This window comes from Nonomuraea sp. NPDC049607, assembly GCF_040675375.1.
Lineage (GTDB): Bacteria > Actinomycetota > Actinomycetes > Streptosporangiales > Streptosporangiaceae > Nonomuraea.
In genome coordinates this window covers 1-57,514 of sequence record NZ_JBFAOV010000010.1, presented here as the reverse complement: position 1 = coordinate 57,514, position 57,514 = coordinate 1, and the positions used below count along the sequence as shown (strand labels likewise).

The 57,514-nt window shown below is 72.1% G+C and carries 48 protein-coding genes (1 of these 48 cut by a window edge); 28 read left to right on the top strand and 20 right to left on the bottom strand.

Annotated elements, in window-relative coordinates; all coding sequences use genetic code 11:
- A protein-coding gene (locus AB0J97_RS21140) for a DUF3040 domain-containing protein (protein WP_357705375.1) crosses the window boundary here: on the top strand, window positions 1-56 show its end. Its footprint begins 340 nt before the window's first position; only the last 56 of its 396 coding nucleotides appear in the window; its start codon lies off the left edge, out of view; the stop codon is at window positions 54-56.
- 87 nt (window positions 57-143) lie between these two features.
- Here the strand turns inward: AB0J97_RS21140 and AB0J97_RS21135 are convergent, their stop codons facing one another.
- The 3 genes from AB0J97_RS21135 to AB0J97_RS21125 are packed head-to-tail and all read right to left on the bottom strand — an operon-like array spanning window position 144 to window position 4,803.
- Window positions 144-2,570, bottom strand: coding sequence for a DUF3488 and transglutaminase-like domain-containing protein (locus AB0J97_RS21135; RefSeq protein ID WP_357705376.1), 2,427 nt, complete (start codon window positions 2,568-2,570; stop codon window positions 144-146).
- Entirely contained in the window at window positions 2,567-3,829 is a 1,263-nt protein-coding gene (locus AB0J97_RS21130; RefSeq protein WP_364091148.1) for a DUF58 domain-containing protein, read from the bottom strand. The genes AB0J97_RS21135 and AB0J97_RS21130 overlap by 4 nt, the downstream gene beginning before the upstream one ends.
- Window positions 3,826-4,803: a MoxR family ATPase gene (locus AB0J97_RS21125; protein ID WP_352326975.1), complete on the bottom strand. Its 978-nt coding sequence runs from the start codon at window positions 4,801-4,803 to the stop codon at window positions 3,826-3,828. Before AB0J97_RS21125 ends, AB0J97_RS21130 begins: the two co-directional genes overlap by 4 nt.
- Before the next feature lie 466 nt (window positions 4,804-5,269).
- On the opposite strand from AB0J97_RS21125, the gene mraZ reads away from it, so the two are divergent.
- The 18 genes from mraZ to AB0J97_RS21035 all read left to right on the top strand — a co-directional run bounded on the left by mraZ (window position 5,270) and on the right by AB0J97_RS21035 (window position 26,476).
- Window positions 5,270-5,701: a division/cell wall cluster transcriptional repressor MraZ gene (mraZ, locus tag AB0J97_RS21120; protein ID WP_357705378.1), complete on the top strand. Its 432-nt coding sequence runs from the start codon at window positions 5,270-5,272 to the stop codon at window positions 5,699-5,701.
- A 218-nt stretch (window positions 5,702-5,919) separates the two neighbouring features.
- Window positions 5,920-6,885, top strand: coding sequence for a 16S rRNA (cytosine(1402)-N(4))-methyltransferase RsmH (rsmH, locus tag AB0J97_RS21115; RefSeq protein ID WP_357705379.1), 966 nt, complete (start codon window positions 5,920-5,922; stop codon window positions 6,883-6,885).
- Complete coding sequence (locus AB0J97_RS21110; RefSeq protein WP_357705380.1) at window positions 6,875-7,366, top strand: hypothetical protein; 492 nt, start codon at window positions 6,875-6,877, stop codon at window positions 7,364-7,366. The genes rsmH and AB0J97_RS21110 overlap by 11 nt, the downstream gene beginning before the upstream one ends.
- On the top strand, window positions 7,363-9,981 hold the full coding sequence (locus tag AB0J97_RS21105; protein ID WP_364091143.1) for a penicillin-binding transpeptidase domain-containing protein: 2,619 nt from the start codon (window positions 7,363-7,365) through the stop codon (window positions 9,979-9,981). Before AB0J97_RS21110 ends, AB0J97_RS21105 begins: the two co-directional genes overlap by 4 nt.
- Before the next feature lie 40 nt (window positions 9,982-10,021).
- Window positions 10,022-11,554: a UDP-N-acetylmuramoyl-L-alanyl-D-glutamate--2,6-diaminopimelate ligase gene (locus AB0J97_RS21100; RefSeq protein ID WP_364091491.1), complete on the top strand. Its 1,533-nt coding sequence runs from the start codon at window positions 10,022-10,024 to the stop codon at window positions 11,552-11,554.
- Complete coding sequence (murF, locus tag AB0J97_RS21095; RefSeq protein ID WP_357705383.1) at window positions 11,551-12,981, top strand: UDP-N-acetylmuramoyl-tripeptide--D-alanyl-D-alanine ligase; 1,431 nt, start codon at window positions 11,551-11,553, stop codon at window positions 12,979-12,981. The genes AB0J97_RS21100 and murF overlap by 4 nt, the downstream gene beginning before the upstream one ends.
- Entirely contained in the window at window positions 12,978-14,036 is a 1,059-nt protein-coding gene (mraY, locus tag AB0J97_RS21090; protein WP_357705384.1) for a phospho-N-acetylmuramoyl-pentapeptide-transferase, read from the top strand. Before murF ends, mraY begins: the two co-directional genes overlap by 4 nt.
- Complete coding sequence (murD, locus tag AB0J97_RS21085; protein WP_364091138.1) at window positions 14,033-15,403, top strand: UDP-N-acetylmuramoyl-L-alanine--D-glutamate ligase; 1,371 nt, start codon at window positions 14,033-14,035, stop codon at window positions 15,401-15,403. Before mraY ends, murD begins: the two co-directional genes overlap by 4 nt.
- 85 nt (window positions 15,404-15,488) lie before the next feature.
- Window positions 15,489-16,694: a putative lipid II flippase FtsW gene (gene ftsW / locus AB0J97_RS21080; RefSeq protein ID WP_357705421.1), complete on the top strand. Its 1,206-nt coding sequence runs from the start codon at window positions 15,489-15,491 to the stop codon at window positions 16,692-16,694.
- A 12-nt stretch (window positions 16,695-16,706) separates the two neighbouring features.
- Window positions 16,707-17,783 (top strand): undecaprenyldiphospho-muramoylpentapeptide beta-N-acetylglucosaminyltransferase, encoded by a 1,077-nt coding sequence (murG, locus tag AB0J97_RS21075; RefSeq protein WP_357705386.1) that lies wholly within the window; start codon window positions 16,707-16,709, stop codon window positions 17,781-17,783.
- Entirely contained in the window at window positions 17,780-19,177 is a 1,398-nt protein-coding gene (murC, locus tag AB0J97_RS21070; RefSeq protein WP_364091135.1) for a UDP-N-acetylmuramate--L-alanine ligase, read from the top strand. Before murG ends, murC begins: the two co-directional genes overlap by 4 nt.
- 72 nt (window positions 19,178-19,249) lie before the next feature.
- A complete protein-coding gene (locus tag AB0J97_RS21065; protein ID WP_357705388.1) occupies window positions 19,250-19,912 on the top strand; it encodes an FtsQ-type POTRA domain-containing protein in 663 nt (220 codons plus the stop codon).
- 335 nt (window positions 19,913-20,247) lie between these two features.
- Entirely contained in the window at window positions 20,248-21,756 is a 1,509-nt protein-coding gene (ftsZ, locus tag AB0J97_RS21060) for a cell division protein FtsZ (protein ID WP_357705389.1), read from the top strand.
- 151 nt (window positions 21,757-21,907) lie between these two features.
- A complete protein-coding gene (locus AB0J97_RS21055) occupies window positions 21,908-22,600 on the top strand; it encodes a YggS family pyridoxal phosphate-dependent enzyme (RefSeq protein ID WP_364091130.1) in 693 nt (230 codons plus the stop codon).
- Window positions 22,601-22,738: 138 nt separating this feature from the next.
- The gene (sepF, locus tag AB0J97_RS21050) at window positions 22,739-23,239 is read left to right on the top strand and encodes a cell division protein SepF (protein WP_357705391.1); all 501 of its coding nucleotides are present in this window, start codon (window positions 22,739-22,741) and stop codon (window positions 23,237-23,239) included.
- An 80-nt stretch (window positions 23,240-23,319) separates the two neighbouring features.
- On the top strand, window positions 23,320-23,613 hold the full coding sequence (locus AB0J97_RS21045) for a YggT family protein (protein ID WP_125630468.1): 294 nt from the start codon (window positions 23,320-23,322) through the stop codon (window positions 23,611-23,613).
- Window positions 23,614-23,720: 107 nt separating this feature from the next.
- Window positions 23,721-24,596 carry a DivIVA domain-containing protein gene (locus AB0J97_RS21040; protein ID WP_357705392.1) on the top strand — a complete coding sequence of 292 codons (876 nt, stop codon included), beginning with the start codon at window positions 23,721-23,723 and terminating at the stop codon, window positions 24,594-24,596.
- A 41-nt stretch (window positions 24,597-24,637) separates the two neighbouring features.
- Window positions 24,638-26,476, top strand: coding sequence for a hypothetical protein (locus tag AB0J97_RS21035; protein WP_364091125.1), 1,839 nt, complete (start codon window positions 24,638-24,640; stop codon window positions 26,474-26,476).
- A 153-nt stretch (window positions 26,477-26,629) separates the two neighbouring features.
- On the opposite strand, the gene AB0J97_RS21030 is transcribed toward AB0J97_RS21035, so the two are convergent.
- Together AB0J97_RS21030 and ileS are read right to left on the bottom strand one after the other, a co-directional pair.
- Window positions 26,630-27,313, bottom strand: a complete 684-nt coding sequence (locus AB0J97_RS21030; protein WP_364091122.1) for an amino acid transporter — start codon at window positions 27,311-27,313, stop codon at window positions 26,630-26,632.
- Between the two features lie 76 nt (window positions 27,314-27,389).
- Window positions 27,390-30,530, bottom strand: coding sequence for an isoleucine--tRNA ligase (gene ileS / locus AB0J97_RS21025; protein ID WP_364091119.1), 3,141 nt, complete (start codon window positions 30,528-30,530; stop codon window positions 27,390-27,392).
- 438 nt (window positions 30,531-30,968) lie between these two features.
- On the opposite strand from ileS, the gene AB0J97_RS21020 reads away from it, so the two are divergent.
- The 3 genes from AB0J97_RS21020 to AB0J97_RS21010 are packed head-to-tail and all read left to right on the top strand — an operon-like array spanning window position 30,969 to window position 32,852.
- The gene (locus AB0J97_RS21020) at window positions 30,969-31,370 is read left to right on the top strand and encodes a TraR/DksA C4-type zinc finger protein (protein WP_352324926.1); all 402 of its coding nucleotides are present in this window, start codon (window positions 30,969-30,971) and stop codon (window positions 31,368-31,370) included.
- Between the two features lie 26 nt (window positions 31,371-31,396).
- The gene (gene lspA, locus AB0J97_RS21015; protein ID WP_357705422.1) at window positions 31,397-31,930 is read left to right on the top strand and encodes a signal peptidase II; all 534 of its coding nucleotides are present in this window, start codon (window positions 31,397-31,399) and stop codon (window positions 31,928-31,930) included.
- Window positions 31,923-32,852, top strand: coding sequence for an RluA family pseudouridine synthase (locus AB0J97_RS21010; RefSeq protein WP_357705397.1), 930 nt, complete (start codon window positions 31,923-31,925; stop codon window positions 32,850-32,852). Before lspA ends, AB0J97_RS21010 begins: the two co-directional genes overlap by 8 nt.
- 11 nt (window positions 32,853-32,863) lie before the next feature.
- Here the strand turns inward: AB0J97_RS21010 and AB0J97_RS21005 are convergent, their stop codons facing one another.
- From AB0J97_RS21005 to AB0J97_RS20980, 6 genes are read right to left on the bottom strand one after another with little or no spacing between them, the layout of a single operon-like run.
- Complete coding sequence (locus AB0J97_RS21005; RefSeq protein ID WP_364091115.1) at window positions 32,864-34,144, bottom strand: protein kinase; 1,281 nt, start codon at window positions 34,142-34,144, stop codon at window positions 32,864-32,866.
- 9 nt (window positions 34,145-34,153) lie between these two features.
- Window positions 34,154-34,465 (bottom strand): AzlD domain-containing protein, encoded by a 312-nt coding sequence (locus tag AB0J97_RS21000; RefSeq protein ID WP_357705399.1) that lies wholly within the window; start codon window positions 34,463-34,465, stop codon window positions 34,154-34,156.
- Window positions 34,462-35,124: an AzlC family ABC transporter permease gene (locus AB0J97_RS20995; protein ID WP_357705400.1), complete on the bottom strand. Its 663-nt coding sequence runs from the start codon at window positions 35,122-35,124 to the stop codon at window positions 34,462-34,464. The genes AB0J97_RS21000 and AB0J97_RS20995 overlap by 4 nt, the downstream gene beginning before the upstream one ends.
- Before the next feature lie 9 nt (window positions 35,125-35,133).
- Complete coding sequence (locus AB0J97_RS20990; RefSeq protein WP_364091109.1) at window positions 35,134-35,997, bottom strand: AraC family transcriptional regulator; 864 nt, start codon at window positions 35,995-35,997, stop codon at window positions 35,134-35,136.
- On the bottom strand, window positions 35,994-37,724 hold the full coding sequence (locus AB0J97_RS20985) for a protein kinase (RefSeq protein ID WP_364091106.1): 1,731 nt from the start codon (window positions 37,722-37,724) through the stop codon (window positions 35,994-35,996). The genes AB0J97_RS20990 and AB0J97_RS20985 overlap by 4 nt, the downstream gene beginning before the upstream one ends.
- A gap of 10 nt (window positions 37,725-37,734) precedes the next feature.
- A complete protein-coding gene (locus AB0J97_RS20980; RefSeq protein ID WP_364091103.1) occupies window positions 37,735-39,501 on the bottom strand; it encodes a serine/threonine-protein kinase in 1,767 nt (588 codons plus the stop codon).
- Between the two features lie 286 nt (window positions 39,502-39,787).
- On the opposite strand from AB0J97_RS20980, the gene AB0J97_RS20975 reads away from it, so the two are divergent.
- Window positions 39,788-40,681, top strand: a complete 894-nt coding sequence (locus AB0J97_RS20975; protein ID WP_357705404.1) for a chorismate mutase — start codon at window positions 39,788-39,790, stop codon at window positions 40,679-40,681.
- A 26-nt stretch (window positions 40,682-40,707) separates the two neighbouring features.
- Here AB0J97_RS20975 and AB0J97_RS20970 read toward each other — a convergent pair whose 3' ends face one another.
- Together AB0J97_RS20970 and AB0J97_RS20965 are read right to left on the bottom strand one after the other, a co-directional pair.
- Complete coding sequence (locus tag AB0J97_RS20970) at window positions 40,708-41,832, bottom strand: SGNH/GDSL hydrolase family protein (RefSeq protein WP_364091100.1); 1,125 nt, start codon at window positions 41,830-41,832, stop codon at window positions 40,708-40,710.
- A 168-nt stretch (window positions 41,833-42,000) separates the two neighbouring features.
- Complete coding sequence (locus tag AB0J97_RS20965) at window positions 42,001-43,365, bottom strand: amino acid permease (protein ID WP_364091097.1); 1,365 nt, start codon at window positions 43,363-43,365, stop codon at window positions 42,001-42,003.
- A 169-nt stretch (window positions 43,366-43,534) separates the two neighbouring features.
- Between AB0J97_RS20965 and dnaE the strand changes: the two genes are divergently transcribed.
- Together dnaE and AB0J97_RS20955 are read left to right on the top strand one after the other, a co-directional pair.
- On the top strand, window positions 43,535-47,062 hold the full coding sequence (gene dnaE, locus AB0J97_RS20960) for a DNA polymerase III subunit alpha (RefSeq protein ID WP_364091095.1): 3,528 nt from the start codon (window positions 43,535-43,537) through the stop codon (window positions 47,060-47,062).
- A gap of 107 nt (window positions 47,063-47,169) precedes the next feature.
- Complete coding sequence (locus AB0J97_RS20955) at window positions 47,170-48,540, top strand: amidase (RefSeq protein ID WP_364091092.1); 1,371 nt, start codon at window positions 47,170-47,172, stop codon at window positions 48,538-48,540.
- 13 nt (window positions 48,541-48,553) lie between these two features.
- Here AB0J97_RS20955 and AB0J97_RS20950 read toward each other — a convergent pair whose 3' ends face one another.
- Window positions 48,554-48,940: a hypothetical protein gene (locus AB0J97_RS20950; protein ID WP_357705409.1), complete on the bottom strand. Its 387-nt coding sequence runs from the start codon at window positions 48,938-48,940 to the stop codon at window positions 48,554-48,556.
- Between the two features lie 189 nt (window positions 48,941-49,129).
- Here AB0J97_RS20950 and murA point away from each other — a divergent pair, with 189 nt between their 5' ends.
- Window positions 49,130-50,440, top strand: a complete 1,311-nt coding sequence (gene murA, locus AB0J97_RS20945; protein ID WP_357705410.1) for a UDP-N-acetylglucosamine 1-carboxyvinyltransferase — start codon at window positions 49,130-49,132, stop codon at window positions 50,438-50,440.
- 25 nt (window positions 50,441-50,465) lie between these two features.
- Window positions 50,466-52,718 (top strand): transglycosylase domain-containing protein, encoded by a 2,253-nt coding sequence (locus AB0J97_RS20940; protein WP_357705411.1) that lies wholly within the window; start codon window positions 50,466-50,468, stop codon window positions 52,716-52,718.
- Window positions 52,719-52,760: 42 nt separating this feature from the next.
- Here the strand turns inward: AB0J97_RS20940 and ybaK are convergent, their stop codons facing one another.
- Both ybaK and AB0J97_RS20930 read right to left on the bottom strand, forming a co-directional pair.
- Window positions 52,761-53,216, bottom strand: a complete 456-nt coding sequence (gene ybaK, locus AB0J97_RS20935; protein WP_357705423.1) for a Cys-tRNA(Pro) deacylase — start codon at window positions 53,214-53,216, stop codon at window positions 52,761-52,763.
- 62 nt (window positions 53,217-53,278) lie between these two features.
- The gene (locus AB0J97_RS20930; protein WP_364091087.1) at window positions 53,279-54,016 is read right to left on the bottom strand and encodes a helix-turn-helix transcriptional regulator; all 738 of its coding nucleotides are present in this window, start codon (window positions 54,014-54,016) and stop codon (window positions 53,279-53,281) included.
- A gap of 55 nt (window positions 54,017-54,071) precedes the next feature.
- Between AB0J97_RS20930 and AB0J97_RS20925 the strand changes: the two genes are divergently transcribed.
- The gene (locus AB0J97_RS20925) at window positions 54,072-54,398 is read left to right on the top strand and encodes a hypothetical protein (protein WP_364091084.1); all 327 of its coding nucleotides are present in this window, start codon (window positions 54,072-54,074) and stop codon (window positions 54,396-54,398) included.
- Here the strand turns inward: AB0J97_RS20925 and AB0J97_RS20920 are convergent.
- The 4 genes from AB0J97_RS20920 to AB0J97_RS20905 form a co-directional block, all read right to left on the bottom strand.
- Entirely contained in the window at window positions 54,395-55,858 is a 1,464-nt protein-coding gene (locus AB0J97_RS20920) for a hypothetical protein (protein ID WP_364091082.1), read from the bottom strand. The two genes, AB0J97_RS20925 and AB0J97_RS20920, sit on opposite strands and share 4 nt — an antisense overlap.
- Window positions 55,859-55,945: 87 nt before the next feature.
- Complete coding sequence (gene ligD, locus AB0J97_RS20915) at window positions 55,946-56,947, bottom strand: non-homologous end-joining DNA ligase (RefSeq protein ID WP_364091079.1); 1,002 nt, start codon at window positions 56,945-56,947, stop codon at window positions 55,946-55,948.
- A 48-nt stretch (window positions 56,948-56,995) separates the two neighbouring features.
- Window positions 56,996-57,190, bottom strand: a complete 195-nt coding sequence (locus AB0J97_RS20910; protein ID WP_357705417.1) for a hypothetical protein — start codon at window positions 57,188-57,190, stop codon at window positions 56,996-56,998.
- A gap of 136 nt (window positions 57,191-57,326) precedes the next feature.
- A partial coding sequence (locus AB0J97_RS20905; protein WP_364091075.1) for a hypothetical protein occupies window positions 57,327-57,514 on the bottom strand: 188 nt, incomplete at its 5' end.

Here is a 57,514-nt window from a genome sequence, read left to right as displayed (position 1 = left end):
GCACCTTCATGGAGCGCATGGAGGAGCGCTGGCGCCGTCGTCACGACGAGCGCTGATCGCCTCCGCGAACTTCCGGGCACAGACGAACGCGCGGCCGTTCCCCTTCCGGGGAGCGACCGCACGTCCGGTCCTGGGCGAGCGGCTCAGGCGCCCTTCGACGCCGCCGTCCGCCGCAGCCTGATGTTCTCCAGCAGGTCGAACCCGTCGAGCAGGCGCTCGCCCAGCGCCCGCAGCCGCCGCAGCGTCGAGGGCGGCAGCAGCACCGCCCGGATCCGCCGTCCCCGCGACACCGTCGCCGCCAGGGCCTGCCGCACCTTGCGCAGGTCCTTTCTCATGGGCCCGATCGTGCCCGGGTCCCTGGCGAACAGCACCCGCTCGACCGTCGTCGCGATGGCCGTCATGGCCGCCGTCGAGTCGGCGTCGAACTCGTACTGCTCGCTCAGCCGCCTGGCCAGCGCCCTCGGGGTCTCGCTGACGCCGCGGGCCATGCCGTAGTCGTGGAGCACGTCGTCCAGTTCGGCCCACACGGCCGCGATCGACGGGTGGTGAGCGGTCGCGATCCGGGCCGTCAGATCGTCGGCCGGTCGCGAGACCTTCCAGCCCAGCGCGCGCACCCGCCGGTTCCTGGTGAGCAGCCGCAGCGCCGCCGGGACGAGCAGGAGCAGCAGCAGCGCGCCCGCGCCGATGCCGATCTTGCCGATCAGCGGCATCGAGTCGTCCGGCGGCAGGCCGCCCGTCGCGATCAGGCCCTCACGGTCGAGCTCGCGCGGGTTGCGCCGGGTGGAGGGGTTGATCGGGTCGTCGGCGCCGGAGTCGGTCGCCCCGCTGGTCGGCGAGGTGGACGGCGTCGTCGAGGGCGCCGGCGGGACCGTGTAGTCCGGCACCCGCGCGCTGCCCTGCCCCAGCGACCCGGACGGCGTCGGCTCGAACGGCAGCCAGCCCACACCCTCGAAGTACAGCTCGGGCCAGGAGTGGGAGTCAGCCGTCGTGACCGTCCAGTTGTCGCCGGCCTTCGTGCCGCCGGTGTAGCCGATCGCCACCCGCGACGGGATGCCGACGATCCTGGCCAGCACCGCCATCGAGGCCGCGAACTGCTCGCAGTAGCCCGTACGGTCGCGCAGCAGGAAGTCCTGGAGCGCGGAGTTGCCGTGCCCCTGCGTCCTGAGGTCGTAGCGGAAGTCGCCGTCCTTGGTGAAGAACTGCTGGAGCTTCACCGCGGCCTCGTAGCTGGAGTTGGTCTGCGCGGTCAGCGAACGCGCCAGCCGGACGATCTCCGGCGGCAGGTTGTCCGGCAGCTTCAGGTACCGCCGGTCCACGCTCGGCTGGACGCCCTCCAGCGACTCCAGCAGCTCGGGCGTGGCGGCCGGCTCGCCGGTGGCGACCTCGTACTCCAGCCCGGCGGCCTCGTCGGGGATGGAGAAGACCATCAGCGTGGCGACGTCGGCGCGCCAGTCGCCGTCCACCCGGATCTGCCGCGGCGGGTACGGAAGCGGCAGGAACTGCAGCTTCTCGATCTCGTCGCTCATCCGGATCCTGGTCACCACGTTGGTGACCTTCGTGCTCGCGCTCAGCCCGGGAGGCGGCGGCAGCGGGCCGTTCTCCGTCCTGTTGTCCGGCGAGCCCTCCGGCTTGGTCATGCCGAACTGCTGGCCGTCGAAGGTGTCCAGCGCGTAGATCCGCAGATACCTGGGCTTGTCGTCGTTGTTGTTGTACGTGAGCACCACGCGCCGCTCGGGCAGTTCGAGCTGGCCCCTCAGGCTGGCGATCGGGTTCGCGATGCTGATCGAGTTGCCCTTGCCGCCCCCGCGTCCGCCCACGCCGAACTGGAAGAAGGAGACCGGCTCCATCACCGGCAGCGCGGCGGGCAGCAGGATGGCCAGCGCGATGGCGGCGAACCCGATGCGCTTGCCCGACAACCTCAGGCCGCTCGTGTCGGCCCTGGCGCCGTCGTTGTCCGGGCGCGGCCCGGTCGCCACCCGGGTCCGGCGGACGAGCACCGCCCGGCCCCAGTGCCCCACCCGCTCGCGGCCGTCGGCGATCAGCAGGCTGACGAAGCCGAGCGCGGCGATGATGAAGGCGGGCCAGCTGATCGGCTCGGCCAGGATCGTCGCCGGGACGGTGGCCAGCGCCAGCAGCGGCAGCCCGGCCAGCGCCGCCCGCCGCAGCCGCGCGGCGAGCAGGTCCACGGCGACGGCGATGACGCCCACGCCGCCCGCGGTCAGCAGCGTGATGCCGTCCGTGGGCGGTACGGGAGCGGCGTAGCGCTGGATGTCGGCCCAGCCGACGCCGAGCAGCCTGCCCAGCTCCCACACCGACTCCTTGGTCGGGACCACCAGCGCCCACGCCTTGCCGGAGGCGAAGACCACGGTCAGGAAGATCCACAGCGCGGCCAGCCCCACCAGCGGCGCGGCCCAGGCGGGCAGCGACAGGCGGGAGCTGAACAGCCCGGCGGCCGTCACGGCCAGCACCGCGCCGAGGGACGTCCAGAACCAGGCGCCGCCCTGGAAGAGCGGATAGAGCAGGATCGCCGCGGCGAACGCGGCCACGCCCGAGGCGCCCGTCAGCCTCATGCCGCACCTCCCGTGGGGTTGAGCGCGTACCTGCCACGGTTGGCGGCGTCCGGCCAGACCGAGGCGATGGAGGTGCCGGCGGGCAGGCGGACGATCCGCCAGCCGTAACCGGCCAGTACGCCCTGCACGGCGTCGAAGCTCTCGTGCGAGCCCCGGCCGGCGCCCTCCCAGGTGCCGGCGTCCAGCAGGACCGCGACGCCGGTGACGCCGCTGTGCCGTAACCGGGCCAGTTCCCTGGCCTCCTCGGGGTCGAGCGCGCCGAGCACGGCCACGATCAGGCCGTCGCCGCCGCCCTGGCGCAGGGCCGAGACGCCCATCTCCAGCGAGCGGGCCGAGCTGTGCCGCACCACGGCGAGCGTGTCGAGCAGCGAGTGGCTGAGCCCCTGGTCCGTCAGGTGCTCGGCGCCCTGGTCGGTGACCAGCCGCAGGCCCAGCCCCTCGTGGGCGAGGTGCACGCCGATCGAGGCCGCGGCCGAGACCGCCACCTCGAAGGAGGAACGCGGGCCCTCGCCGCGGTGGGCGTGCCTGCGGGTGTCGAGCAGGAGCGCGCCGCGGCTCTGCCACTGCTGCTCCTCGCGGCGCACCATCAGCTCGCCGTACCGGGCGGTCGAGCGCCAGTGCACCCGGCGCAGGTCGTCGCCCTGCCGGTACTCGCGCGGCGCCACGTCGTCGTCGCCCGCGGCGGCCACGCTCCGGGTACGGCTGTCGCCACCGCCCGTCCACTCGCCCGACAGCCGTACGTGCGGCAACGCCACCACCTGCGGCGTCACCACGAGCGTGTCACTGATCGTGAACGCCCGGGTCAGCTCCACCAGCCCGAACGGGTCGGCGATGCGCACCGACAGCGGCCCGATCGTGTACCTGCCGCGCAGGTCGGACCGGACCCGGTAGTCGATCTCGCGCACGCCCTTGGACTCGACCCGGTCGAGCACGAACCGCGGCCGCACGCCCAGCGCGTACGGCACGGTGTCCTCGATCAGCAGCAGCCCGGTCGGCAGCCTGGTCACGTTCTCCAGGCGCAACGTCACCGTGGCCTCCCCGCCCACCTCCGCCCGGGGCGGGTCCAGCCTCCGCGCGCAGCTCAGCCGGTACCTGGTACGTGCCACCACCAGCGCGGCCAGCAGCGGCAGCGCGGTGACCAGCACGCCGATCCTGAACAGGTCGTTCTCGCCCAGGAGCAGGGCCATCAGCAGCGCCGCGATCCCCGAGGCCAGGAACGACCTGCCGCGGGAGGTCAGCGCCCGCAGTCCGGCCCTCACGACGCTCGCGTCTCCGGCACCGGCACACGCCTGACGAGGTCGGTCACCACCTGCTCGGGCAGGCGGCGCTGGCCCTGGGCCTCGACGCTGGGCAGCAGCCGGTGCGCCAGCACGGGCACCGCCAGGTCCTGGAGGTCGTCGGGGATGACGTAGTCGCGCCCGGCCAGCGCCGCGTGCGCCCTGGCCGCGCGGACGAGCTGCAGCGTGGACCGGGGCGAGGCGCCCAGCCGCAGGTCGGGGGAGTGGCGGGTGGCCACGACGAGGTCGATGGCGTACTTCTTGACCGGCTGCGAGACGTACACGCCGCGCACGGCCTCGATCAGGGCGCGCACCTCGGCGGTCGTGGCGACCGGCTCCAGCTTGTCCAGCGGCGAGGTGCTGCCGTGCACGTCGAGCATCTCCAGCTCGGCCGTCGGCTCCGGGTAGCCCATGGCGACCCTGGCGGTGAACCGGTCGCGCTGGGCCTCGGGGAGGGGATAGGTGCCCTCCATCTCGATGGGGTTCTGGGTGGCGATCACCATGAAGGGGGCGTCAAGGGGGTACGTCACGCCGTCCACCGTGACCTGGTGCTCCTCCATGCACTCCAGCAACGCCGACTGGGTCTTGGGCGAGGCGCGGTTGATCTCGTCGCCCACGACGATGTTGGCGAACACCGGGCCGGGCTTGAACTCGAACTCACGCGTCTGCTGGTTGTAGGCGCTGACGCCGGTGATGTCACTGGGCAACAGGTCGGGCGTGAACTGCACGCGGCGCACCGGGCAGTCGATGGACCGCGCCAGCGCCTTGGCGAGCATCGTCTTGCCGACGCCCGGCACGTCCTCGATCAAAAGGTGGCCTTCGGCGAGCAGGACGGTCAGCGTGAGGCGGACGGCGTCGCTCTTTCCCTCGATCACCGACTCGATGGCCTGCCGGATGCGGTGGGCGGTGGAGACCAGCTCGTCGAGCTGGGGAGGGACGTCATGGGTTAGTGCCACCAGGCCTCCATAGTGCGACGGCTGTCCCGCACTGTGCCATTACGGGAGCCATGCCATTCCTTTTCCATTGTCTGTACGACCCTACGACGCTGTGGGTTCTTCAGCGACATTTGTGGATATTCCAGGAGACCTCGCTGATGTTCCTGTTCTTGTCGCATAGCAGTGCGAATCCCGTGACACTGTCCCCCTCGGCCGCCCCACTTTCCTCCACCCGGCCTTCGCGTCCGCTCGCGAGCCCCTATACCGCCGGACTTCGCAACCCTCGACACGCCCATGAGGGTTGCGCCGCCCCCCTGGCGCCCCCCACCCCGCTCCACCGCTCTGACCTGCGGTAACGCAACGGAAACGAATGGCGAAGACGGTTCAGATCAGTTGACGGTGGGGAGAAGTGGAGTATGGTGGTGCGCAGTGGAGGGCCCGGTGCGCCAGCGCTGAGCGCTTCGCTGAGGCACGGGAGGTGGCGCCGATGTTCCTCGGCACCCACCAACCGCGTCTTGACGACAAGGGACGGCTGTTCCTGCCGGCTAAGTACCGTGAGGAGCTGGCGGAGGGTCTTGTGATCACCAAAGGCCAGGAGCGATGCCTCTACGTCTTTCCAGTAGAGGAGTTCCAGCGCATTACCGAGGCTCTCAGCACCGCCCCGGTCACCGCCAAGGCGGTGCGTGACTACAGCCGCGTCTTCTTCGCCAGCGCGTCCGACGAGAAACCAGACAAGCAGGGACGCATCACGATCCCGCAGAGCCTGCGTCAATACGCCGGCCTCGACCGTGACTGCGTCGTCATCGGGGCCAACACCCGCCTGGAGATCTGGGACTCGCAGGCTTGGGACACCTATCTCAACGCGCAGGAGCAGGCGTTCGCCGATCTGTCGGAGGAGGTGCTGCCAGGGATCTTGTAGTGACCACGGTCGATCCGTCGGTGAGGTCGTTCGGCGAGGTCTCCACCCGCAACCACTGTCCGTCAACTGATGCACCTTCCCCGGTGTCAGAGGACGGACTCCACGAAGAGGGTGCGGATGGGGACCTGGCCGGACGGCGCCGGGTGGGGACCCAGGAATGACTGACGATTGACCGAATACGCGTCATCCGCGAGCAGGACGCGAGAGGGGGGTTGGAGATGGACGACAACGTAGGCACGAGCGGTCACGTTCCGGTGATGCTCGACCGCGTGCTGGAACTGCTGGGCCCGGCGCTGGCGGGGCCGGAGCCGGTCGTCGTCGACGCCAACCTCGGGCTGGGCGGCCACTCCGAGGCCCTGCTCGCCACCTTCCCCAAGCTGCACCTCATCGGGATCGACCGCGACCCGTTCGCGATCGACTTCTCCACCCGCAGGCTCGCCCCCTACGCCGGGCGCACCACGCTGGTCCACGCCTCCTCCGGCGACCTGGCGCAGATCGTCGCCGACGCCGGGCGTCCCGCCCTCGACGGCGTGCTGTTCGACCTCGGGGTCTCCTCGCCGCAGCTCGACGAGGCCGAGCGCGGCTTCGCCTACTCCTACGACGCCCCGCTCGACATGCGCATGGACACCGAGCAGGAGCTGACGGCCGAGCGCGTGGTCAACACCTATCCGGGCGCTGACCTGGTACGAATCCTGCGCGACTACGGCGAGGAACGTTTCGCGCCAAGGGTCGCGGGGCTTATCGTCAAGGAACGCGCCAAGGAGCCCATCACCTCCACCAAAAGACTCGCCGACATCGTGCGCGACGCGATCCCCGCGGCGACCAGGCGCACCGGCGGCAACCCCGCCAAGAGGACTTTCCAGGCGCTGCGCATCGAGGTCAACGCGGAGCTGTCCGCCCTGGAGGCGGCGCTGCCCGCGGCACTCGACGCGCTGGTGCTGGGTGGGCGGGTCGTCGTGCTCTCCTACCACTCCCTTGAGGACCGGCTCACCAAGCAGGCCCTCACGGCGCGAACCAAGGACACCAGCCCGCCGGGGCTGCCTGTCCCGCTACCGGCACACCAGCCGAGGTTCCGCCTGCTGACGAGGGGAGCCGAGCTCCCCAGCGATGAAGAGCTCGCCCGCAATCCGCGGGCGGCCTCGGCCCGGCTACGGGCGGCAGAGAGGATCCGCGTTGACGATTGAGCAGGAGACCGGCCGGGTCACGCCCGTCCGCCGTGCCGTGCCCAAGCCGGGCACGCGCAGGCCGGGCGCCTCGCACCAGACCAAGCCGCGGCCGCGTCCTGACACCGACGTCCGGCGGCCGGCCGCCGCGCGCCCCGGCGAGCCCGCCGCGTCCGCGCGCCGTCCCGCCGCGCGGCGACCCTCGACCAAGCGGCAGCGGGCGCCGTTCGTGCTGCTCGTCGTCGGGTTGATGTGCGGTGGGCTGGTGAGCCTGCTGCTGCTCAACATCATGCTCAACCGCGACGCCATCACCGACGCCAAGCTGCGCGAGGAGATCGCGGCCGCCCAGCAGGAGAAGGAAGCGCTCCGGCTGGAGTACGAGCGCAAGATGCAGCCCCAGAACCTCGCGGACCGCGCCGAGGCGCAGGGCTACCACCTGGACAAGAACCTGCGGCCCTGGGACAAGGGCGAGCCGAGTGTCCCGGCGGTCCCGGAGCGGTGAGGGATTCAGGCGGCAGGGGACAGGGTCCCGGCCGCGGCGCAGGCGGCGCCGGCTCTCCTGGAGGGCCCGGCGCCGCTCGTCGTACGCCGGGTGGTCCGGGACGGGCAGGGCGAGGAGGCTCTGCCCGTTCCGAGGGGGCGGGCCGCCCGCCGTCGCCGGACGACCCGCCGCGCAAGCGACCTCCGGACCCGTTCGACCTGCCGTTCGACGACGACCTGAGGGGGCGCCGGCCCCAGGACCCCGGCGACGACGCGCGAGACAGCGCCCGCCGCGACTCCGCGGGCGGCTCCCGCGGCCGGCAGCACCGCGACGACGGCGACCGCGCGCGGCCCCGCGACGACGACGAGGGCACACGCTCGCGCCGCGACCCGGGCGACGGCCCCCGCCGCCGACCCCGCGACGACTCCGGCGGCTCCCGTGGCCGCGCCGCCTCCCAGGGGCGCGACGACGACCGCCCGCGCGGGCGCACCCCCCAGAGCCGCGACGACGACCGCCGGCGTGGCCGCGCTCCCCAGGGGCGCGAGGAGAACGACCGGGCGCGCGGACGCGCGTCCCAGGAACGGGACGAGGGCGCCAGGGGCAGGACGCCGCAGGAACGGCCGCGCAGGCGTGGCGACGGCCCCGGCCCCGACCAGGCCCGCGGCTCCAGAGCGGACCAGCCACGCGGCTCCCGGTCCGATCAGTCAGGCGGCTCCCGGCCGGAGCAGTCGCGCGGCTCCAGGCCCGGCCGGACGCGCGGTTCCGCGTCCGGCCAGCCCCGCACGTCCGGGCTGGACCAGGCGCGGGGGCGTGAGCACGGCGTGCTGCGCCGGGGCGCGGACGTGCCGCCCCCCAGGGGCCCGCGCCGCCCGCCCACCCCGCCGCGCCCGCCGAGACCCCCGCTGATCCTGCGCCTGGGCAGCCCGCGCAGGCGCATCAACATCGGCCTCATCGGCATGACGTTCGTCCTGTCGATCTTCGCCGGGCGGCTGATCCAGATGCAGGGCCTCGACTCCAAGGTCTACGAGGCCGCCGCGGTCGGCCAGCGCCAGCACGTCGAGGAGATCCCCGCCAAGCGCGGCGCGATCACCGACGTCAACGGCAACGCGCTGGCCCGTACGTCGGAGGCCCGGGAGGTGTCCATCGACCCCTCCAAGGTCCCGGCGGACGTCCGCGCCAACGTGGCCACGATCCTGGCCAGGCAGCTCGGCAAGACCGTGGAGGAGATGACCGCCAAGCTGTCCAGGACCGAGAGCCGCTACCAGCTCCTGGCCAGAGACGTCGACCCGGTCGTGGCCACGCGCCTGCTCCAGGCCCGCGTGCCCGCCCTCAGCACGAAGAAGACCTACCGCCGCGACTACCCGGCCGGCGACCTGGCCGGCAGCCTCATCGGCTTCGTCGGCGACGAGGGCAACGGCCTGGGCGGCATGGAACAGGCCAAGAACCGCATCCTGGCCGGCCGCGACGGCAAGCAGCGCGTCGAGACGGGCCGCGACGGCCTGCGCATCCCCATGACCAGCAGTGAGCGCACCGCGCCCGTCAACGGCCAGGACGTACGGCTGACCATCGACCGCGACATCCAGTGGGCCGCCCAGAAGTCGGTCGCCGACCAGGTGCGCGAGTCGGGCGCCAGCAGCGGCGCGGTCATCGTCATGGACGTGCGCACCGCCCAGATCGTCGCCATGGCCAACGCGCCCGAGCTCGACCTGGGCAACTGGCGCAGGGCCCCCGCGTCCTCCTACGTCAACAAGGCCGCCGCCGACGTGTTCGAGCCCGGCAGCACCAACAAGGTGATCACCGCCGCCGCCGCGCTGGAGGCCAAGGAGGTCACCCCCGACACGGTGTTCCAGGTGCCCGACAACATCAAGTGCGCCGACCGGGTGCTGCGTGACGCCCACCCCCACAAGCCCGAGGCGATGACGTTCCGGCAGGCCATGGCCCAGTCCAGCAACGTGGCCACGATCATGGCCGCCCGCAAGGTCGGCAGCGAGCGCCTGTACACGATGCTCAGGGCGTTCGGGTTCGGCACGACCCCGGCGGGCGGCGTGCCGAACGCCGAGGCGGGCCTGCTGCCCAACTACAAGAACTGGTCGGGCAGCCAGAGCTGCACGGTCGCCTACGGCCAGGGCGTGTCGGTGACCGCCCTGCAGACGGCCAGCGTCTACCAGACCATCGCCAACGGCGGCGTACGCGTCGATCCGCAGATCGTGGCCGGCACCACCGACGCGACCGGCAGGTTCGTCCCGGCTCCCGCGGGCAGGCAGACCAGAGTGGTGAGCGAGACGACCGCCAAGGAGATCACGACCATGCTGGAGACCGCGGTGAGCGCCGAGGGCACCGGCGCGCTGGCCGCCATCCCCGGTTACCGGGTGGCGGGCAAGACCGGCACGGCCGACCGCTACGACGCCGAGCTGGGCCGCTACGACGGCTACACGGCCTCCTTCGTCGGGTTCGCGCCCGCGGACGCGCCCCGGCTGGTGGTGCTCTCGGTGCTCCAGAACCCCAAGAACGGCCATTTCGGCGGCCAGCTCGCGGCCCCCGTGTTCAAGGATGTGATGACGTTCGCCATCAAGAGCAGGAAGATTCCTCCCACAGGCTCGGACGTGCCCCCGGTGCGTACACGCGCGGGACAGTGAGCAGGGAAGGTACGCTCTCGCCGTGCGTCCCCCGTCGTCTATGCGTCCCAAGACCAGCCCGCCCCGTCCGCTGACCGGGCTCGCGACCATGCTCGACGCCGATTCCGGCACGTCGAGGTCGCCTCACGCCGCCCTGACCGGCGTCACCATCGATTCCCGTGCCGTGCAGCGCGGCGATCTCTACGTGGCGCTGCCGGGCAACCGCGTGCACGGCGCGACCTTCGCCGCCGAGGCGATGGCGCGCGGAGCCGTGGCCGTCCTCACCGATCCGGCCGGGCGGGAGGCGTCCGTGGCCACCGGCCTGCCGGTGCTGATCGTGCCCGATCCGCGCGCGCTGCTCGGGCAGGTCTCCTCCTGGGTCTACGGCCAGCCGGCCCACGACGTCCAGGTGATCGGGGTGACCGGCACCAGCGGCAAGTCCACCACCACGTTCATGCTGGAGGCCGGGCTGAAGGCGGCGGGCCACACGACGGGCCTGGTCGGCGGCGTCGAGATCCACGCCGGAGACATCGGCTTCGAGCCCACCCTGACCACGCCCGAGGCCCCGCAGCTGCACGCGCTGTTCGCGCTGATGCGCGAGCAGGGGGTCACCGCGGCCACCATGGAGGTCTCCAGCCACGCGCTGGCGCTCGGCCGGGTCGACGGCGTCTTCTACGACGTCGCGCTGTTCACCAACCTCTCCCAGGACCACCTCGACTTCCACAAGGACTTCGAGGACTACTTCGCCACCAAGGTCAGGCTGTTCCAGCCCGAGCTGAGCCGCGTCGGCGTGACCAACATCGACGACCCGCACGGCCGGGAGCTGCTGCACCGGGCCAAGGTGCCGATGACCACGTTCTCGGCGCTCGGCGACCCGGAGGCGGAGTGGCGGGCGCTGGAGGTCAGGCTCGGCGCCGACGGCAGCGCGTTCCGGGTGGCCGGCCCCGGCGGGGTCGAGGCCGACGCGCAGATCTCGCTGCCGGGGCCCTTCAACGTCGCCAACGCGCTCGGCGCGATCGTCTGCCTGGTGGAGTCGGGGGTGCCGCTCCAGACCGCCGTGCACGGCGTGGGGACCCTCACGGGGGTGCCCGGGCGCATGCAGCGCATCACCTCCGCCGAGGAGGAGTTCCAGGCGCTCGTCGACTACTCCCACAAGCCGGGCGCCGTGGAGTCGGTGCTGCGCTCGCTGCGGGAGGTGACCGCGGGCACGCTGACGATCGTCCTCGGCTGCGGCGGCGACCGCGACACCGGCAAACGCCCGCTCATGGGCGAGATCGCCGCCCGGCTGGCCGATGTGGCCATTTTCACCAACGACAACCCACGCTCGGAGGATCCGCTCGCCATCCTGGCCGCGATGATGGAGGGAGCGCTCGGCGTTCCGTCCCGCGACCGCGCTCATGTGATCATTGAGCCCGACCGCGCGGCCGCGATCGACCTGGCCGTCGGCCGGGCCGGCCGCGGCGACGTGATCGTCGTGGCGGGCAAGGGTCACGAGCAGGGCCAGTACGTCTCAGGCGAAGTGATCCCGTTCGACGACCGCGAAGTGGTCGCCGAAGCGATCGACGCACGCAAGGAAAGCAGGAAGCACCGATGATCCCGTTGCCTCTGGCCAGGATCGCCGAGATAACCTCGGGCGCCCTGTCGGGCATGGCAGACCCCCGCGCCGTGGTGCGCGGGCCCGTAGTGATCGACTCACGCGCGGTGGAACCGGGATCGCTGTTCGTCGCCCTCGCCGGGGAGCGGGTCGACGGCCATGACTACGCCGCGCAGGCGATCCGGGCCGGAGCGGTGGCCGTCCTGGCCTCCAGGCCGGTCGACGCGCCGGCGGTGATCGTCCCCGACGCCGCGGCCGCGCTGGCCGAGCTGGCCGCCGCGCAGACCGCGGCGCTGCCCCAGGCCACCGTGATCGGCGTGACCGGCTCGGCCGGCAAGACCAGCACCAAGGACCTGCTGGCCAGGCTGGCCGGCCGGATGGGGCCGACCATCGCGCCGGTGGGCAGCTTCAACAACGAGCTCGGCCATCCGCTGACCGTGCTGCGCGCCGACGTCGACACCCGGTTCATGGTGCTCGAACTGGCCGCCCGCAACATCGGCCACATCAAGGACCTCACCCGCATCGCGCCGCCCAGGATCGGCGTGGTGCTCAACGTCGGCACCGCGCACCTCGGCGTGTTCGGCGGCAAGGAGGCCATCGCCAAGGCCAAGGGCGAGCTGGTGGAGGCGCTGCCGCGCACCGGCGTGGCGGTGCTCAACGCCGACGACCCGCTGGTGGCGGAGATGGCCTCGCGCACCGAGGCGCGGGTGACGTACTTCGGGCGCGGCGAGGGCGCGGCCATCCGGGCCGAGGAGGAGACGGTCGACGCGCGCGGGCGGGCGTCGTTCCTGTTGCGCACGCCGTCCGGGGCCGCGCCGGTCACGCTCCAGCTCTACGGCGCGCACGCCGTGGAGAACGCCCTGGCCGCCGCCGCCGCGGCCTACGAGCTGGGCCTGCCGGTCGCCACGATCGCCGAGGAACTGTCGGAGGCCACGCCGCGCAGCCGCTGGCGGATGGAGGTCACCGACCGCCCCGACGGCGTCACGGTGGTCAACGACGCCTACAACGCCAACCCCGACTCGATGCGGGCCGCGTTCGACATGTTCGGCGTGATGGGACGCGAGCGGCGGCGGTACGCGGTCATCGCGGCCCTGCGCGAGCTGGGCGACGAGAGCGCGGCGCTCAACGCCGAGCTGGGGCGGCTGGCGGGCGGTTCGGGCCTGACGGGCCTGGTCGTCGTCGGGCCGGACGCGGGCCCGGTGCTGGAGGGCGCGAACGAGGCGGTGTCGGCCGCCGCGGGACCGCCGGGTGGCGGAGGGCCATATGCTCCCCAGATGACCCGGATCGTACACGTCCCTGACGCCGAGGCAGCGGCGGCCGCACTGGCCGGCCTGCTGCGCCCCGGCGACGCGGTGCTCGTCAAGGGCCCCCGCGCGATGGGCCTGGAACGCACGGCGGAGCTCCTTCTCGGAGGTGCCGCTCAGTGATCAACATCGTCATCGCCGGCGCGGTGGGCCTGGTCCTGTCGATGCTGGGGACCCCCTTGGCGATCAGGCTGTTCTCCCGGCGCGGCTACGGCCAGGAGATCCGCGAGGAGGGCGTGCAGGCCCACCTCGGCAAGCGGGGCACCCCCACCATGGGCGGCATCGTCTTCGTGCTGGCCGCGCTGCTGGCCTACGGCGGTTCCCATCTGGCCACGCTCACGCCGCCGACGGTGTCGGGCATGCTCGTGCTGTTCCTGATGACCGGCCTCGGCGCGGTCGGGTTCCTCGACGACTTCATCAAGATCTACAAGCAGCGCAGCCTGGGCCTGCGCAGCGGCGCCAAGGCCCTCGGCCAGCTCGTCGTCGGCGCCGTGTTCGCCGTGCTGATCACCCGCCAGCCCAACGTCTACGGCATCACCCCCGCCGAGACCCGGCTGTCGTTCCTGCGCGACATCGGCCCCTCGATCGGCATCGTCGGCTTCACCATCTGGGTGCTGTTCATGATCGTCGGATTCTCCAACGCCGTGAACCTCACCGACGGCCTCGACGGCCTGGCCAGCGGCGCGACCGGCGTCGTGCTCGGCGCGTACGTGCTGATCGGCAACTGGCAGCTGCGCAACAACTGCATCGACCAGCTCGGCCCCAACTGCTACTGGGTGCGAGATCCACTCGACCTGTCGGTGGTGGCCGCCGCCGTGCTGGGGGCGCTGGTCGGGTTCCTGTGGTGGAACGCGCCGCCGGCGAAGATCTTCATGGGCGACACCGGCTCGCTGGCCCTGGGCGGCGTGCTGGCCGGGCTGGCCATCGCCACCCGCACGCAGCTCCTGCTGATCATCCTGGCCGGGCTCTGCGTGATCATCACGGCGTCCGTCATCATCCAGGTCGGGTTCTTCAAGATGACCGGTAAACGGGTGTTCAGGATGGCGCCGCTGCAACACCACTTCGAGCTGAAGGGCTGGGCCGAGACCACGATCGTGGTGCGGTTCTGGCTGATCGCCGGGCTCTGCGCGGCGCTCGGGCTCGGGCTGTTCTACGTCGAGTGGATGCCCAAGTCATGACCTTCACGTGCGTGGCCGGGCTCGGCGTCTCCGGCACCGCGGTGGCCGAGGTGCTGGCCGAGCGCGGCGAGCGGGTCGTGGTCGTGGAGGCCGTGGAGGGCGAGCGGCAGCTCGCCGCCGCGGCCGCCCTGGCCAGGGCCGGGGTCGAGACCAGGTTCGGCGAGATGGCCCTGCCCGAGGGCGTGACCAGGCTCGTCACCACCGGCTGGGCGCCGCACCACCCGCTGATCGCCGCCGCGCTGGCCGCCGGCGTCGAGGTCGTGGGGGAGGTGGAGCTGGCCTGGCGGCTGCGCCCGCCGCACGCGGCCCCCTGGCTCGCGCTGACCGGCACCAACGGCAAGACCACCGCCGTACGCATGCTCACCTCGATCCTGGTGGCCGCCGGGTGCAACGCCCTGGCCGTGGGGAACGTGGGCGTCCCGGTCGTACGCGCCGTCGCCGAGCCGTACGACGCCCTGGCCGTCGAGCTGTCCAGCTTCCAGCTCCACTGGTCCAGCACCCTGGCCCCGCACGCGGCGGCGATCCTCAACATCGCCCCCGACCACCTCGACTGGCACGGCTCGATGGCCGAGTACGCCGCCGCCAAAGGCCGCATCTACGAACGCGCCGGCACCGTGATCTACAACGCCGACGACCCCGAGTGCGGCCGCCTGGCCGAGCCCTACGAGGGCGCCGTCGGCTTCACGCTGCGGGTGCCGCGCAGTGGCCAGATCGGCGTGGTCGAGGACCTGCTGGTCGACCGGGCGTTCGTGGACGACCCGGTGGAGGCGGCCGAAGAGCTGGCCACGCTGGCCGACATCCGGCCCCTGGCCCCCCACAACGTGGCCGACGCCCTGGCCGCCGCCGCCCTGGCCCGCTCGCTCGGCGTCCCGTCGGAGGCCGTACGCCTGGGGCTGCGCGCCTTCAAGCCCGACCCCCACCGCCTGTCCCACGTCGACCGGGTCGGCGACGTCGACTACGTCGACGACTCCAAGGCCACCAACCCGCACGCCGCCGCCGCCGCGCTGAGCGCCTACCCGTCGATCGTGTGGGTGGCCGGCGGTCAGCTCAAGGGCGCCGACGTCGACGACCTGGTCCGGCGGGCCGCGCCCCGGTTGCGCGGCGCGGTGCTGCTGGGCGCCGACCGCGCGGCGATCGCCGAAGCACTCGCGCGACACGCGCCGAATGTCCCCGTCGTGGACATCCCGGGCCAAGACACTGGTGTGATGGACACCGTCGTCACCGAAGCCGCGCGCCTGGCCTCGCCAGGGGACACCGTGCTGCTCTCCCCCGCGGGCGCCTCACTCGACATGTTCCCCGGCTACCCGGCGCGAGGGGAGGCCTTCGCCCGTGCCGTCCACGAGCTGAGGCGGCGGCGTGAGCAGTAGCACCGGGACCGCCGGCACCCGTCCGGCCGCGGGTCAGGGCAAGGCGCAGGAGAGCCCGGCGAGCTGGTTCCGCGAGCAGCGCGCCGTGCTGAAGGAACTGCTCGACAAGCCCCTGACGACCTACTACCTGATCATCATGTGCAGCGCGCTGCTGCTCGCGCTCGGGCTGATGATGGTGCTGTCGGCCTCCGCGATCGAGGCGCAGCAGAAGACCGGCAACCCGTTCTCGTGGTTCATCAAGCAGTCGCTGTCGGCCGGCGTCGGCGTGCCGGTGATGTACGCCTGCTCACGCCTGCCGCCGAAGTTCTTCCGCTGGGCGGGCTACCCGCTCATGGCGCTGGCGGTGCTGGCACTGGTCATGGTGCTGTTCATCGGCGAGTCCGAGCTGGGCGCGCAGCGGTGGATCTACCTCGGCCCGTTCACCCTCCAGCCGTCCGAGCCGGCCAAGCTGGCGCTCGTGCTGTGGGGGGCCGACCTGCTGGCCAGACGGGCCAGGCAGGGCCGGATCGAGTGGCGGCAGATGCTGATCCCGCTCATGCCCGGCACCGCGATCCTGGTCGTCATGGTCCTGCTCGGCCGCGACCTCGGCACCACCCTCGTGCTCTTCATGATCTTCCTGGCGCTGCTGTGGGTGGTGGGGGCGCCGGTCAAGCTGTTCGGCGGCATCCTCGCGCTGGCGGTGCTGGCCGCGGTCATCATGATCAAGGTCGAGCCCTACCGGATGAAGCGCATCGGGGCCTTCCTCGACCCGTGGGCCGACGCCCAGGGCGCCGGCTACCAGGCCGTCCAGGGGCAGATCGCGATGGGCTCGGGCGGCTGGTTCGGGCTCGGGCTCGGCAGCAGCCGCCAGAAGTGGAGCTGGCTGCCCCACGGCGAGAGCGACTTCATCTTCGCCATCCTCGGCGAGGAGCTGGGGCTGATGGGCACGCTGATCGTGGTGGCGCTGTTCGGCCTGCTCGGCTACGCGGGGCTGCGGGTGGCGGTCCGGGTCAACGACGGCTTCGTACGCCTGGCCGCGGCCGCCATGGTGGCCTGGATCGTCGGGCAGGCGACCGTCAACATGGGCGCGGTGCTCGGCGTCCTGCCCATCACCGGAATCCCGCTGCCGCTGGTCTCCTACGGCGGATCGTCCCTGCTCCCCACGCTCGCGGCGCTGGGCATCCTGCTGTCGTTCGCCAAACGCGAGCCCGGCGCGCGCGAAGCCTTGGCCGCGCGTGGCCCCGGACCCGCCGCACGGGGCCTAAGCTGGCTTGGCCTGGGGGGTACGTCCAGAGGCCGAGTGAGACGTTAGGGAGTGACCGAGATGAGGGTGGTCCTCGCCGGTGGGGGGACGGCCGGGCACATCGAGCCCGCGCTCGCCCTTGCGGACGCGCTGCGCCATCTTGACCGGAGCGTCGGCATCACCTGCGTGGGCACCGAGCGCGGCCTGGAGACGCGGCTCGTGCCCGCCAGGGGCTACGATCTCGAACTGGTGCCGGCCGTGCCGCTGCCCAGGGCGATCACCCCGAGCCTGCTGACCGTGCCGGGCCGGCTGGCCGGGGCGATCAACGCCGTCTCCGGCGTGCTCGACCGGGTCGGCGCCGACATCCTGGTCGGCTTCGGCGGCTACGTCGCCACGCCGGCCTACCTGGCGGCCAAGCGCAAGGGCCTGCCGATCGTCGTCCACGAGGCCAACCCCCGTCCCGGCCTGGCCAACCGGCTGGGCGCCCGGCTGACCGACCACGTCTTCACCGGCTTCCCCGACGCCTCCCTGCCCAAGGCCGAGTTCATCGGCACCCCGCTGCGCCGCGAGATCGTCACGCTCGACCGGCTGTCCACCGGCGACAAGGCGCGCTCCTGGTTCGGGCTGGAGAACGACCGGCCCACGCTGCTGGTGTTCGGCGGCTCCCAGGGCGCCAGGTCGCTCAACGAGGCCGCGCTGGCCGCCGCGCCGGTGCTGCGCGGGGCCGGCATCCAGGTGCTCCACGTGCTCGGACTGAAGAACACCGTCGAGCACGAGCCGCCGCCCGGCGACCCTCAATACGTGCTGCTGCCCTACGTCGACCGCATGGACCTCGCCTATGCCGCCGCCGACGTCGCGCTGTGCCGCAGCGGGGCGCTCACCTGCGCCGAGCTGACGGCCGTGGGGCTGCCGGCCGCGTACGTGCCGCTGCCCCACGGCAACGGCGAGCAGACCGTCAACGCCGAGCGCGTCGTGCGGGGCGGCGGCGGCCTGATGGTCGACGACTCCGACCTGTCACCCGATTGGATCATCCAGAACGTGCTGCCCATCCTCCGCGACCCCGAGCGGGTCGTCGTCATGTCGGAGGCCGCCTCCCGACTGGGGCGCAAGGACGCCGATATCATGCTTGCCAGGAAAGTGTTGGAGATAGCCCGATGAGTCTCGTCAAGCTGGTCGATCCCGTAGCCGTCGAAGAGCTCGGCCGCGTGCACTTCATCGGCATCGGCGGGGCGGGCATGTCGGGCATCGCCCGCATCCTGCTCAAGCGCGGCGTCCGCGTCACCGGAAGCGACGCGCGCAGCTCCGAGCTGGTGACCGAGCTGCGCGAGCTGGGCGCGACCGTGCACATCGGGCACGCCGCCTCCCACATCCGCGACGTCGACACCGTGGTCGTCTCCACCGCCATCCGCGACTCCAACCCCGAGCTGGGCGAGGCGCTCAAGCAGGGCCTGCGGATCATCCCGCGGGCCGCCGCGCTGGCCTCGGTGATGGGCGGCCGCACCGGCGTGGCCATCGCCGGCACCCACGGCAAGACCACGACCACCTCCATGCTGACCGTGGCGCTGCAGAAGTGCGGCGCCGAGCCGTCCTACTGCGTGGGCGGCCAGCTCGTCACCACCGGGCTCGGGGCCGACGAGGGCACGGGCGGGGTGTTCGTGGCCGAGGCCGACGAGAGCGACGGCTCCTTCCTCATGCTGGCCCCCGACATCGCCGTGGTGACCAACGTCGAGGCCGACCACCTCGACAACTACGGCGACCCGCGCGCGGTGCACGACAGCTTCGCCCGCTTCGCCGACCGGGTGGGCTCGCTGCTCATCCTGTGCGCCGACGACCCGGGGGCCGCCGAGCTGGCCGGGCGGGCGCGCGAGCGCGGGCTGCGGGTCAGGACCTACGGGGAGAGCGGCGACGACTACCGGGTGACCGGCGTGCGGCCCGACGGCTTCGGCACGGTCTTCTCCATCGAGGGCAGGGGAGACGTGCGCCTGGCCGTCCCCGGGGCGCACAACGCCCTCAACGCCACCGCCGCCATCGCCGTGGCCGACGAGCTGGGGCTGGCCTTCGAGGACATCAGAGACGGCCTGGCGGCCTTCACGGGGGCCAAGCGGCGCTTCGAGGCCAAGGGCGAGGCGGGCGGCGTCGCGGTGTTCGACAGCTACGCCCACCACCCGACCGAGCTGGCCGCCGACCTGCGGGCCGCGCGCGACGTCGTGGCCTCCTACTCGGGCACGGGCCGGGTCATCGCGATCTTCCAGCCCCACCTCTACTCGCGCACCCGCTTCTTCGCCGACGACTTCGGCGCCGCGCTCGCGCTGGCCGACGAGGTCATCGTGCTCGACGTCTACGGCGCGCGGGAGGATCCCGAGCCCGGCGTGTCCGGCGCGATGGTGGCCGGGCGCGTGCCGCTGCCGGCCGAGCGGGTGGCCTACGCCCCCGACCGGGCGGCGGTGCCCGACCTGGTGGCCGGGCGGGCGCGTCCCGGCGACATCGTGCTCACGATGGGCGCGGGCGACGTGACCGAGCTCGGGCCGCAGCTCGTGGCGCGCCTGTCCTGAGCCGTACGGGCGTGGCGGGCGGGTGCCGGGCGGCCCGTGGCGTACGTTCGTAGCCGGCGTGCGAGGAGGGCGATGAAGGCGCGTAACGCGTTCCTGGTGCTGTTGACGGCCGGGGTGGTCGGCTCGGCCGCCTGGCTGGTGTTCTTCTCGCCGGTGCTGGGCGTGCGGTCGATCGAGATCGTGGGAAATCTCACAGTCACCAGCGAGCACATCAAGCAGCAGGCGGCCGTGCCCGACCTGCATCCGCTGGCCACGGTCGACCTGGCCGACGTCCAGACGCGGGTGCTCGGCATCCGGCAGCTCGCCACGGCGAAGGTCGACCGGGTGTGGCCCGGCACGCTCAAGATCGAGGTGGTCGAGCGCGAGCCCGTCGCCGCGATCCCCGCGGGCGGCCGGTTCGCGGTCGTCGACAAGCAGGGCGTGGTGATCGAGGTCAAGGACACGTTGCCGTTCATGCTGCCGTTGCTCAAGGTCGACCGGCCGGCGGCGGGCGATCCGGCCACCATGGCGGCGCTTCAGGTCGTCCAGGCGCTGCCGCCGGTGGTGGCGGGCAAGGTCCGGCAGGTGCGCGCCGCCTCGGCCGAGGGCGTGACGCTGGAGCTGTCCGACGGCCGGACCGTCCTGTGGGGCGGCGCCGACAGGCCGGAGGAGAAAGGCCGCATCCTGGTCTCGCTCCTGGGCCGCAAGGCCACCCTGTACGACGTCAGCTCTCCCGACGTCGTCACCTTGAAGTGATCACGAGTGTCAGGGTCTGGCAACTCCGTGGCAAGGGCATCGCGTGCCTGTGCGAGGTGGGGGTCGCGGCGTGAGAGCCTGTAGATCGGACCTTCGGAAGAGGAAGGCCCCGACCAGGCGCGACTTCGGAGCGAATCGGACAGCCCGCGACACGCCGGACGCGCTTGCGGCGCGGTTAGTTGACCCGCCTGGTAGGGGACTCCTACTGTCCGTATCAATCCTCAGGTTGACATAAATCTAAATCTCAACCTGAGGTTGAGAGTTACGAAAACTGAGAAAAAGCGGAGACGATCCGCACCGAAATGGCAAGTCAACGAGCGGAAAGGCCCCTCGTCGTGGCAGCACCGCAGAACTACCTCGCGGTCATCAAGGTCGTCGGCATCGGCGGCGGCGGAGTGAACGCCGTCAACCGGATGATCGAAGAGGGACTCAAGGGCGTCGAGTTCATCGCCATAAACACCGACGCCCAGGCGCTGCTGATGAGTGACGCCGATGTGAAACTCGACGTGGGCCGCGAGCTCACGCGCGGACTGGGCGCCGGAGCCAACCCCGACGTGGGGCGCAAGGCGGCCGAAGACCACCGTGAGGAGATCGAGGAGGTCCTCAAGGGGGCCGACATGGTCTTCGTCACGGCCGGCGAGGGCGGTGGCACGGGCACCGGCGGCGCGCCGGTCGTGGCCAACATCGCCCGGTCGCTCGGCGCGCTGACGATCGGCGTGGTGACCCGGCCCTTCAGCTTCGAGGGGCGGCGTCGCGCCTCGCAGGCCGAGGCCGGCATAGAGACACTGCGCGACGAGGTCGACACCCTCATCGTGATCCCCAACGACCGTCTGCTGTCGATCTCCGACCGGCAGGTGAGCGTGCTCGACGCGTTCAAGGCGGCCGACCAGGTGCTGCTGTCCGGTGTCCAGGGCATCACCGACCTGATCACCACGCCCGGCCTGATCAACCTCGACTTCGCCGACGTCAAGTCGGTCATGTCGGGCGCGGGCTCGGCGCTCATGGGCATCGGCCACGCGCGCGGCGACGACCGGTCGGTCGCCGCCGCCGAGATGGCGGTCTCCAGCCCGCTGCTGGAGGCGAGCATCGACGGCGCCCACGGCGTGCTGCTGTCGATCGCGGGCGGCTCCGACCTCGGCCTGTTCGAGATCAACGAGGCGGCCCAGCTCGTGTCGATGGCCGCCGCGCCCGACGCCAACATCATCTTCGGCACGGTCATCGACGACGCCCTCGGCGACGAGGTGCGGGTCACGGTGATCGCGGCGGGCTTCGACGACGTGCCGCCGCCGGTGGAGAAGCCGCTGCCCAGGCCCGCGGCCCGTCCGGCCGCGCAGCCCGCGGCGCCGGTGTCCTCCTCGGCCCTGCGGCCCGGCGTCCCGGCCTCGCCCAGTGTGAAGTCGGAGCCGCCCGCGCCGCGTCCTGAGCCGCGGCCCGAACCGCGTGCCGAGCTTCGGTCGGAGCCCCGCCAGGAGTTCCGCGCCGAGCCCAGGCCGGAGGCGCGTCCCGAGCCGCGCCAGGAGTTCAGGCCGGAGCCCCGGCAGGAGTTCCGGCCGGAGGCGCGGCCCGAGCCGCGCGAGTTCAGGCCGGAGCCGCGTCCTGAGCCCCGCCTTGAGGCGCGTCCGGAGCCCGTGCGCCCGGTGGAGCCGGTCCAGCCCGCCGAGCCCGTCGCCGCCGCACTCGGCGACGACGAGCCGCAGGCCCCCGTCTCGATCCCGAGGCCCACGCCCGAACCGGCCAATCCGCCCACGCCCATCACCTCCCGCATGTCGGAGCCTCCCAAACGTCCTCGGGTGATCTTCGAGGAGCAGGAGGAGGAGCTCGACGTCCCCGACTTCCTCAAGTAGCTCACCACCCACCGCCGCTCCCCGCAGGCATACGGGAGCGGCGCCGTCGTGTGTGCCGGGAACCGACCCGCGGCACGGAAAGGGGGCCATCGTGGCGTACGGCGTACAGGCCGAACTGCGGGACGATGGAGGCAGGGAGAGGGAGACAGGCGTGCGAAGGGACGAGATCGCGGCCGGCCTCGCCGAGGTCGAGACCCGCATCGGCGAGGCCTGCCACGCGGTGGGCCGCGACCGCGGCGAGGTCACCATGATCGCGGTCACCAAGACCAGACCGGCCGACGACGTGCGCATCCTGTGCGAGCTGGGTGTGCGCGACGTCGGCGAGAACCGTGACCAGGAGGCCGCGTCCAAGGCGCACGAGCTGGCCGGCCTGCCGCTCACCTGGCACTTCGTGGGCCAGCTCCAGACCAACAAGGTGCGGTCCGTCGTCGGGTACGCCGACGTGATCCACTCGCTCGACCGCCTCCGGCTGCTGGAGGCGATCAGCAAGGAGTCCGTGCGGCAGGGCCGCAACGTCGGCTGCCTGATCCAGGTGGCGCTCGACGACGACCCCAGCAGGGGCGGCGCCCGGCCCGCCGACGTGCTCGCGCTGGCCGACGAGGTGGCGCTGGCCGAGGGCGTGTGGCTGGGCGGCGTCATGGCGGTCGCCCCGCTGGGGGAGGAGCCCGCCCGGGCCTTCGCCGTCCTGCGCGATGTCGCCACCCGCGTCCAGGAGCAGCATCCGCGGGCCACGATGGTCTCCGCGGGCATGAGCCAGGACCTCGACGAAGCGGTCGCGTACGGTGCGACACACGTGCGGATCGGTACGGCGTTGCTCGGTCGTCGCAGGCCCTTCGTCAGGTAATGTCCCCTCAAGTGGGTCTTCAGGCCCATGATCAAGTAGAGGTCGATCCGCGGTGAGCTCCAAGGGGGTACGGCTGCCGCCTCGGCCCCGGCGACGGGTCCGAGCGAGTGCGACCATGAGCAGGAGGACGACTTAGCGATGGCCGGCGCGATGCGCAAGATGGCGGTCTACCTCGGTCTCGTGGAGGACGACCGCTACGAGAGGTACGAGACCTACACCGACGAGTACGCCTACGACGACGATGTCCAGCGGACCGGCGAGGAACGGCCCGTGGCGGTCCAGGACCGCGACGAGGAGGCCGAATCCGGGGTCCCCGCGCCCAGGCCCGCCACGACGATCCTGGAGCGCCGTACGACCGACCTGGCGCGCATCACGACCCTCCATCCCCGGACCTACAACGAGGCCCGAACCATCGGAGAGCACTTCCGCGACGGCACCCCGGTCATCATGAATCTGACCGAAATGGTTGACAGCGACGCGAAGCGGCTCGTGGATTTCGCGGCAGGTCTGGTCTTCGGGCTACATGGAAGCATTGAACGTGTTACCAACAAGGTGTTCCTGTTGTCCCCTGCCAATGTCGAGGTGACCGCCGAGGACAAGGCCCGAATCGCGGAACGCGGGTTCTTCAATCAGAGTTAGAGTCTCTGTATGTCCATCGCACCCAACCGGGTCCACGCGCGGCCGGGAGGGCACACCAGAAGTGGAGGCGCGGCCGGGCCGTGGAGATCGTGAGTGGGATCTTGGTCGTAGTCCTGTCTCTGTATTTGGTTCTGCTCATCGGCAGGATGATCTTTGAGACGGTACAGGCGTTCGCCCGGCAGTGGCGGCCTTCCGGGGTCGTGCTGGTGCTGGCGGAGGCGACATACACCGCGACCGACCCGCCTCTCAAGTTCCTCCGCCGTTTCATTCCCCCGCTCCGGTTGGGTACGGTGGCCTTTGACCTAAGCTTCACTGTCCTGTTCATCGTCGTCCTGATCTTGATCCAGATCGCTGGGTCACTGGGCGGCCGGTGAGGCGGGCTGGTGGGGTGCCGGTCGTGATCCAACTCGTGTCCGCGCTGAAGTGATTCGGGTTCACCGTCCCTCCGGACAGACTCCAAGCGCGCCAAGGAGACCAAAAAATGCCGCTGACGCCCGCTGATGTGCGGAACAAGCAGTTCAGTACCACCCGGCTGCGGCCGGGCTACGACGAGGAGGAGGTCGATGCCTTCCTCGACGAGGTGGAGGCTGAGCTCGACCGCCTGATCCAAGAGAACGAGGAGCTACGCGCCAAACTGGCCGAGTGCCTGCGTGGGAAGGTGCCGGGCGGCATGGGCATGCCCATGGCCTCCGCTCCCGTCCAGGAGCAGCCCAAGCCGGAGATGATGGCGCCGCCGCAGCCGGAGCCCATGCGGGCCCCCGAGCCGCAGCCGATGCGGGCCCCCGAGCCGCAGCCCGTGGCCATGAGCATGCCTCCCGCCGAGGACAACATGGACACCGCGGCCCGCGTGCTGGCCCTCGCCCAGCAGACCGCCGACCAGGCGATCTCCGACGCCCGCCGGGAGGCGGACGAGACGGTGACCCGCGCCCGCCGTGAGGCCGACGAGATCCTCACCAAGGCCCGCCGCCAGGCCGAGCAGGTCATCGGCGACGCCCGTGCCCGCGCCGAGACGCTTGAGCGCGACGCGCAGGAGCGCCACCGCCAGGCGATGGGCTCGCTGGTGCAGACCCGCGACGAGCTCGAGCGCAAGGTCGAGGAACTGCGCAGCTTCGAGCGCGAGTACCGCAGTCGCCTCAAGCTCTACCTGGAGAACCAGCTCGCCGAGCTCAACGTCTCCGCCGAGGGCAGCGGTGGGTTCCCGGTCATGTCCGGTCCGCAGGGGCAGGCTCCCGCCATGTCGCACGCGGTTCCCCAGGGTGGCCAGCAGCCTCTTCCCGGTGGTCCCAACCCGTTCGGCGGCGAGGCTCCGCAGGGCGCCTTCCCCGGCAGCGACGGCCCGCACAACGACCGCCGGTAAAGTAACGGGTCACTAGGACCTGTCACTCGAAAGAGCCCCCTGTGATCCTTATCAGTGCTGGTTTGGTGCTCGCGGCGGTCGTGCTGCTGATCGCGGGCTTCGTACTGGCTAAGCCGTTCCTGATCATGTGGTCCATCGTGGTCAGCGTGCTGTCCGCGCTGTTCCTGGTGATCGGGGCGCTGCTGCGGCGTCACGAGCTGTTTCCCGGTGGTGGGCGGGCCGCTGCGCCGGCCACCCCTCCGGCCCCGCTCCCGCCGCCTGGCCTGCCGTACAACCAGACCGGTCCTGCCGGGCCCCAGCCGCGGCCACAGCCCCACCCGCACCCGCAGACGCCTCAGCGGACCGCCGTTCCGGCCTCCGCGCCTCGCCGCCCCGCGGCGAGCGGCATCTCGCCGGACGCGATCGTGCTGGTGATCCCGGGCCGCAGGAGATACCACGTGCCAGGCTGCCGCCAGCTGGCCGGACGGGATCACGAGGAGCTCACTCACGAGGAGGCACGTGAGGAGGGCTTCACGCCCTGCACGACGTGCCTTCCAGACGCAGCGCTCGGCGGACGGCAGTTGCCGCCTGCCGCCGACCCCGAGCCCGTCGTCACGCCCGGCCCCGGCGCCACCCCCTCCAAAGTGGCGGACAACCGGGCCGAGGCCTCCGCGGAGACCCGGGACCTGCGCCCGCCGGTCGCACCGCCGAAGCCCGACGCGAAGGCTTCCACCCCCACCCCGGAGCCCGCCGCCTCCCGCGAGGAGGGCACCACCGGGTGGTTCGGGCGTCCGGCCGCCGCCGCGCAGGCGGGCGACCAGGCCAAACCCTCTTCTCCCTCCTCCGCTGTCGCGCCTGACGCCGATGACGAGCAGGGGGACATCCAGACTTCGTACTTCCGGCCGCCGTCGGAGCGCGAGCGGCCCACGCGGTCTTCCTCCTCCGAGGACGACGCCAAGGGGGCGTCGGCCGCCGCTCAGAGCGCTCCCGCCTCGTCGAAGAGCCCGTCCGCCCCGGCCAAGAGCCCTTCGACTCCGGCCAAGGAGGCGTCTGGGCCCGCCAAGGGATCTTCGGGTTCGGCTTCGGCCGAGGGCGAAGGCGCGGTCCCGGCGTCCAAGGGCGCCGCGCCGGCATCGAAGGGTGCGGCGCCGGCGTCCAAGGGCGCGGCTGCGGCGTCCGTCGAGCGGCCCGCGTCGGCGGGCAAGCCGGGAGCCGGTGCGGCTTCCTCGGGCGGGACGGGCGCCGATGCGGCGACTTCGGGCAAGTCGGTCGAGAGCGCGCCGGGCAAGCCGTCTACCGCGGCCCGGCCGTCGCCCACCGACCAGCCCGCACGACCCGCCGATTCACCCGCGCGGCCCGCCGGTTCATCCGCACGGCCCGCCGACGGGCCTGCACGGCCTGCCGATTCGCCCGTACGGCCCGCAAAGCCCGCCGAACCGGCCGCGCGGCCTGCCGATGAGGACGATTCCTCGGATCCCGACACGGCTCCGCAGCCTCGCGTGACGGCCTCCGGGCTACCCGTTCAGCCGGAACCCTCGGGTGGGGCTGCTGAGGCGTCCGAGCGGCCTTCTGGGGCTGCGCCGGCCTCTTCCGGTGGCCCTGCGGCCCCGAAGGCGGAGGGCGCCAAGGCGCCCACCGCCCCTGCGAAGGGCGGCTCGGCCGGCGCCGGCAAGAAGGGCGAGGCGCCGGAGGGCGGCTCCGGAGACGGGCCCGCGCGAGCGGGTGAGCGTTCCGCGACGGTCAAGGTCATCGTCGGCACGCGCCGCTACCACGGCACCGCCTGCCCGCTGATCAGAGGCGCGGGGGACACGGGCGTGGAGACCATGACGGTCGCCGAGGCCGAGGCCGCCGGTCTCACCAGTTGCTCGGTGTGCCGGAACGACCGCGAGACGACCGACTGAAGAACTCCGCCGCTCCCGGCCCCGGCCCCGGCCCTGCTCCCGGCCTCGGCCCTGCCTCCGGCCCGGAAGGCTCTCCAGGAGACCGGGGTAGGGGGTGACTGGCGAAGGGGCCGTCCGCGAGGTCAGGGGCCCAGAGGCCAGGGGAGCCGGAGGCTAGGAGCCCCGGAGGTCAGGGGCCCAGGGGACAGAGGCTCTGGTGAGGGGCCCCTGGTCAGGGCGCCCGGAGGCCAGGGGGAGTAGGTGGGGGATCCAGGGGTGGGGGGTGTGGTCGGTTCGGAGGGCTGTGGCCAGCCAGTGACGTTGGGCGTCGTTCAGTAGGGGCAGGACGGTGGCGAAGTCGATCTCGTCCTTCGGGCGGCGATCCTTGGACTTGTAGAGCAGTTGCACTTCCGGGACGACGTACCGGAAGCCGTCCCGCCCGATGGTCAGGTCTGTCAAGGGACGGTGGATGCGCGGGTCGCGCCGGTAGATCCACTCGTCTGCCGCGGACTCGTCGAGCATGAGCTGGAAACGCCAGGGGCCGCCGGGGTGTTCGCGGACCCAGATGTCGTGGGCGGAGCCGGGGAGCGGTTCGTCCACGGGCCAGGGGCTGAGGGTGCCGGGGGTGATCGCGGCGTGGACGTCCCAGCCGGTCAGGAGGCGCCGGGCGGCGAGCTGGTCGCGGCGCAGGAGGGCGATGTCGACGTCCGCGTGCTCGCGGTACGCGCGTCCGGCGGTCAGTTGCAGCGCGTGGCCGCCGGCCACCCACCAGGGCGCGGCCAGTCCGCGCATCAGCGCGACGACCTCGTCCAGGGGCAGGGCCTCCCAAGGGCCCCACGGGGTCTCGATCCTCGTCATACGACCGATTGTCGCCGTTTCAGAGGGAGGCCCGGAGGGCCCCCGCGTCGGAGCGGGGGCCCAGGGCGGCGCGGTGTCAGGCGCGGCGGAGGTGGAAGGTCAGGCCCAGGTCCTCGTCGTGGTGGGCCGGGAGGTCTTCCCGGGGCCCCTCGGTGAGGGACGTGGCCAGCACCTCGTCGGCGACCGTCCCGCCGTCGGCGCGCAGGGCGGCGGCCAGGTCGGGGGAGGAGGCGGTCCACCACAGGTCGATGCGGTCGGTGATCGACAGGCCGGACGACTTGCGGGCCTCCTGGACCAGGCGGATCACCTCGCGCAGCAGGCCCGCGCGGCGCAGCTCGTCGGACAGCTCCAGGTCGAGGGCGACGGTCTCGCCGGTGCCGGTGCCGATGGCGCCGCTCTCCACGGCCCAGCCCGCGCGCGGCTGCTCGGTGACGATCACCTCGTCGGGGCCGAGCATGATCTCGCCGAGCTCGTCCGCCTCGATCATGACGGGGGTGCCGCCACGCAGCGTACGGGCCACGCGGGTGGCGTCGGCGGCGGTCACCGCGGCGGCCACCAGCTTGGTACGCGACCCGAACCGCTTGCCGAGCGCCCGGAAGTTCGGCTTCACCGTGTACGACACGAGATCGGAGTCGAACCCGGACATGTCCTCAAGAGCCTGGACGTTGAGCTCGTCCGCCACCAGCCCGCGCAGCTCGGCGGGCAGCGACGGCCACCCGTGCGCGCCCACCAGCGCCCGGCGCAGCGGCTGCCGCGTCTTCACGCCGGAGGAGGCACGGGCCGAGCGGCCCAGCTCGACCAGGCGGCGGACCAGCGCCATCTGGTCCGACAGCGCCGGGTTGAGCAGGTCCTCGCGCACCTGCGGCCAGGAGGCCAGGTGGACGGAGGAGGGCGCGCCGGGCGCGCGCAGCACGTCCCAGAGGTAGTCGGTGACGAACGGCGTGATCGGCGCCATCAGCCGGGTGACCGTCTCCAGGCACTCGTACAGGGTGGCGAACGCGTCGCGCGAGCCCTGCCAGAAGCGGCGGCGGGAGCGGCGGACGTACCAGTTGGACAGGTCGTCGAGGAAGTCGGCCAGGCGGCGGCCGGCGCGCTGGGTGTCGTACTCGTCCAGGGACGCGGTGACCTCGGCGACCGTCCGGTGCAGCTCGGCCAGCACCCAGCGGTCCAGCAGCGGACGCTCGGCGGCCGGGGGAGCGGGCTCGGCCGGTGTCCAGGACTCGGCGTTGGCGTACAGGGTGAAGAAGGAGGAGGTGTTCCACAGGGTCAGCAGGACCTTGCGGACGATCTCCTCCAGGGTGTTGTGCCCCACCCGGCGGGCCGACCACGGTGATCCGGAGCAGGCCATGAACCAGCGCAGGGCGTCGGCGCCGTGCTGGTCCATCAGCGGGATCGGCTCCAGGATGTTGCCCAGGTGCTTGCTCATCTTGCGGCCGTCCTCGGCCAGGATGAGGCCGAGGCAGAGCACGTTCTCGTAGGAGGACTGGCCGAAGACCAGCGTGCCGACCGCCATCAGCGAGTAGAACCAGCCGCGGGTCTGGTCGGTGGCCTCGCAGATGAACTGCGCGGGGTAGACGCCCTCGGGCTTGCCGCGCGCGCCCCACTGCGCGAACGGCATCGAGCCCGAGTCGTACCAGGCGTCGATGACGTCGGGCACGCGGGTGGCCGGCGCGCCGCAGGAGGGGCAGTCGAAGGTCACGTCGTCGACGTACGGGCGGTGCGGGTCGAGCGCGGAGACGTCCTGGCCGGCCAGGGTGCCCAGCTCTTCGAGCGAGCCGACGCATGTGACGTGGCTCTCGTCCTCCGAGCACACCCACAGCGGCAGCGGCGTGCCCCAGTAGCGCGAGCGCGACAGCGACCAGTCGACATTGTTGCGCAGCCACTCGCCGAACCGGCCCCACTTGATGGTCTCGGGGAACCAGTTGGTGCCGGCGTTCTCCGACAACATCTGGTCCTTGACCGCGGTGGTGCGGATGTACCAGGACGGCAGCGCGTAGTACAGCAGCGCGGTGTGGCAGCGCCAGCAGTGGGGGTAGGAGTGCTCGAAGTGGCTGCCGCGGAACAGCAGGCCGCGCCGGCGCAGGTCCTCGGTGAGCTCCTCGTCGGCGTCCTTGAAGAAGCGGCCGCCGACCATGGGCACGTCGTCGAGGAAGCGGCCGTCGGGGCCGATCGGGTTGACGATGGGCATGTCGTACCGCTTGATGACGGCCATGTCGTCGGCGCCGAAGGCGGGGGCCTGGTGGACCAGGCCGGTGCCGTCCTCGACGGTGACGTAGTCGCCGAGCACGACGTAGTGGGCGCCGGGGATGTCGACCAGGTCGAAGGGGCGGCTGTAGCGGGTGCGCTCCAGCTCGCGGCCGGTGCAGCGGGCCACCTCGGTGACGTCCTCGCCGAGGACGGACAGCAGCGGCTCGGCCACCACCAGCACCTCGCCGTCGGCGGTCCTGGCCGCGACGTAGGTGACGTCGGGGTGCACGGCGACGGCCGTGTTGGACACCAGCGTCCAGGGCGTGGTCGTCCAGATGAGCAGCGCGGCGCCCAGCTCGGCCAGCGGCCCGGACGTGACGGGCATGCGCACGTAGACCGACGGGCTGGAGACGTTCTCGTAGCCGCCGGGCTGGCCCAGCTCGTGGTCGGACAGGCCGGTGCCGCAGCGCGGGCAGTACGGCGTGATGCGGAAGTCGCGGAACAGCAGCCCCTTGTCGAAGACGACCTTCAGCGACCACCAGACCGACTCGATGTAGGACGGGTCCATCGTCCGGTACGCCTGGGACAGGTCGATCCAGTAGCCCATGCGCTCGGTCATCTGCTCGAACGCGTCGACGTGCCGCAGCACCGACTCGCGGCACTTGGCGTTGAACTCGGCGATGCCGTATTCCTCGATGTCCTTCTTGCCGGTCAGGCCCAGCTCACGCTCGATGCCGACCTCGACGGGCAGGCCGTGGCAGTCCCAGCCGGCCTTGCGCGGGACGCTGAAGCCGCGCATCGACTTGTAGCGCGGGAACAGGTCCTTGAACACCCGGGCCTCGACGTGGTGCACGCCGGGCAGGCCGTTGGCGGTGGGCGGGCCCTCGTAGAAGACCCAGGAGGGGTTGCCGGCGTTCTGCTCGACGGACCGCTCGAAGATCTTCCCGTCCCGCCAGCGGTCGAGGACCTCGCGCTCGAGCGCGGGCAGGTCGACCTGCGCGGGAAGAGAGCGGAAAGATGGGGAAGACATGTCGGGCAGGACCTCCACGCGTCAGCGGCCGGTTGTGGCTTGCGTGAAGGGACGAAGCCTCGCGGCTCCGCGGTACCACCCTTCTTGGCCTCGGGAGAGGCCCTCTTCATTCGCCTGCTGCCGGGTCTAGTGAGCTCTGCCGAGCCGTTCTTCCGGCGGCTCCGGGGTGATATCCCTCACAGCGGGCCCCATCAACGCCTTGCAGTCTCCAAACCATAACGCAGAGCGGGGCCGAAGACTTCCAGAGCCCCCGGACGCCCGCCGCGCCGGCACACCGCGTTGGTACACGGGGAGGAAATTTGTGGGAATGGACGTGCCTGGGCAGGAGTTGAACGGGCGAGGCGGGATAGTACGGGTGAGGTAAACCATCCGGCGGGTCGTTTGCCGTTCCGTTATGAGGATCCTAAGCTGCCCGCACCATTCACGGCCTTGATCAGCATGGAGGCAGCCATGGCGGCAGTCACGCAGACCGCTACACCGTCGATGTGGTCGGAAGAGGAGCTGGCCGAGGTACGCGGCAGGCTGCGGACCGAGATCGACGAGCTGGAGGCCGACATCCTCCGCCACGAGTCGGAGATAGCCTCGGGTGACGTCACCCAGGGCGCGGGCGACGACCAGGCGGACGCCGGCGCCAAGACGTACGAGCGCGAACGCGAGATCGCCCTTACCCTGAATGCGCGCGATCTGGTCGCGCAGAACGAACGTGCGATCGCCAGGATCGACGCAGGGACCTATGGAGTGTGCGAATCGTGCCACAAGCCGATCGGCAAGGAACGTCTTCAGGCGTTCCCGAGGGCGACGCTGTGCGTGGCCTGCAAGCAGAAGGAGGAACGCCGGTAGGCAGACCGCGCGGACGTCTCCTCGCGATCCTCACCGCGCTGGCGGTCGTCGTCTACGCGGCCGACCTGATCAGCAAGACGATCGTGTTGCGCACGCTCGAAGGCAAGGCGCCCCTCGTCGTCCTCCAGGACGTCCTGCAGTTCCGGGTGATCTTCAACTCGGGCGCCGCGTTCAGCATCGGCACGGGGATGACGTTCGTGTTCACGTTCATCGCGGCGGGCGTGGTGGTGGCGATCGTGCGCACCGCGCGCAAGCTCCGCAGCCTGCCGTGGGCGATCACCCTCGGGCTGCTCCTCGGCGGGGCGCTCGGCAACCTGACCGACAGGCTGCTGCGCTACCCGTCGGGGTTCGGCCGGTCGTCGCAGCTGCAGGGGCACGTCGTCGACTTCATCGAGGTGCTGCCCGGTCACTTCCCGGTGATCGACTACTTCCCGGTGTTCAACGTCGCCGACTCGGCGATCGTCTGCGGCGGCATCCTGGCGGTGCTGCTGGCCTGGCGCAACGTGCAGATCGACGGCACCAGGGAGACCACGACCGGGAAGGAGGCCCAGGATGACTGAGCGGCGCAGCCTGCCCGTTCCCGACGGGCTGGAGGGCGAGCGGGTCGACGCGGCCATCTCGCGGCTGTTCGGCTTCTCCCGCACCCGCGCGGCCGAGCTGATCGCCGCCGGCGAGGTGCAGGTCGACGGCGGGCAGCCGGCCAAGTCCGACCGCGTGCACGCCGGCGCCTGGCTGGAGGTGACGCTGCCGCCGCCGGTCACCACGCCGATGCCGGTGGCCGAGCCGGTGCCGGGCATGACGATCGTCTACGAGGACGACGACATCATCGTGGTCAACAAGCCGATCGGGGTGGCCGCCCACCCGACCGTCGGCTGGACCGGCCCGACCGTGATCGGCGGCCTGCTCGGCGCCGGGCACACGATCGCCACCAGCGGTGCGGCCGAGCGGCAGGGCATCGTCCACCGGCTCGACGCCAACACCACGGGCGCGATGGTCGTGGCCAAGAGCGAGCACGCGTACTCGGCGCTGAAGCGGGCCTTCAAGGAGCGCACGGTCGACAAGCGCTACCACGCGCTGGTCCAGGGCCACCCCGACCCGTTCAGGGGCACCGTCGACGCGCCCATCGACCGTCATCCCTCGGGCGAGGGCAAGTTCGCCGTCGTCGCGGGCGGCAAGCCGTCGGTCACCCACTACGACACGATCGAGGCGTTCCGGGCGGCCTCGCTGCTCGACATCAAGCTGGAGACCGGCCGTACGCACCAGATCCGCGTGCACATGTCGGCCCTGCGCCACCCCTGCGTCGGCGACATGCTCTACGGCGCCGACCCCACGCTCGCGGCCCGGCTGGGCGTCACCCGGCAGTGGCTGCACGCGGTCGCGCTCGGCTTCGAGCACCCGGCCACCGGCGACTGGATGTCCTTCAGCACCGACTACCCCGAGGACCTGCAGAAGGCGCTCGACGCCGTCGCCGCCGACTCCTGAGCGGACGCGCGCTACTCCTCGCCGTCCTGTGACGGGTCGATCTGGCCCGGGGACCTGGAGGGGGCGTCGTCCTGCTTCTGCCGCTGCTCGTCCTTCTCGGTCGCGGACCTGGTGGGCGTCGGCTTCTTCGCGGGGGCGCTGGTCCGGTCGCCGCGGGGCGAGGGGTCGGCCGATCGTGCGGGATGCGAGGTGGCGGGGGGCGGCTGCGAGCCGGTGACCGTGTCCTTCGGCGTGTCCTTCGGCGTGGTCTTCGGCGTGTCCTTGGGCGCGTCGCTGACGGGTGGGGTGACGAGCGCCGGGATCGTCGGGGCGCGGCCCTGCACCGGCCGGTCCGACTGCTTCGTCCACCAGGCCGCGCCGCCGGTGACCAGGCCCACCAGCAGCGCGCCCGCCGCGACGGCCAGGATCGGCGTCCTGCGGGGGCGGCGCACGGCCATCGGGGGCACCGGTACCGGGCCGGTCTGCTCCAGCGGCCCGCCGGTCAGGATCAGCCTCAGCCGTTGCTCGGCCTCCTCCAGCGACATGCGTTGCGAGGGGTTCTTGCGCAGCAGCCCGAGGAGCACGGGGGCCAGCACGCCCGCGCGGGCCAGCGGTTCGGGCTCGGCGTGCATGACCGCGCCGAGCGTGGCCAGCGCGTTGTCCCGGTGGAAGGGGGAATGGCCCTCGACCGCCATGTACAGCGTCACGCCCAGCGACCACAGGTCCGAGGCGGGCCTGGCCTGGCCGCCGGCCGCCCGTTCGGGGGCCATGAAGGCGGGGGTGCCGATGAGGATGCCGGTCCTGGTGACGGGGGCCTCGTCCTCGGTGGTGGCGATGCCGAAGTCGGTGAGCACCGCCCGTCCGTCCTCGGTCAGCAGCACGTTGTCGGGCTTGACGTCACGGTGCAGCACGCCCGCCGCGTGCGCGGCGCGCAGCGCCTCCAGCAGTTGCATCCCGATGGCGGCGACCTTGCCCGGCGGCAGCGGGCCGTCGGTACGGATGATCTCGCCCAGGGTGCGGGAGTGCACGAGTTGCATGACGATCCACGGGTGCCCGCCTTCCTCCAGCACGTCGTAGACGGCCGCCACCCCCGGGTGCGCCACCCGGCCGGCCGCCCGCGCCTCGCGGAACGTGCGTACGGCGAACACCTCGCGTTCGGGGCCGCTCAGGTCGGGAGGCGGGAGCACCTCCTTGACGGCCACGTCACGGCCGAGCACCTCGTCGTGGGCCTGCCACACGGTTCCCATACCGCCCTGGCCGATCGTCCTGAGCAGCCGGTAGCGGCCCCCGACCATCCCCGCAGAATCGGACATGCACGCCGACTACCCGAGAAACATCCGGGCAAGCGCGGTGACGACGGCCGCCGCCGCCAGGATGACGAGGAACGGCGCCCGCAGCAGCAGGGCGACCACGGCCGCCGCCAGCCCGGCCGTACGCGCCGGGTCGAAGGCGGGCCTGCCGTCCTCGGTGAACATCTGCACCGCGATCAGGGCCGCCAGCAGCGCCACCGGCACGAGTTCGGCGAACCTGCGCACCGCCGGATGGTCCAGCACCCGGCGCGGCGCGGCCAGCCCGGCCAGCTTGAGCGCGTAGCAGCCGAGGCCGACCGCGACGACCGCCCACCACACCGTCATCGCACCATCACCACCAGCACCGCCACCGCCGACAGCAGCACCGGCACGCCGGGCGGGAAGAACGGGCTGGCCGCCAGCGCGACCGCGGCCCCGGCCACGGCCAGCACCCGCAGCCGCCCGCTGGCGGCCAGCCGCGGCCACAGGATGGCCAGGAACGTGGCCGGGCCCACGGCGTCGAGCCCGAGGACGCGCGGGTCGCCCAGGAAGGACGTGCCGACCGCGCCGGCGAGGGTGGTGAGGTTCCAGGCGACGTACAGGCTGGCGAAGGTGGTGAGGAATCCGGTGCGCGCCGACGGCTCGTCCGGCTGGGCGAGCGTGACGGCCGTGGTCTCGTCGATCACGCCGTGGGCGGCCAGCAGGCGGCGCGGGCCGCGGACGTTCAGCAGGTCGGCCAGGCGCAGGCCGTAGAGGGTGTTGCGGCCGCCGAGCAGCAGCGCGCCCGCGGACGCCGCCACCAGGTCACCGCCAGCGCCGATGGCCCCGGCCAGCGCGAACTGCGAGGCCCCGGTGAAGGCCAGCAGGCTCAGCACGCACGCCTGGGGCACGCTGAGCCCGGCGGTGACCGCCGCCGCGCCGAACGCGAGGCCGGACAGCCCCACGGCCAGCCCCACACCCAGGCCGTCCCGCACCGCGGCGGACCGGCGAGTTGTCTGTTCCATGAGGAAAGTTTATGAACTGGGCAAATGTTCGGTCTTGTACGTTCCTGCGGCCCGTTGGTAGGCGGCGGGCGGCACGCCCACGACGCGTTTGAAATGCCGGTTCAGGTGGGCCTGGTCGGTGAAGCCGACGTCCGCGGCCACCTGCGCCGGGCGTACCCCCGCCAGGAGCAGCCGGCGCGCCTGCCGGATGCGCAGCGAGGTGAGGTAGGCGTGCGGCGGCAGGCCCGTCACGGCCTTGAACGCGCGCAGCAGCGGGAACGGCCGCACCCCCACCGCCTCCGCCAGCGCCTCCAGCGTAGGCGGGTCGAGCAGGCTCTCGTGCAGCAGCGCCATGGCCTCGCGCACCGCCTGCCGGCCCGCGCCCGGCGGTGCCGCGTCCGGCCGGGGCGCGGCGTGCCTGGTCAGCAGCCGGGCGAACAGCGTGCGCGACAGGGTGGAGGCGGCCAGCGCGTCGCCGCGCTCGGCCGCCTGGTGCGCCCGTTCGAGCAGCGCCGCCATCTCCGGGTCGCGCACCACCTGCTCGGGGAAGTACGGGGTGGCGAGCGGCGCGTCGAGCTCGGCCGCGATCCCGGCCACCGCCTCCACCGACGGATAGAGCATCCGGTACGCCCACCCGCCGGGCGTGCCCGCCTGACCGGTGTGCACCGAGTCCGGGTTGACCAGCACCAGCTCGCCCGCGCCCGCCCGATGCAGCGTGCCGCGGTAGTCGAACTCCTCCACGCCCGCCACGATCAGCCCGATGGCGTACCCGTCGTGGACGTGCCGGGAGAAACGATGGGTGACGTAGCGGGCCTTGAGCAGGTCGGTCCCGGGGACCGCCGGATGCCGCCAGAACCGGGCCCGTTCGCGCGCGCCGTCGTGCTCCGGCGTCATTCCGGGCGGAAGGTCTTGACGAAGGTGTCGAACCAGCGCCGGTCGGTGGACCAGCGGGAGTCGAGGGTCTCCCAGTACAGGGCGTACGGGCGGCCGGCGGCGGTGTGGAAGCCGCGGTTGATCACGTGGATGAGCTCGCCCTCGCGCATGCGGGTGAACTCCCAGTCGGCGGCGCGCAGGCCGAGGTAGTCGGTGGGGGTGATGCCGATCCGGGTGTAGCGGTCGAACTCGCCCTTGGCCTTGATCTCCTTCTCCAGGCCGATCCAGTGCTGCTCCGGGTCCTTCCAGGGGATGTCGGGGACGGTCCACTCGACGATCAGCACGCCCGGGGTGCCGGGGCCGGAGATGCGGATGCTGTCCCTGGTCGGGTTCTTGGCGGCCTGCCAGGTCCTGGGGACGGCCATGGAGAAGTGGCCGGTGGCGCTGGTGAGGGGGCGCCAGCCGGCGGGGACGTGCGGGGCTGTGGTGGTGGGCTCGTCCGTCGGCTTCTCGGTGGGGTCACCGGAGGGGGTGGGCGTCGGTTCCTTCGACGGCGGCGTCGAGGGGGTGGGGGTGGGGACGTCGGTGGCGGGCGGCTGGGCGCCGATCGTCGGGGTGGGCGTGGAGGGGCCCGACAACTGCTGGTAGAGCAGCACGCCGCCGCCGCCCAGGAGCGCCAGGACGGCCACCGCGGCCGGCACCGCGATCCACGCCGACCGGCCGCGCCGCCGCGGGGCTCCGGGGACCGTCCGGTGCGGCGGGCGCCCGTCATCGGTGACGGGCCTTGAGCCCTGCGGCGCGGGGTAGGGGCCGCCCGGCATGGGCTGGGGGCCGCTCGGAGCGGCGTGGGGGTTGTTCGGGGTGGTGTGGGGGTTGTGCGGGGCGGGGGCCGGGGCCGCGAAGGGGGCCGACCACATCGGGGTCTGGTCGGCCATCAGGGGTTGCCCGGTCGCCACCTGGTGGAGCAGGCGCGCGGCCTCCCCCGCGGGCATCCTGGCCGCCGGGTCACGCTGCAGCAGCCCCATGATGACCGGCCGCAACGCCGCCGAATGCACGGGCGGCTCGGGCTCGTCGCGCAGCACCGCCGCCACCGTCGCGGCCCACGAGTCGCGCTTGAACGGCGGCCGCCCCTCCACCGCCGCGTACAGGGTGGCGCCCAGCGCCCACAGGTCGGACTCGGGACGGGCGGGCTCGCCGTTGAGCCGCTCCGGCGGCATGTACGCCGGGGTGCCCACCAGCCCGCCGGTCGCCGTCAGCCCGGACTCGGCCTCCAGGGCGGCGATGCCGAAGTCGGTGAGCACGACCCTGCCGTCGTCGGCCAGCAGCACGTTCTCGGGTTTGACGTCACGGTGGAGCACCCCGGTGGCGTGGGCGGCCCGCAGCGCGTCGAGCACCCGGCCGCCGACCATCGCCACCAGCGCCTCCGGGAGCGGGCCGCGCTCGCCGATCACCTCGGCCAGGGAACGGGACCGGACGAGCTGCATGACGATCCACGGCCGGCCGTCCTCCTCGACGACGTCGTGGATGACGATCACCGACGGGTGGTCGAGGCGGCCCGCCGCCCTGGCCTCCCTGATGGTCCTGCGGTTGAGGTCGGCCCGCTGGGCGTCACCGACGCCCGTGTAGCGGACCTCCTTGATCGCCACCGTACGGTCGAGCAGCTCGTCGTAGGCACGCCAGACCACCCCCATGCCGCCCTCGCCGAGGGGCTCGATGAGGCGATACCGGTTGCTGACCTGCCTTTCCACGCAGGGAAGCCTACTTCGCGGGTTTGAAGGTCGCGGCGAAGCCCTCGAAGAAGTGGTAGTCCCTCTTCCAGTGGCTGTTGAGGGTGTGCCAGTAGATGGCGTACGCCTTCCCGTTGTCGGTGATGAAGCCCCGGTCGCGCACCCGCGTCTTGCCCGTGTTGGTGTTCCAGGTGAAGTCCCAGTCGGCGGCGGCCTTCATGTAGTCGACCTTCTTGATGCCGATCTTCTTGTAGCCGCCGAAGTTGTTCTTGAGCGACGGCTCCTGCTTCTTCCAGTCCTTGTACGGGTCCTTGCCGGGCTTGGCCGCCTCCTCGATCATCAGGTAGGCGTTCGAGGCCGCGCCGGGGCCCTTGAACTTGACCTGACGGCCGCCGCGGTCCCAGACGTCCCAGCCCTTGGGCAGCCCGATGGAGAAGCCGAGCTGCTTGTCCTTGTACATCTTCCAGCCGCTGGGCAGCGGGTCGGACTCCTCCGTCTTGTCCGGCGTGGACGAGGGCGAGGAGGACGGCGTGACGGTGGCGGTGGCCGTGGGCTTCGACTCGGTGCCCGAGGCGGCCGCGGAGGGCGAGGTGTGCACCTTGGCGGACTGCCTGGCCTGCGGCGGCCTGGACGCCTGGTCGTCAGGGGCCGAGCTCAGCCCGAGGTAGCCGCCGATCCCGGCGACCAGCACGACGGCCCCGGCCGCCAGCGCGATCGGCCCGTACCTGCGGCCCTCCTGGCGGGCGGCCATCGTGGGCTCGCCCGTGGGCGCGGCGTCCCTGGTCGAGACCGTGGGCCGCCGGCCGGTCTCGGGGGGCGGCGGCGTGCCGGTGGCCCTGCTCCTGGGCGTGGGCACGGGGGCGGGCAGGTCGGGGTCGGTCGGGGTGTCGTCCTCGTCCTCGTCCTCGACGGGGGCGGGCGCGGGAGGGGGGACGCGCAGCTTCCGGCTGGGGAAGCGCCTGGTCTCCGGCGCGCTCGACGCGGTGGCGGCCTCGCGCAACATCCGCGCGGCCTCCTCGTACGACAGGCGCTGCACCGGCTCCTTGACCAGCAGCCCGCTGATCACCGCGGCCAGCGGGCCCGCGTGCGTCGCGGGGTCGGGCTCGTCGGTCAGGACGGCGTGCATCGTGGCCAGCGCCATGCCGCGCTCGTGCGGCGAGCGGCCCTCGACGGCCGTGTAGAGCGTCGCGCCCAGCGACCACAGGTCGGACTCGCGGCGCGCCGGCAGCCCCTTGAGCCGCTCGGGCGCGATGAACGCGGGCGTGCCCGCCAGGCCCGTCACGGTGAGCTGCGTCTCGGTCTCCAGCGTGGCGATGCCGAAGTCGGTGAGCACGACCCTGCCGTCGTCGGCCAGCAGCACGTTCTCGGGCTTGACGTCGCGGTGGAGCACGCCGGACTCGTGCGCCCGGTGCAGCGCGTCGAGCACGGCGATGCCGATCCCGGCCACCCGCTCGGGCGACAGCGGCCCCTCCTGCTTGATCACCGCCCCCAGGGAGCGCGACTGGACCAGCTGCATGACGATCCAGGGCCGGCCGTCCTCCTCGATCACGTCGTGGACGACGATCACATTGGGGTGCTCGAACCTGGCCGCGGCCCGCGCCTCGCGCATCGTGCGCCGGTTGAGCAACTGCACCTCGTCGCCCAAGGCGGCGGCGTAGCGGACCTCCTTGACCGCGACAGTGCGGTCGAGGAGCTCGTCGTGGGCTCGCCAGACGATGCCCATGCCGCCCTTGCCGATGGGCTCCAGCAGCTCGTACCGGCCGGCGATGCGGCGTCCGTCCTGCTTGCGATCCGACATCAACGGCCTCAAACCCTCCCTCTCGGCCAAGAAATACTCCCATAGCGAGGGATCATCGGCGACTCGCCAGAAGGTCAGTCCGGCATATGAGAAGGAACGTCCAGCAGGTGGAGGCGGGTGTAAGGTTTCAGACATGACTTGTCGCTACACCTTTACCGAGCCGGCTCCGGGAGGGCCGGTCGTCAGCTAGCGACCACCTGGAGTCGGCACAAGGCAGAGACGCCCCGTCTCTGCCTTTTTGGTTTTCCTGCCGGCTTCGCTGGGCCGGCCCGAGTGGGGAGTCGAGATGACATCGACCTTGGAGCGGCACATGGTGACGATAGGCGGGCTGCGCGTGGGTGACGGCCCGGCCGTGGTGATCGGCGGGCGGGTGAGCCTGCGCCCGCATCGGGGGCAGCTCGACGCGCGTGAGGCGCTGCGGGAGGGGGCCACGCTGGTGGAGCCGTACTCGGCGGCGGACCTGCCGGCGATCGCGGCGCTGGCCGACGCCGTCGTGGTGGGGTCCGCGTGGACGCGGGACATCCCGCTGGTGCGGGCCGCCGCCGGGCTCGGGCTGCCGGTGGTGGTCGAGCGGCGGCCGTCGGCGTCGGTGGAGGAATGGGTGGGGCTGGCCGGCTACTGCGCCGCCGAGGGCAACGAGCAGGTGGTCCTGTGCGAGGGAGGCCGGCTGGACCTCGGGGTGCTGCGGGCGGCGCGGGCCGCGTCGGGGCGTCCGGTGCTGGCCGACGTCTCGCACGACCCGGGGCTGGCGGCGGCGGCCGTGGCGGCGGGCGCCGACGGTCTCGTGGTGGCCGGGCCCGGCGGCTCCGGCGCGTCCGTCCAGGACGGCGGTCCGGGGGGCGCGGAGGCGGACGTGAGGGCCGCGGAGGAGGCCGTGACGCTGGTCGGTGCGCTGCTGCGGCCCGAGTCGCCCGCCACGCTGGCCGAGTGCCGGGAGGCGATCGACCGGGTCGACGCGGCGCTGGCCACCCTCCTGGAGCGCCGTGCCTCCCTGGCGGGCGTCGTGCAGCGGCTCAAGCCCGTCGGCGGGTTCGCCGGGCGGGATCTGGCGCGGGAGCGGGCGCTGGTGGCCAGGATGGCGGCGCGGGCGCCGCAGCTGGGTGAGGAGCGGCTGGCGGCCGTCATGAACGCGGTCATCGAGGCGGGCCTCCACCTGGCCGAGGAGCGCGCCCGCCGCTGAGCCCCGGCGGGCCGGCCGCCCGGGGCTCAGCCGTCGGTGAGCCGGAAGTTGTGCAGCGGGCGGCCGGGGCCGGTGGTGATCTGCCGGTTGATCAGCTCGGCGAAGCGGCGGTAGCCGTCGCCGGTGGGGTGGTAGCTGCGGGCGTTGACGGTCAGCGGGTCCATGTCCACGGCCAGGCTGTTGAGGTACGGCTGCGGCGTGCCGGCCTCGTGGCCCGTGAACGCCTCGTAGGCGTCGACGTACTCCACGCTGCCGGCGGCGCCGAGGCCGGCCAGGCCCCGGTCGTACTCGGCGGTGACGGCGCCGACGGTGTCGTTGAGCCTGCGGGCGACGGTGTTGAGCCAGCGCTGGTCGGCCACGCTCAGGTTGTCGACCGTGCGGACCGGCGCGGCGGGGAACGGCCTGGGGTAGCCCAGGACGATCACCCGGGCCCCCGGCGCGCGTGCGCGCAGCTCGCCGAGCACCCTGGACAGGCTGGGCCGCAGCTCGGCGATGCGCCGGGCGACCGCGGCGTCCTGGTCGACGCAGGCCGATGACCAGGGCAGCTTGACGATGCAGCCCGTCAGGACGTCGGTGAACCCGGCGTCGTTGCCGCCGATGCTGAGCGTCACCAGGCTGGCCGACGGGCCGACACGGGTGATCTGCGGCGGCTGGCCGTGCTGGCCGGACAGGAGCTGGCGGGTGGTGGCGCCGCTGCAGGCGTAGAAGGCGCTGCCGCCGCTGAAGGGATGGGCCCCGGCCACCAGCGGCACGTAGGAGCCCCGGGAGCGGTGGCAGCGGTCGGCGCCGTCGTTGACCGGTGTCGCGTCCTGCGCGTAGACGCCTTCACCGGAGGAGTAGGAGTCGCCGAGCGCGACGTAGGTGCCGCTCAGCGCCGCCTGGACGGGCGTCAGCCGGGTCAGCCGCGGCAGCCTGCCGCGCGGCTCCTGGAGCGGCTCCTCCGGGCAGCCGGGGGAGAACACCGCGCAGGCGAGCTTCGGATAGACGCCCAGCGGCACTCCGGCCAGCGCGAGCACGGCCCCCACCGCCGCGGCCACCGCCGCGACCCGCCAGACCTGCCGTCGCCACCGCTCCGCGCTGCCCCCGACCGGGGCCGAGGGCACGGCGGCGGGCACGGCGGCGGGCACGCTGGTGGGCACGCTGGTGGGCACGGCGGACACGGGGGAGGGGGCGGGCCCGGCGGTGTCCGGCGGCCCGATGGCGGGGACGCCGGGGACGGCGGGGACGGCCGTCGCCGTCTCGTCGAGTGCGGGATCCAGTGTGTCGTCCAGCTTGTCCAGTGTGGCCTCCCCCGAGCGGCGACTCCTGCCCGGATGAGCCTAACCCGCCTCCTGCGCGGCCTCCCGCAGCCGCCGGCGGCGGCTCACGGCCATCCAGCCGAGCGCGATGCCCGCGACCAGGGCCGGGATCAGGAAGAAGGCCACCTGCTGATCGCGGTCGGCGAACGGCATCAGCAGGATCACCAGCACCAGGAAGCCCAGCGTCAGCCAGTTGGTGTACGGCGAGCCCGGCATCGGGAACGACGACCGGTGCCCCGTCGCGCGCAGCCGGATCTGGCAGTAGACCAGCACCCCCCAGGTGGTGATCACCCCCAGCGAGGCGACCGCCGTGGCGATGTTGAAGGCGCGCTCGGGCAGGTAGTAGAACAGCGCCACGCCCCCGAGGAACATGGCGGCGGTGAACACGATCCCGCCGATCGGCACGTGGCGGGAGCTGAGCTGGGCGGCGAAGGCGGGGGCCTCCCGTTTGGTGGCCATCGAGCGCAGGATGCGGCCGGTGGCGTACAGGCCCGAGTTGCAGGACGAGAGCGCGGCCGTGATCACCACGAGGTTCATCGCGTCGGCCGCCCAGGGCACCCCCAGCCCGGCGAAGAACGTGACGAACGGCGAGGTGCCGGCGCGGTAGGCCGTCCAGGGCAGGACCATGGCCAGCAGCAGCACCGAGCCGACGTAGAAGATCGCGATGCGCCAGATCACGCCGTTGATCGCCCGCGGCATGACCTCGTGCGGCCGGGCGGTCTCGCCGGCGGTGATGCCGACCAGCTCGATCGAGGCGTAGGCGAACACCACCGACTGCAGGCTCATCAGCACCAGGGGGAAGCCGGTGGGGAGGAAGCCGCCGTGCGCGACCAGGTTGCGCGGCCCGGCGGCGCCGACGGCGAACACCACCAGCACCAGCGCGACCACCAGGAAGATCACGATGGCCAGCACCTTCAGCATCGCGAACCAGAACTCCAGCTCGCCGAACAGCCTGACCGACAGCAGGTTGACCACCAGCACGAACCCCAGCGCGAGCAGCGCCGTCAGCCATTGGGGGAAGCCGCCGGCCCAGTAATGGATGTACGTGGCGATGGCGGTCAGCTCGGCGATGCCGGTGAAGGCCCAGTTGACCCAGTACATCCAGCCGCTGGCGAAGGCGGCCCACGGGCCGATGAACTCGCCCGCGTACTCGACGAAGGAGCCCGAGGCCGGGCGGTAGAGCACCAGCTCGCCGAGCGCCCGCATGACGAAGAAGGCGGCCAGCCCGGCGGTGGCGTAGGAGAGCACGAGCGCGGGCCCGGCGGCGGCCAGACGGCCGCCCGCGCCGAGGAAGAGGCCGACGCCGATCGCGCCGCCGATCGCGATCATCTGGATCTGGCGGTTGCCCAGCGCGTGGCTGTACCCCTCGTCGGACTGCGTGCGCACCCGGTGTCTCCTTCATTACTTTGCGTGAGGGAGACGATATCGAGGCCGGTGGCCGCGACGCTTCCGGCGCGCCGGTTCCGCGGGGCGCGCGAGGCGGCTCCGGGATGTCGGTCCGGGCCACTAGAGTCGGAGCGCACCATCGCATCCAGACCCGGGGAGGCGCCGCTCCATGTCGTCCAGCGACTCGTTCGTCCATCTGCATGTGCACACCGAATACTCCATGCTCGACGGGGCCGCCCGGCTCAAGCAGATGTTCAAACAGGTCGGCGACCTGGGCATGCCCGCCATCGCGATCACCGACCACGGCAACATGCACGGCGCGTACGACTTCTACCGGCAGGCCACCGCCGCCGGCATCAAGCCGGTCATCGGCATCGAGGCCTACGTCGCGCCGGAGCTGCGGCACAACAAGAAGCCCGTGCTGTGGGGCGAGCCGCACCAGAAGAAGGACGACGTCTCGGCGGGTGGCTACTACACCCACATGACGATCTGGGCGCGCAACAAGACCGGCCTGCACAACCTGATGAAGCTCAGCTCGCGCGCCTACACCGAGGGCTTCGTGCGCAAGTGGGCCCGCATGGACGCCGACATCCTGGCCGAGCACTCGGACGGCCTGATGGCCACCACGGGCTGCCCGTCGGGCGAGGTGCAGACGAGGCTGCGGCTCGGCCAGTACGACGAGGCGCTCAAGGCCGCCGCGAAATATCAGGAAATCTTCGGCAAGGACAATTTCTTCCTGGAGATCATGGACCACGGCCTCGACATCGAGCGCCGGGTCCGCGACGGCCTGACCCGCATCAGCAAAGAGCTCGCCATCCCGCCGCTGGTCACCAACGACTCCCACTACACCTACGAGTCCGACGCCGCCTCCCACGACGCCCTCCTGTGCATCCAGACCGGCAAGCAGCTGTCCGACCCCGACCGCTTCCGCTTCGACGGCTCCGGCTACTACATCAAGACCGCCGACGAGATGCGCGCGGTCGACTCCTCCGACCTGTGGGCCGAGGGCTGCCGCAACACGCTCCTGGTGGCCGAGAAGGTCGACCCGGCCGGGTTCTTCGAGTTCAAGAACCTCATGCCCACCTACCCCATCCCCGACGGGCTGACGGAGAGCGAGTTCTTCCGCAAGACCGTCTGGGAGGGCATGGACCGGCGCTGGCCCGAGGGCTACGACGCCGAGCACAAGCGGCAGGCCGACTACGAGATCGGCATCATCGAGCAGATGGGCTTCCCGAGCTACTTCCTCGTGGTCGCCGACTTCATCATGTGGGCCAAGGAGAACGGCATCCCGGTCGGCCCGGGCCGTGGCTCGGCGGCCGGCTCGCTGGTGGCGTACGCGATGGGCATCACCGACCTCGACCCGCTCCCGCACGGCCTGATCTTCGAGCGCTTCCTCAACCCCGACCGCGTCTCCATGCCCGACGTCGACATCGACTTCGACGAGCGCAGGCGCGGCGACGTGATCCGCTACGTGACCGAGAAGTGGGGCGCCGACAAGGTCGCCATGATCGCCACGTTCGGCACCATCAAGGCGAAGGCCGCCATCAAGGACGCCGGTCGCGTCCTGGGCTATCCGTACGCATTGGGCGACAAGGTGTCCAAGGCGTTCCCACCGGCCGTGATGGGCAAGGACATCCCGCTGTCGGGCATCTTCGACAAGGACCACCCGCGCTACAACGAGGCCGGCGAGCTGCGCAGGCTCTACGAGGAAGACGTCGACGTCAAGGCGACGATGGACCTCGGCAAGGGCCTGGAGGGCCTGATCAGGCAGACGGGCGTGCACGCCGCCGGCGTGATCATGTCCCGCGAGGTCATCACCGACCACATCCCGATCATGCGCCGCGACTCCGACGGCGCGATCATCACGCAGTTCGACTACCCGACCTGCGAGACGCTCGGCCTGCTGAAGATGGACTTCCTGGGCCTGCGCAACCTCACGATCATCGACGACTGCCTGAAGATGATCGAGTCCACCACCGGCGAGCAGATCGACCTGCTGAAGCTGCCGCTCGACGACCGCAAGACGTACGAGCTGCTGGGCAGGGGCGACACGCTGGGCGTGTTCCAGCTCGACGGCGGCGGCATGCGCTCGCTGCTGCGGCTGATGAGGCCCGACAACTTCGAGGACATCTCGGCCGTCGGCGCCCTCTACCGTCCCGGCCCGATGGGCGCCAACTCCCACACCAACTACGCCCTGCGCAAGAACGGCCAGCAGGAGATCACCCCGATCCATCCCGAGTTCAAGGAGTCGCTGGCCGAGATCCTCGACACGACCTACGGCCTGATCGTCTACCAGGAGCAGGTCATGGCCATCGCGCAGAAGGTCGCCGGGTTCTCGCTCGGCAAGGCCGACCTGCTGCGCCGCGCGATGGGCAAGAAGAAGAAGGCCGAGCTGGACAAACAGTTCGAGTCCTTCGAGAGCGGCATGAAGGACAACGGCTACTCGGCCGCCGCCGTCAAGACGCTCTGGGACATCCTGCTGCCCTTCTCCGACTACGCCTTCAACAAGGCCCACTCGGCGGCCTACGGCCTGATCTCCTACTGGACGGCCTACCTCAAGGCCAACCACCCGGCCGCGTACATGGCGGCGCTGCTGTCGAGCGTGAAGGACGACAAGGACAAGTCGGCCCTCTACCTCAACGAGTGCCGCCGCATGGGCATCAAGGTGTTCCCGCCGGACGTCAACGACTCCGACTTCGACTTCACCCCGCGCGGCACCGACATCCGCTTCGGCCTGTCGGCGGTGCGCAACGTCGGCGGCAACGTCGTCGACGGCATCATCTCGGCGCGCAAGTCCAAGGGCCGCTTCGCCGACTTCAAGGAGTTCCTGCGCAAGGTGCCCGCGATCGTGTGCAACAAGCGCGTGATCGAGTCGCTGGTCAAGGCCGGGGCCTTCGACTCGCTGGGCCACGTGCGCAAGGGCCTGGTCATGGTGCACGAGCAGGCCGTCGACGCGATCATCGACATCAAGAAGAACGAGGCCATCGGCCAGGACTCCCTGTTCGGCGCGATCGACGGCGGCGAGGACCAGACCTTCGACGTGCAGATCCCGGTGGGGGAGTGGGACAAGAACACGCTGCTGCAGTTCGAGCGGGAGATGCTCGGGCTCTACGTCTCCGACCATCCGCTGTTCGGCGTGGAGCACATCCTGGCCGCGGGGGCCGACTGCTCGATCGCCGCCGTCCAGGACGAGAGCCGGGCCGACGGGCAGGTCGTGACGCTGGGCGGCATCCTGAGCGGGGTGCAGCGCAAGGTCACCAAGAAGGGTGACACGTGGGTGCTCACCCAGCTTGAGGACCTCGAAGGCGCGATCGAGGTGATGATCTTCCCGTCGTCGTACCAGCTGTGCTCGACGATCCTGGCCGAGGACGCGATCGTCTTCGTCAAGGGGCGCATCGACAAGCGCGAGGACGTCGCGAAGATCATCGCCATGGAGGTGACCGCGCCCGACCTGAGCCAGGAGGCGGGCGGGCCGCTGCTGGTGAGCCTGCCGCTGACCCGGTGCACGCCGCCGGTGGTCGGGCGGCTGAAGGAGATCCTCACCACGCATCCGGGCACCTCGGAGGTGCACCTCCAGGTGCACAACGGGCCGAAGACGACCGTCATGCGGGTCGACGACCGCCTCCGGGTGTCGCCGTCCCCGGCGCTGATGGGCGACCTCAAGCAACTCCTCGGCCCGGCCTGCCTGGGCGCCTGACCCGCCGGGCCTCCCGGCCCGGCTTGTGGGCGGATGCCAAGCCGGGCGGGGGAGGTGGGCAAAGGTCGCCGTCGTGTCCCGGCCGGGAGGTGGGGCAGGATCGCAGGGTGAGCGAACTGCACTACCTGACCGCGACCGAGATGGCCCACCTGGTCAAGACCGGGCAGGTGAGCGCCGTGGAGCTGCTCCAGGCCCACCTCGACCGGATCGAGCAGGTCAACCCCCAGGTCAACGCCATCGTGACGCTGGTGGCCGAGCGGGCTCTGGCGGCGGCCCGGGCGGCTGACGCGGCCGAGCCCGAGGGGCCGCTGCACGGCGTGCCGGTCGCGCACAAGGATCTGGTGGACACCGCGGGCATCCGCACGACGTACGGGTCGCCGCTGTTCGCGGGGAACGTCCCGGAGCGGGACGATCTGATCGTGCGCCGCCTGCGCGCGGCCGGGGCGATCACGGTCGGCAAGACCAACACGCCCGAGTTCGGCACCGGCTCGCACACGGTCAACGAGGTCTTCGGCGCCACCAGGAACCCCTACGACCTCGGCAGGTCCGCCGGCGGCAGCAGCGGCGGGGCCGCGGCGGCGCTGGCCACCGGCATGGTCCCGCTGGCCGACGGCTCCGACATGGGCGGTTCGCTGCGCAACCCGGCCTCCTTCTGCAACGTCGTCGGGCTGCGGCCCACGCCGGGCCGCGTCCCCGACCCCTCCGACACGGCCGCCTGGTACACGCTCGCCGTGCCGGGGCCGATGGCGCGCACGGTCGACGACCTCACGCTGATGTTGGAGGCCGTCGCCGGGTTCGACGCGCGTTCGCCGTTCGCGATCAAGGAGAGGTTCGCGCCCGAGCCCGAGCAGGGGGTGCGCGGGTTGCGGGTGGCGTGGAGCCCCGACCTGGGCGGGCTGCCGGTGGACCCGCGCACGGCCGCGGTGACCGCGACGGCGCCGGCCGTGTTCGAGGAGCTGGGGGCACACGTGGAGGAGGTCGCACTGGACCTGTCCGACGCCGAGGACGCCTTCCGGATCTACCGCGCCTGGTACTACGCGCTGTCCTTCGGCGACCTGACCGGCCTCGGCCCCAACACGAGCTGGAACGTCGAGCAGGGCCGCACGGTCACCGGCGCCGACCTGGCCCGTGCCGAACGGCTACGCAGCGGCCTCTACCAGCGCATGGCCGCCTTCTTCGACACCTACGACGTGCTGATCGCGCCGGTCAGCCAGGTGCCGCCGTTCCCGGTGGAGCAGCCGCACGTGAGCGAGATCAACGGCGAGCGGCTGCCCGACTACCTGGCCTGGATGCGTTCGGCGTACTGGATCAGCGTGCTGCACGCGCCGGCGGCGTCGGTGCCGGCCGGGTTCACGCCCGAGGGGCTGCCGGTCGGGGTGCAGATCGTCGGGCGGCCGTTCGCCGACGCCAGGGTGCTGCGCGTGGCCCGCGCGTTCGAGCAGGCCACCGGCCACGGCCTGCGCCGCCCGCCGCTGTAGGTCCAGGGCAGGTCTAGGGCTCGATCCCGTACGGCTGCCGCAACGGCGACTCGCGGTACCCGTGCATGCCTTCGAGCAGCCCGAACAGGCCGACCGAGAGCAGCGGCCAGGCCACCAGCACCCCTTGGGCGGTCAGCTTCAGCGCCCCGGGGACGATCCGCACCCCGGGCTCGGCCGCGGCCTCCACCACCACCGCGCCGATCGTGAACGTGGACCCGGCCCACAACGTGAGGAAGCTGCCCGCCACCCCGCCCGCGCACAGCCCGAGCAGCACCGGCAGCATCCACCGCCGCCCGCCGAACCACGCCAGACCGCCGCAGAGCAGCCCAAGAGCGCCCGTGATCACCGCGAACCAGCCGTCGGCCGCGATCAGCGCCTGCGTGGTGAGGTCGGCCAGCACGAGGCCATGATCGGTCACCTGGTACGGAGCCCGCGGCGAGATCGCGGACCAGCTCAGCCCGGCGGCGACTCCGAGAGTGGCGAGTAGGAGGACAGTTACCGCAAAAGCGCGTACTTCCCTCGTCACGCCATTCCCCCTCACAACTGCATCCGAACCTGCTTGATGGTATCTCCCGGTTAGGCTCGCTTCGTGATTGCAGAAGAGGTCTGGATGATCGAGCCCTCCGGCCCCCTCCGCGGGGACGTCGTCGTACGGGGCTCCAAGAACGGTGTGTCCAAGCACATGGTCGCCGCCATGCTCGGCAACGGCGAGAGCAGTATCCACAATGCCCCGGACGTGGGCGAGGTGGGCATCACCGCCGCGATGCTGGAGGCGCTCGGCATCCACGTCGAGATCGCCGGCTCCGAGATCCGCATCGAGCGCGGCGCGGAGATCAGGCCGCGGGTGCCCGACGCGTTCACCGGGCTCAACCGCATCCCCATCCTGATGCTCGGCCCGTTGCTGCACCTGGCGGGGGAGGCGTTCGTCCCGCTGGTCGGCGGTGACCCGATCGGCCGGCGGCCGGTGAACTTCCACGTGGAGGCGCTGCGTGCGATGGGGGCCGAGGTGGAGGTGGGGGACAACGGCATCTCCGCCAAGGCCAAACGGCTCAACGGGGCCCGGCTCGAACTGCCGTACCCCAGCGTGGGGGCGACGGAGACGATCCTCATGTCGGCGGTGCTGGCCGAGGGCAAGACCGTGCTGAAGAACGCGGCCATGGAGCCCGAGGTGGTGGAGCTGGCGCTGTTCCTGCAGCGCATGGGCGCCCGGATCGAGCTGTCGCCCGACCGCCGGATCGTCATCGAGGGCGTCGACCACCTGCGCGGCGCCTCGACCTGGCTGACCGGCGACCGCATCGAGGCGTTCTCCTACCTGGCGGCCGGGCTGGTCACCGGGGGAGAGGTCCGCGTGCACGGCTGTCCCCAGGACCGCCTGGTCACCGCGATCACCACGCTGGCCAGGATGGGCGCCCAGTTCGACATCAACGACGAGTACCTGTGCGCCACCGCCCCGCCCGAGGGGCTGCGCTCGGCGGCCGTGCAGACCGACACCCACCCCGGGTTCATGACCGACTGGCAGACGCCGCTCATGGTGCTGTTCACGCAGAGCCAGGGCATGTCGGTGCTGCACGAGACGGTCTTCGAGAACCGCCTGGTCTACGTGCCCGCGCTCCAGCGGATGGGCTGCGAGATCGAGGTGTTCGACCAGTGCCTGGGCGGGCCGGCCTGCCGCTACCACGACACCAACGCCCGGCACTCCGCCGTGGTGCGCGGGGTCTCCAAGCTCAGGGGCGCCGACGTGACGCTGCCCGACATCAGGGCCGGGTTCTCGGCCGTCCTGGCCGCCGCTGTGGCCGACGGGACGTCCACGTTGCGCGGCGTGCACCACATCGAGCGGGGGTACCACCGGCCGTACGAGCAGTTCGTCTCGCTTGGTCTGAACATCCGAAGAGAACGGTAAAGACCGAGGAAGTGGGCGTTTGCCGATGATCTGCTGGTTGCAGATCATCTGCGTGACCGTACTCAGATCCATCGGTGGCCTCGCCATGGCGGGGGCGCTCGGCGGGGTGCTGGCGGCGGCACTGGCCGTTCCCGTGGTGAGCGGTGGCGGCCTGGCCGCCAAGAACGTCGCCGACACCTTCGTCGACCTGCCGCCCGCGCCGCGCGAGGAGCCCCTGGCGCAGGTGACCAGGCTGCTGGACAAGGACGGCAGGCAGTTCGCCCAGTTCTACGAGGCCAACAGGACGACCGTGCCGCTCGCGGCCGTGGCGCCCCTGATGCGCAAGGCCATCGTGGCCATCGAGGACGCCCGCTTCTACGAGCACGGCGGCCTCGACGTCCGGGGCACGCTGCGGGCGCTGCTCACCAACACGCAGGCGGGCGGCATCCGGCAGGGCGGCTCGTCGCTGACGCAGCAGCTCGTCAAGAACATCCTGGTCGAGAGCGCCCGTACTGACGCCGAACGGGACAAAGCGCGGGCGCCCAACCTGGCCCGCAAGATCACCGAACTGCGGTACGCGCTGGCCCTGGAACGCAAGTACCGCAAGGACGAGATCCTTGAGCGCTACCTGAACATCGCCTACTTCGGCGCGGGCGCGCACGGCGTCGAGGCGGCGGCCCGGCGCTTCTTCTCCACCAGCGCCTCCAAGCTGACGCTGACCCAGGCGGCCACGCTGGCCGGGGCGGTGCGGATGCCGTACTCGACCGACCCCTCGCTCGGCCGCTCGCACGAGACGCGGCTGAAGGAGCGGCGCGACCTCGTCCTGGACCGCATGGCCGGGCTCAAGCTGATCACGCAGGCCCAGGCGAACGCCGCCAAGAACGCGCCGCTGGACCTGCGGCTGCGGCCCGAGCCGGGCGGCTGCGGGCAGAGCGCGTACCCCTACTACTGCCTGTACGTCCAGTACGAGCTGCTGTCGAACCCGGCGTTCGGCAACACCCCGGCCGAGCGGCGGACCAGGATGGCCAGAGGCGGCCTGGTGATCAGGACCGGCCTGGACCCGGTCGCGCAGCGCGCGGCCGAGCACGCGATCCAGCGGCACGTCTCGCCGGAGGACACCGAGGTCGCCGCCGAGGCCATGGTCGAGCCCGGCACCGGCCGGATCAGGGCGATGGCGGCCAGCAAGCAGTTCGGCCGCAACCGCGGCAACAAGAAGAACGGGCCCAGGACCACCTTCAACCTGGCCGCCGACGTCGCGCACGGCGGCGGCCAGGGCTTCCAGGCGGGATCGACGTTCAAGGTCTTCACCCTGGCCACGGCGTTGCAGCAGGGCTGGCGCTTCGGCGACGGCTTCCAGACGCCGGGGGAGCTGGTGCCCGCGCAGGGCTACCGCAACTGCGCCGGACGCCCGGTCAACGACCCCGAGACGCGCATACTCAACGCCAGCGGCGAGGGCGCGGGCGGCCCGCACAGCATCGAGACCGGCACCTGGAAGTCGGTCAACATCTTCTACATGATGCTGGAGCGCAAGGTCGGGCTCTGCAACGTGGTCAAGACGGCCAGGGCCCTCGGCGCGGTCCGGGCCGACGGCGGGCCGCTGCGCGAGGTGCCGACGTTCACGCTGGGCGTCAACGAGATGGACCCGGTGACGGTCGCGGGGGCCTTCGCCACGTTCGCGGCGCGCGGCGTGCACTGCCGGCCGCTGGCGATCGTGGAGATCACCGACCGCAGCGGCCGGCGGGCGCACGTGCCGCCGTCCTGCGAGCAGGTCATGGAGCGGCCGGTCGCGGACGCCGTCAACTACGTCCTGTCCGGGGTGTTCGACAAGGGCACCATGCAGGGGCAGAGCATCGGCCGCCCGGCCGCCGGCAAGACCGGCACCAACAACGGCTACACCTCGGCCTGGTTCGCCGGGTACACGCCCGACCTGGCGGCGGCGGTGAGCCTGGGGGACATCCGGGGCTCCTACCGCTACCCGCTGCAAGGGGTGCAGATCGGCGACCAGTACTACGGCGCGGTGCAGGGGGCGTCGCTGCCGGGCCCGATCTGGGTCGAGTCGATGCAGCAGGCCCTCGGCAACACCGAGCCGAGGGGCTTCCCCGGGCCGGACATGGGCCGCTTCGGCGGCGGGTTCACGCCGGGCCTGAAGGAGGCCGAGGCGCAGGAGGAGGACAAGAAGAAGAACAGGCGGCAGGGCGAGCGCGCGTTCTTCCGGCACCACCGTCGCCTGTTCGAGTGGCTGCTCGGACAGGGCCCGCCCGAGCCGGCGTTCCGCCGTCCCCGCCACCGCACCCGGTAGCCCGTACGCGCCACCGCACCCGGTGCCCCGCCGGCGGGGCGCTCAGCCCGTCTTGCCGATGGGGGCGGTGGCCGCGCGGGTGAGGGTGATCAGGTTGTCGGGGGCGGTCTCGATCTGGAGCCCGCGCCGGCCGGCCGAGAAGTAGATCGTCTCGAAGTCGAGCGCCGAGGAGTCGACCACGGTCGGGAGCTGTTTGCGCTGGCCGAGCGGGCTGATGCCGCCCACCACGTAGCCGGTCACCCGCTCGACCTTGGCCGCGTCGGCCATGGCGGCCCGCTTGCCGCCCAGCGCCGAGGCCAGGGCCTTGAGGTCGAGCTTGCCCGACACGGGCACGACCGCCACCGCGAGGCCGCTCTCGACCTCGGCGACGAGCGTCTTGAAGATGCGCTCGTAGGGCACGCCGAGCGCGTCGGCCGCCTCCTCGCCGTAGGCCTGGGCGTTGGGGTCGTGATCGTAGGGGTGGAGCGTGAAGTCGGCCTTGGCCTTGGTCAGCGCCATGGTGGCCGGGGTGCCGCCGCCCTTGCCTTTGGTTTTGCTCACGTCGAACGATTGTAGCGAATCTACAATGTAAAGGCGCGGCCCGGCGTGTACCCGAGCGCCCGCCGGAAGACGTCGATGAACGCGCTGGCCGAGGCCCAGCCGCAGCGATGGGCGACCACGGTCACCGGCAGGCCGTCGGCGAGCAGCAGCAGGGCGTGGTGCAGGCGGAGCTGGGTGCGCCACTGGGGGAAGCTCATGCCGAGCTCGCGGCGGCACAGCCGGGCGAGGGTGCGCTCGCTGGTGCCGGCCCGGGCGGCGAGGGGGGCCAGGGTGCGCCCGTCGGCGGGGTCGTCGTGCAGGGCCGCGCATGCGGCGGCCAGGCGCGGGTCGCGGGCGGCGGGCACGTGGAAGGGCTGCTCGGGGGCGCGTCTGAGCCGGTCGAGCAGGACGGCCGTCAGGCGTTCGCGTTCGTCGCCCTCGGGGGCGTCGTCGTCGGTGCAGGCGATGATGAGCTCGCGCAGCAGCGGGCCGACGGCGAGCACGGCGGGCCGGGCCGGCCCGGCGGGGTCGCCGGTGAGGCCGATGAGGCGCAGGTCGGTGGTGCCGTGGGCGCGGTGTTCGTGCACGGTGCCGGCGGGGATCCAGATCGCGCGGTTGGCGGGGGCGACCCAGGTGCCGGCGTCGGTGGTGACGGTGACCATGCCGGCGCATGCGTAGGCGATCTGGTGGGTGTCGTGCCGGTGGGCGTCGATGCCCGCGCCGGGGGCCAGGGGGCGGCGGCCGGTGGGCGCCACGGGGGTGTGGCGGATATTCGGCATGGATTGGCACTTTATCGGAAGCAGGCCAGATCGGGCCCGGGAAATCATCGGAGCCGTGAACAGGATCCGGTCGCGGGCGGCGGGCCGTGACGACTGGCCGGGGTTTCGCGCGGCGGGCGCGGTGGCGTTGTTCGTGCTGTTCGCGGGCGGGGCGGCGGGCACGGTGCTGGGTGGCCGGCTGGCGGGCCGGTGGGGGAGGGTGCCGGCGATGCGGGTGGCGTACGCGGCGGCGGTGCCCGCCGTGGCCGGGGTGGTGCTGGCGTCGGGCCCGCTGGTGGGCGCGGGCGCCGAGGCCACCACGCTCAGGACGGCGCTGGCCTGCCTGGTCGCCTTCCCGGTGCTGGCCTGGCTGCTGGCGCGGACGCTGCGGGAGCCCGTCTAAAAGGTGGCGGTGCGCAGGCGCAGGACGGCGGAGTTGTCGCGCTGGGCAGGGTCGAGGCGGGTCGAGGTGACGTGCATGGTGACCGGGAGGGCGGCGTCGGCGTCGCGGTCGACGGCGACCTTGGCGGTGATGCGCACCGGGCGGCCGGGGTGGATGACGTCGATCGTGCAGTCGGCCCGGTGGTCGCCGTGGCGGCAGGAGGCGCCGGCGACGGCGGTCAGGGTGGCGCCGTCCGGGAGCGTGAGGGTGACGGGCACCTGGGCGGCGGCCATGAGCCCGCGCATGGTGACGGTCGCGGTGACGGTGGCGGTGCCGCCCCGGCGGACGGGCGCGGCGGGGCCGGCGGCGTCGAGGGAGAGGGAGTCGTAGACGCCCTGGGGGTCGGCCTCGCCGACGATGGCGCCGTAGCCTTCCGCGTTGAGCGCGGTGGCGACGGAGTTGCCGTCGGGCTCGCCGTCCTCCTTGCCGGACGACAGGACGCCGACCAGGTCGCTGCTGCCGCGCACGACCCATGGCCCGCCGCTGTGGCCTTTGGCCATGTGGCAGTTGTCGGTCTCCATCCGTCCGGCGCGGTCGCCGGGTCCGGCCAGCCGGGCGGCGAGCATGTCGCCGGCGGTGTCCTCGCCGTGGGCCTGCCGGGTGCGGCCCAGGCACCAGAGCTGGTCGCGGCCGTCGTAGGGGCGGCGGCCGAGCACGCCGGGGTAGCCGGAGGTGGCGATGGTGAAGCGGCCGCCCTCGTTGCGCAGCGGGGTGAGGGCGCCGACGGTGTCCTGGAGGGTGCGCTTCCTGCCGCCGACCTCGACGAGCGCGACGTCGTAGACGGAGTTCCAGTCGCCGCCGGTCCGCCCGGTGTAGGCGTCGGGCTTCCAGGCGCGCCGGCCGCCCCACCTGCCGTACGGTTCGCGCTGCTCGGTGGTGGTGGCGCGGCCGTCGTAGGCGGGGACGAAGGCGAAGTTGGTGTGCCAGTGGCCCGTCGCCGAGCCGTCGGGGCTGCTGTAGACGCAGTGGGCGGCGGTGATGACGAGGAGCCTGCTGGCCGAGCGGACGACGGAGGCGCTGCAGGAGTCGTCGCGGCCGGTGGCGTTGACGAAGAACAGCCGTCCGGTGACGCGGCTGTTGTCGCCGGCGGTGTACGGCCGGCGCACGCGGGCGTAGCCGTTGGTGTCGCCGCCGGGGGTGAGGCGTTTGGCGCCGGGCACACTGCGCCGCTCGGCGGCCCCGGCGTCGACGGGGAACGTGCCGGGGGAGTCGGCGCCGAGGGGGAGGGGGGCGGAGTTGGCGCCGGCCTGTTTGCCGGGCGTCCAGTAGCGGGCGGCGCGTCCGGGACGCATGAGCGGGGAGGATGCCGCCCCGGGACTCTGGGGGTGGGCCTTGAGCGGCGGGGGTTCGGCGGTGGCGGGGGCGGCGGTGAGCGAGAGGCCGGCGAGCGTGGCCAGGGTGGTGACCAGAGTCTTCGACACGATGTCCCCTTGATCAGTCCGAAGCGATTCTGATCACTGTAAGTCACGACTTCATCGCTTACCGTGGTGAAACGGGACGTGTCGCGGTCAGCCCGCCGCCGCGTCCCCCGGGGGGAGGAACTCGGCGGTGCTCGCCTCTCCGGGTTCGCGGTCGGGGCGCAGGCCGCGCCAGGAGGGGTGGCGCAGCCGGCCGTCGCCGGTGACCTCGGCGTACTGGACCTCGCCGACGACGCGGGGCTCGACCCAGTGCGCGTGGCGGGCGTGCTCGCGCGGGACGGGCTCGTCGAAGGGCGGGTCGGGGCGTTCCAGGGAGGTGAGGAGGTCCTGGAGGTCGCGCAGCATCTGCTGGGTGAAGCCGGTGCCGACGTGCCCGACGTAGAGCAGGCGGCCGCGTGGGTCGTGGGCGCCGAGCAGGAGTGAGCCGATCATGCCCGACCGTCGTCCGCCGCCGGGGTGCCAGCCGCCGATCACGACCTCGGCGGCGCTGACATTCTTGATCTTGGTCCATTCGCCGCTGCGTCGGCCGGGCCGGTACGGGGAGCCGAGCCGCTTGCACACCACGCCTTCGAGCCCGAGCTGGCGGGAGGAGTCGAAGGCGCGCTCGGCGTGGTCGGCGAACCAGACGGGCACCTCCCAGCGGAAGCCGGGCCGCAGGGTGTTCTCCAGCAGCTCGCGGCGTTCGCTGTAGGGGCGGCCGATCACGCTGTCGTCGTCGAGGTGCAGGATGTCGAAGGCCATGAACGTCACCGGCACCGCGCGGGTCAGCTCGGCGACGGTGGCGGGGTTGCGCTGGTGCATGCGGGGCTGGAGGGCGGCGAAGCTGGGCCGGCCGGTCTCGTCGAAGGCGACGATCTCGCCGTCGATCACGGCCGCGTGCCGGCCGGTGGAGCCGGCCATGAGCTGGAGTTCGGGGTAGGCGGGGGTGATGTCCTTGTTGTTGCGCGACATCAGGCGGACCGAGCCGCCTTCGACGTAGGCGAGCGCGCGGACGCCGTCCCACTTCATCTCCACCGCCCACCCGGGGCCCTGGACGGAGGTCAGGGTGCCCAGCTGGGCCATCATCGGCGCGTAGGCCGGCAGCCGCACCATGGACTCTGCCGTACCCCGGGGGGTTGATCGACAGTGGCGGACCGGGGTCTACAAATGGTCAAGCGCGGTGTCTTCCACCAGTTCGCCGAGGTCCACGCCGTGTTCGCCCAGTTCGGAGACGGTCTTGCAGTAGCCGCGCAGGTACGTCCGGCCGTTGACGCGGTGCGAGACGCGCAGCAGTGGACGATCGTCGAGAATGATCGCCTCCACCAGGATGCCGCCGGGGGCTCGCCACTGTCCCATGCCGCCCAGCGTAAGCGAGTGGACATAATGGACATGTAATGCGAAAGGCGTGACGATGAGCCTTCGCCGCGCCGAGCGGGGCAAACAGTCGCAAGATTATTTTTAACTCCCCCAGAGTTTTCTTTGCCGCAGCATGTTAGACACCGGGCGATCCGGGCAGAAGGGGGCCAAGCCATTCCCCTGGCCGTGGTCGCGCCCCCGTGGCGGTCACGGCCTCTCGGCCCCGGCTGACCTTGTTGGTGACCGCGGTGATGCGCCTGCGCAGCGCGGGGTCAGCGAGAAAGCGCAGGAGCGCCACGGTGCGCACACTGCGGCCGACCTCCC

Excerpts from the sequence above, each read along its gene's own strand:
- AB0J97_RS21135 (WP_357705376.1), bottom strand. The coding sequence starts at position 2,570 with ATGAGGCTGACGGGCGCCTCGGGCGTGGCCGCGTTCGCCGCGGCGATC.
- mraZ (WP_357705378.1), top strand. The coding sequence starts at position 5,270 with ATGTTCCTCGGCACCCACCAACCGCGTCTTGACGACAAGGGACGGCTG.
- rsmH (WP_357705379.1), top strand. The coding sequence starts at position 5,920 with ATGGACGACAACGTAGGCACGAGCGGTCACGTTCCGGTGATGCTCGAC.
- AB0J97_RS21100 (WP_364091491.1), top strand. The coding sequence starts at position 10,022 with ATGCGTCCCAAGACCAGCCCGCCCCGTCCGCTGACCGGGCTCGCGACC.
- murF (WP_357705383.1), top strand. The coding sequence starts at position 11,551 with ATGATCCCGTTGCCTCTGGCCAGGATCGCCGAGATAACCTCGGGCGCC.
- murD (WP_364091138.1), top strand. The coding sequence starts at position 14,033 with ATGACCTTCACGTGCGTGGCCGGGCTCGGCGTCTCCGGCACCGCGGTG.
- murG (WP_357705386.1), top strand. The coding sequence starts at position 16,707 with ATGAGGGTGGTCCTCGCCGGTGGGGGGACGGCCGGGCACATCGAGCCC.
- murC (WP_364091135.1), top strand. The coding sequence starts at position 17,780 with ATGAGTCTCGTCAAGCTGGTCGATCCCGTAGCCGTCGAAGAGCTCGGC.
- AB0J97_RS21065 (WP_357705388.1), top strand. The coding sequence starts at position 19,250 with ATGAAGGCGCGTAACGCGTTCCTGGTGCTGTTGACGGCCGGGGTGGTC.
- sepF (WP_357705391.1), top strand. The coding sequence starts at position 22,739 with ATGGCCGGCGCGATGCGCAAGATGGCGGTCTACCTCGGTCTCGTGGAG.
- AB0J97_RS21040 (WP_357705392.1), top strand. The coding sequence starts at position 23,721 with ATGCCGCTGACGCCCGCTGATGTGCGGAACAAGCAGTTCAGTACCACC.
- AB0J97_RS21030 (WP_364091122.1), bottom strand. The coding sequence starts at position 27,313 with ATGACGAGGATCGAGACCCCGTGGGGCCCTTGGGAGGCCCTGCCCCTG.
- ileS (WP_364091119.1), bottom strand. The coding sequence starts at position 30,530 with ATGTCTTCCCCATCTTTCCGCTCTCTTCCCGCGCAGGTCGACCTGCCC.
- AB0J97_RS21020 (WP_352324926.1), top strand. The coding sequence starts at position 30,969 with ATGGAGGCAGCCATGGCGGCAGTCACGCAGACCGCTACACCGTCGATG.
- AB0J97_RS21010 (WP_357705397.1), top strand. The coding sequence starts at position 31,923 with ATGACTGAGCGGCGCAGCCTGCCCGTTCCCGACGGGCTGGAGGGCGAG.
- AB0J97_RS21005 (WP_364091115.1), bottom strand. The coding sequence starts at position 34,144 with ATGTCCGATTCTGCGGGGATGGTCGGGGGCCGCTACCGGCTGCTCAGG.
- AB0J97_RS21000 (WP_357705399.1), bottom strand. The coding sequence starts at position 34,465 with ATGACGGTGTGGTGGGCGGTCGTCGCGGTCGGCCTCGGCTGCTACGCG.
- AB0J97_RS20995 (WP_357705400.1), bottom strand. The coding sequence starts at position 35,124 with ATGGAACAGACAACTCGCCGGTCCGCCGCGGTGCGGGACGGCCTGGGT.
- AB0J97_RS20990 (WP_364091109.1), bottom strand. The coding sequence starts at position 35,997 with ATGACGCCGGAGCACGACGGCGCGCGCGAACGGGCCCGGTTCTGGCGG.
- AB0J97_RS20980 (WP_364091103.1), bottom strand. The coding sequence starts at position 39,501 with ATGTCGGATCGCAAGCAGGACGGACGCCGCATCGCCGGCCGGTACGAG.
- AB0J97_RS20975 (WP_357705404.1), top strand. The coding sequence starts at position 39,788 with ATGACATCGACCTTGGAGCGGCACATGGTGACGATAGGCGGGCTGCGC.
- dnaE (WP_364091095.1), top strand. The coding sequence starts at position 43,535 with ATGTCGTCCAGCGACTCGTTCGTCCATCTGCATGTGCACACCGAATAC.
- AB0J97_RS20940 (WP_357705411.1), top strand. The coding sequence starts at position 50,466 with ATGATCTGCTGGTTGCAGATCATCTGCGTGACCGTACTCAGATCCATC.
- ybaK (WP_357705423.1), bottom strand. The coding sequence starts at position 53,216 with ATGGCGCTGACCAAGGCCAAGGCCGACTTCACGCTCCACCCCTACGAT.
- AB0J97_RS20930 (WP_364091087.1), bottom strand. The coding sequence starts at position 54,016 with ATGCCGAATATCCGCCACACCCCCGTGGCGCCCACCGGCCGCCGCCCC.
- ligD (WP_364091079.1), bottom strand. The coding sequence starts at position 56,947 with ATGGTGCGGCTGCCGGCCTACGCGCCGATGATGGCCCAGCTGGGCACC.
- AB0J97_RS20910 (WP_357705417.1), bottom strand. The coding sequence starts at position 57,190 with ATGGGACAGTGGCGAGCCCCCGGCGGCATCCTGGTGGAGGCGATCATT.